This window comes from Cupriavidus sp. Met-2, from assembly GCF_049843575.1.
Lineage (GTDB): Bacteria > Pseudomonadota > Gammaproteobacteria > Burkholderiales > Burkholderiaceae > Cupriavidus > Cupriavidus metallidurans.
Map to the genome: position 1 here is coordinate 343,365 of NZ_JBBHZL010000004.1, position 57,671 is coordinate 401,035.

A 57,671-nucleotide genomic window follows, 5' to 3' on the forward strand; every position below is an offset into this window, starting at 1 on the left:
AAACGGTACTTGCGAATCCCCTACTCTCCTTGAGGATGCGCTGGGAAGCATTCCTATATTTTGTACGATCCCCCCAGTTGCCGCCAGCCTACGTGTGGCAGCCAGGAGTCATGGGGAATGACATGAACATTGTCCTGTTACGACCGGACAAGGCTCAGTTGCTTGAGAAGTATGTGGAGAAAAGTCAGAGCAGCGTCATTGGCGAACTGCTCAAGCCTTACACGTGGTTGGTGCTTTCCATCCTGATGCTGGCCGTAGCGGCCTGGATGCGCCCCTCGCCAGAGAGAATGCAGATCCTCGCACTGAACCTCTCGGCACTTGGATACTACGCCAGTCTTCTTGCCGCTGTCCCGTCAGTCGACTTTCGATATGCATACTGGTGCATCGTCGCGACGAGTCTCTCGATGGTAGTGTTCCTGACTGCAGCAAATCAGCACAGTGGGCACCGGACGCTCGGATAATCCTTCCATCTCTGCGTTTCCAAGCTGTCGCAATCACCTTTGGGGTGGTTTTCGACAGCTTGGAACACAGTGCAGCCACGGGACGGAAATTCGCTAGTCCCCGCTGCGCATCCGCTGAATTCGATGCTTTGTGTCAATGGCGATACCCACCAGCAAACCCAACAGGGCCCCAATCACCAGTCCGCCGGCACCAAACAGGGATTTGCGTGGATAAATATACTGCCTGCTGGTTTCAACCGGCCCGAGCAAATGTGTGTTATAGGTGCGCTCCTTGCTCAGCATTTCCTGTAGTGTATTTTTGCGAAGGCGTAGAGCCCGCAACGACTTTTCATTTTCATTCACCATTTCGCTGAGCAGAACGTTCTCAGAGAATTTCCCTGCGATGGCTAGCTGATCACGGCGCGTGACAAGATCGTTCAACATTTCCCGGCGTTTGTCTTCCCTGATCACTCCCTGAGAAACTTCCTCCATGTCGGCATTGAGCCTGTCCAGCGAGGGCCGCATGAGACCGGCGTGGATCCGTGCCAGTTCATTGCCAATTGCGTTTGCCGTACGCGTCGCGTCCTCGGGCGAATAGCCTCGCACAGTGAACTGTATGAGATCCGTGGCCGCGAGCAACGTCGACTTGAAAGAGCGCCGTGCCAAGGCGGCAGCGGCGTCCTCGTCGGGGCCCACGGCATGGCCAAGGATCTTTAGTACATCATCCGTGAACTGAGGAATTCTTAGACGCTCCAGTGCGCGTTGGGTTGGCTCTATCAGGGTCGGCGCTCCCGGCGCGCTTGCCGTTTCGCTGGCCACTTGACCAATCTGAAGGACGCCAGTTGATTCCCATTGTTTGGGAATCAGAAACGTCACACCAATACCGATAACCACGCCTGCAAGGCTCAGACCAATAAGCGTCGTACCTTGGCGCCGGATGAAATCCAGCACATCTGTAAACGTGACAACGGTACCTTCATCCTCGCGCTTCGATGTGGGGATAGATTTCATTTCCGTGACCTATCTCTTAATAATCATCCAACGTGGCGACTGGAATCGCACGACCCGCCAGTACAGCCACACATAAAGAACGATGAACAAGCCGATAAAGATCAGCAGGACGGTCCGGTTATTCCAGAACAATGTCGCAGGCAGGACTGCCATCAGACTTAGGAGCCAGAGATACGGGGAAGTCATCGAATTCCTGCGCAGCTTGCTCCGCTCATCCTTGCTCCCCACAGCCCATCGCATCAGGCGCTGATAAATCAACGTGTGCAGGTGAACACCATCTGGAGATCCTGCCGGCACGCCTTTCAGGACACGGCGACGATAGATCGAAAACAGGGTTTCAAAGATAGGATAGATCAACATCAGGACTGGGTACCATGCGGAAACTTGCGGATTGCGCATGACAAGAAGTATTCCGCACTCTGCCAGCACAAACCCGATGAGGTAGGCGCCGCCGTCTCCAAGGAAGATATGCCCTGCTGGAAAATTCCAGATGAAGAAACCGAGAATTGCTCCAATCATAGCGAAGGCCACGGTAATGATAAGTGGATCGCTTACCTGGAATGAAACATAGGCTAGTGAAACAAACATCAGCATCGCAACCATCGATGCTAGCCCATTGAACCCATCGATAATGTTGATGGCATTGGCGACCCCTGCAACTGCAAACACAGTAATAAGTCCGGAAAACAGGGGCATAGCCAGGGCCATGTCGATAAAATGTACGTCGATACGTACGATGCGCGCGTCCAAGAAGTATGCCGCGACAGCTGCCGAAATCATGGTGGCAATCAGTCTTTCGCGCGGGCTTACACGTTTTGTCAGATCTTCGATAAAGCCGGCAAGAAATGCCGGAGCAGCACTGCACAGAAGCAGGAGATAAGGAAAGCCGAGCGCTTTCGAGTCCCGTAAAAAGAACAGTGCGATACTCACGCCGCCAAGCGCAAGCGCAATACCAAGCCCACCAACCCTGGGCACCGGACGGGCATGGAATTTCTGAACCCCGCTCAGATCCCAGTCCGCCGTAATATGGGCATGGACACTGGAATAGCGAATCACCAACAGCGTAAAGAAAAACGAAAGTACAAAAGCAATCGAAAGTGTCAGCATATGGGAAAGCGTTATACTACCACCAGGGCTGTTTTGCGATTTTCCACAATCAAGCGATGACCACCTTCCCGGATCAATTCGCGGACCGTTTTCTTCCTCGCACAACAGATTGCGGCACGGCGCTATTCAAACAGTTCAGCCTCTGCAAGATTCTTGCCGGCAGCATCTTTCGCAGCGAGTATCGGGCCACCTTCGATTGGCCATTCAATGCCAACATCCGGGTCATTCCAGATCAGACTCCGCTCATGCTCCGGATACCAATAATCTGTCACCTTGTATAAAAATTCGGCCTCATCAGAAGTCACGGCAAAGCCATGAGCAAACCCTGGCGGAATCCAAAGTTGCCGCTTGTTTTCTGATGAGAGTTTAGTACCAAACCATTTTCCAAAATTTGGAGAGTTTCGGCGCATGTCCACTGCAACATCGAACACCTCTCCCGAAACAACACGAACAAGCTTTCCTTGAGGGTGCTGGATCTGATAATGCAACCCGCGCAACACATTGCGCGATGAACGCGAATGATTATCCTGAACGAAGCTGTGCTTTAGTCCAGTAGCCTGTTCGAATTCCTTCTGATTGAAAGATTCAAAAAAGAAGCCACGACTATCTCCAAATACCTTGGGCTCAAGGATGAGAACGTCCTGCAGACTCGTAGGAATGACGTTCAAACTCACTTAATAGCCTCCGAGACAATCTGTCGCAAGTATTTTCCATAACTGTTCTTGGACAAGCGTTTCGCCAGCGCTTCGACCTGTTCGGCGCCAATCCATTTGTTCCGGTACGCGATCTCCTCGGGACAGGCTACCATCAAACCCTGCCGGTTCTGAAGTGTGGCGATAAAGCTGGCTGCCTCGAGCAGTGAGTCATGCGTACCGGTATCCAGCCATGCGTACCCACGCCCCATAATCTCGACGTTGAGTTCGCCTTTAGCCAAATAGTGCCGGTTTACGTCCGTAATCTCCAACTCTCCTCGCTCCGAAGGCCTGATATCGGCAGCAATATCGCAAACCTGCTTGTCATAGAAATAGAGGCCGGTTACAGCATAGTTTGAACGCGGCAGCGCTGGCTTCTCTTCCAGCGACCGGGCGCGAAATTGTTCGTCAAACTCAATCACGCCATATCGCTCGGGATCATGTACGTGATACGCAAAAACCGTGGCACCATCATCCTTTTCCGATGCGCTATGCAGCTGGCGCACAAGGTCGTGTCCATGGAAGATATTATCGCCAAGGATCAAGGTCGATGGATTGTTGCCAATGAAGTCGCGGCCGATAATGAACGCCTGCGCGAGCCCGTCCGGACTCGGTTGCACTGCGTACTGCAGATTGATCCCCCAGTCGCTGCCATCACCAAGCATCGCCACGAAGCGCGGCGTGTCTTCAGGTGTGGAGATGATCAGAATATCCCTCATCCCCGCAAGCATAAGCGTGGACAGCGGATAATAGATCATCGGCTTGTCGTAGACCGGCAGAAGCTGCTTGGAAACTGACCGCGTGATCGGATACAACCGGGTGCCGGACCCCCCGGCGAGGATGATGCCCTTGCGCATAGTGTCGTGATTCAGGGAAGGATCTGATCAAGCAGGAAGTGAATACCCTGCTGCCAGTCCGGAAGGTGAATGCCAAAGGTGTCGCGCAACTTGCGGGTATCCAGTCGCGAGTTCAGTGGTCGCGGTGCCGGCAACGGATAGGCGGTGGCTGGGATCGCCTCGATGCTGTCCAGATCTACCTTGAAATCCACACCCTTGCGCGCCGCATAGGTAAGCACTTCGACCGCGTAGCCGTGCCACGTGGTCTCGCCAGCCGCGGCAAGGTGATAGATCCCGCCAGGAAAGGCACTGCGCTCGCCGAACAGCCAAAATCGCGCAACGATCTGCGCCGTTATATCTGCAATCAGGGATGCCGTGGTCGGTGCGCCAAATTGATCGGCGATAACGCGCAAGCTGTCGCGCTCGCGCCCGAGCTTCAACATGGTCTTGGCGAAATTGCCCCCATGCGCACCCGCGACCCAGCAAGTACGCAACACAAGCGCTGTCGCGCCCGAGGCTAAGACCGCCTGCTCGCCAGCCAGCTTGCTCCTGCCGTACACGGACTGAGGACCTACGGCATCGGATTCCACAAAGGGGGTATCGCCGCGTCCGGCGAAAACATAATCCGTCGAATAGTGCACCAGCAGGCTGCCAAGTGCCTTGGCTTCTTCGGCCAACACACCGGGGGCGTTACCGTTAATGGCGAAAGCCATCTCCGCATCGGCTTCCGCCTTGTCCACGGCGGTATAGGCTGCAGGATTGACGATTACGTCAGGCCTGAACGTGCGAGCGACCCGGCGGATTTCGTCCGGACGCGTCAGGTCACAACCCGTGCGATCGAGCGCAATCACACGCCCGAGAGGCGCCAAGGCACGCTGGAGTTCGAATCCAACTTGCCCGTTACATCCCGTCACAAGAACGGTAGGGATCTTGGCTGACTCAAGCTGCATATTGCTTGGCCACCCAGTTGCGATACTCACCGGAAATCACGTCCTGCACCCAGGCTTGATTGTCGAGGTACCACTGGACTGTCTTGCGCAGCCCGCTTTCAAAGGTTTCGGCCGGTTTCCAGCCCAGCTCTCGCTCCAGCTTGCGCGCATCGATTGCATAGCGTCGATCATGTCCGGGGCGATCCTTCACGAAGTTGATCAGTTCGCGATAGGAACCGTTCGCCTTTGGCTTGAGCTGATCGAGCAGATCGCAGATCGTGTGCACAACGTCCAGGTTTGTCATTTCGTTCCAGCCACCGACGTTGTAGGTCTCGCCCAGGCAACCGCGCGCTAACACCTCGCGAATCGCGCTGCAGTGATCCCCGACATACAGCCAGTCACGGACGTTCTGGCCATCTCCATACACCGGCAGCGGCTTGCCACTGAGTGCATTGGTGATCATCAGCGGGATCAACTTCTCGGGGAAGTGATACGGGCCATAATTGTTGGAGCAGTTGGTTGTCAGGACCGGCAGCCCATATGTGTGGTGATACGCACGGACCAAATGATCGGAAGCTGCCTTCGAGGCAGAATATGGACTGTTCGGCGCGTACGGGGTGGTTTCGGAGAATTGCGGATCGGCAGGACCAAGCGAACCGAACACCTCATCAGTGGAAACATGCAGAAAGCGGAACTCTGCCTTGGCCGGCCCTTCCAGCCTGCCCCAATAGGCGCGCACGGCCTCCAGCAGAGTGAAGGTGCCAACAATATTGGTCTGAATGAACTCGGCCGGGCCGTGGATGGAGCGATCTACATGGCTTTCGGCGGCGAAGTGTACAACCGCGCGCGGCTTGTATGCGGCAAGCAACCTGTCAAGGGCATCGCGGTCACCGATGTCCGTCTGCGAAAACACATGTCGAGTATCGCCATCCAGCGAAGACAACGTCTTGCGGTTGCCCGCATACGTCAGCTTGTCGACATTTACGACGCTCTCCGCTCCCGGCTGGGCCAGCCAGTTGAGCACGAAGTTGGCGCCGATGAACCCCGCTCCGCCTGTGACAAGAATGTGCGACAAACTCTTACTCCCTATCCCAATCTACGTACCCACGTTCCCGACAAAACTGCTGCACCGCTTGATCCTCAAGGATTGAGGGCAATTATCGTGTTCTTTATAGAAGTGGCGGTATTCTATCTGACCCTCAGGCAGCTCCCGAGGCCCTGACTCAACTTTTTGTAGCGCCGTGTAACCATTTTCACAAGTCATCGGGAAATCCATTACGAATGTCTGTAGAACCATGCAATCCCAGATAGCCGCCAATCACCACCCAGACTCCGCACCATTCGCCATTGGCGACCTTCAAGGCTGTGCACCGTCCTTTTCTGATTTGTTGGAGCTCCTGCCAAATGGTGCGCCGCTGCGTCTTGTGGGCGATCTGGTCAATCGTGGACCGGCCTCGCTGGAAACGTTGCGCACGATTGAAGCCATGGGCGACCGCGTGCGCACGGTCCTGGGCAATCACGACATCCATCTGCTCGCTGTCGCTGCAGGTGTTCGCAAGAAGGGCAAATCAGACACGTTCGACGACATACTGGAAGCACCGGATTGCGACGCCCTGATCACCTGGCTGCGCCATCAGCCAATGGCAATCCGTGAAGACGACTTCCTGATCGTGCATGCTGGCATCTTGCCCCAGTGGAGTGCTGATCAGGTCATCGCCCTTGCACAGGAAGTCGAAGCTGAACTGCAGGGCCCCGCTTGGAAGGCGTTTCTCGCAGGCGTGTTTGGCAACTCTGCCGATCGCTGGCGCAAGGATCTAATTGGCATTGAGCGGCACCGCGTCATCGTCAACGCCCTCACTCGTCTACGCTATTGCTCTGAGGAAGGCGTTATGGACCTGAAGACAAAAGAAGGTCCGGACAGCGCGCCTACTGGCGTCATGCCATGGTTTGATGCTCCCGCCCGGCGGACAGACAATGTAACAGTGGTATGCGGGCATTGGTCAACACTTGGGTTGGTGATGCGCCCAAACTTGATCTCGCTGGATACAGGCTGCGTGTGGGGAGGAAAGCTGACCGCGGTACAGTTGGCCGCCCGCCCCGAACAGCGCACGATCATTCAGGTCAACTGCCCTCAGTACCAGGATCCACTAGCCTGAGATTCTTACCCTCTGGGGAACCCGGGGGCAATGATATGGCAACGGCCTAGAGTTGCACTCCTGGCTCGGCAAGTCCGTTGACGGACCGCCCGCCCTTGTGTGTCCGCACCCAGCCCATCGCCGCAACGGCAGCACCGGCAAATAGCCCACCGAGTACCAGCGACAAGACCAGCAGGGACCCGATCCTAGGCCCTGCACGATGGTCAGGCGCAGATGGCCCCGAAACGAATCGCGTATTCACCAGGTGCTTAGTCTGCAGCGTCTCCGCTAGTAGGTCGATCTTGTTAACGACTTCACGGACGCGGTCGTCGTCAAGGCGCGTGTCCTTGAAGGTATTCGCCCGCAAAGTTTTGAAGTCCTCAAACAGTTCCCTTCCCGATTTCACGGACGGATTGAGCTTCTCGGCGTCCGCATAGAACTTGAGTCGCACATCATTCTGCGCGGCATCGCGCTCCAGGGACACCAGGTCATTTCGGATATCCGCAATATTCGACTCAACGCCCACAAGTTGCATCACAGGGGACAAGTACCGCGAGCCATCTGTGTCCGAGGACAGCAACTGGCGCGCTTCGTACTTCGATGCCTCAGGATACTTCGCCGCAATTTCCTTGAGCGCATTAAGCTTGCGGGTAGCTTCGTCAAGCTCTACTCGCTTGGCGATCAACTTGTTGTTAAGCTTCTGCTTCTCCGCCCTGGCATCCCCCGCACCCAGGTGAATGCTCTCAAGCAAATCCTGACGAAGCATCGTGTCCTTCAGGTAATCGCCCACAAGTTTCACACGCGCCGCCGCATCGTCCGGCGAAGCACCTGGGAAAGAAATGGTGAAGCCAAGGATGTTCGATTCCAGGGGGCTTTTCAGGTCGGCCAGAAGCTTGAGATCTTCTTTTGAATACGGCAGCACGACCTTGACCCGCTTCAACATCAGGTCCGGGCCAATGGCTTGAAGCACGTATGCGGCGTTGGGGGTGTCCGAAAGCTTGTTCGCCCGGAGATAGCGCAGGAAATTGTCCTTGTCCTCAATGGACGAGCGCTGGGCATTGAACTCCGTCAGGGGCCTGGTGGCTCGCAGAAAGCCTTCGCTCTGATAGTGGCGAAGGAAGTGGGTCATCAGCGCAAACAATGCCAACGACACCAGCGACATCGTCAACAGAAACGACTTCCTGTTTGCACCTAACCAACGGGCGACAGACTTCCCAACGGCTGCCCAATTTACTGGCTGAACAACTTCTTCCCTCTGAACCATTACAGAACCCTGTATCGCTTTCCGCCAGAACTCAAACTGCCAACAGTAGCCAAACAAGCGGCGGTTACGATAGCAGCGAACTCAAATTTCGGTAGTAAATAACCATAAATATTGCAGAGTGTAACAATACACGATGTGGGCTACTCTGGCCGCCATCTATCTACCCCTCGGCAGAAGGGTTGGCGAGATAAAGGTTTACCCGGAATCGGGTTTCAGTGGTCTGCGGCGGACACGGCATCCTTCAAGTGAATCGGCTTCGCTACAGTCGGGGAATGAAATGCGCCGGTAGTGCTCTGTGCCTCCTCATGCGCCCCATCCACAAGGTGCGTCACGACCTCTCGCGCCGACTCCGCCAGCTCCCTTCGTCCGCCAGAATCGGCATGCAACTGCGGCCCGATCACCAGCCTCGCCTTGATCGGCGGCGACTTGAGGATCGCGTTCAGGCACTGCACCAGCGAGATATCGTCGATGTAGGCCGGCGCCAGCGTCGGTTTGCCAGTCGCGGCGTCCAGGTAGGACAAGCCCACCGGTTGCACCGGCAGTCTTCCGGCCACTGGCGCCTGCATCAGGTTCGCGTGAAACGGCAGCACCTTGCTGCCGTCGGTAGTCGTGCCCTCGGGGAACACGCACACCAGGTCGCCTTGCTGCATCACCTCGGTGATGTGGTGCAGCACCCGATGCGCATCGCGTTTGCGCGCACGTTCGATAAAAATCGTTCCCGTCTTGTCGCACAGCCAGCCAACTATGGGCCAGCTCCGGATCTCCGACTTGGCGACGAAGCGCACGGGCTTCCAGCTATGGATGACATAGATGTCGAGCCACGAGATATGGTTCGACACCAGCATTGCGCCTTTGGGAGCTGCCTGCCCTGGCGCCAGGCCCAGGACTTCCACCTCGATGCCGCAGATAGCCAGGAGCTTGCGAGACCATGCGCGGATCAGACGTTCGCGCAGACTCGCGCTCGCCCACGGAAAGACACTGGCGCAGACCAGCATTCCACGCAGCAGGTGAAATGCCAGCCGCGCCTTGCGTAACCAGATCATCGTGAGGCCCCGGTTTTCCTGAAGGTCAGCTTGCCGGCGCTTGTCAGCGCTGTTCGTAAACGATCTGGCCGCACACCAGCGTCGCGCGCGCGCGGCCTTCCATCTCGTAACCCAGCCACGGCGAGTTCTTGCCCTGGCTCTTCAGCGCGCTGCGTTCCACCTTCCAGACCTGCTTCGGGTCGAAGACGCACACGTCCGCCATGCTGCCGGTGGTCAGCGACCCTGCATTCAAACCGATGACTCGCGCAGGTTCGCTGGTGATGCGTGCCAGCGCGCGTACCAGCGGCACCTTGTGCTCATTGGCCCAGCGCAGCGTCAGCGGCAGCAGCAGTTCCAGGCCCGTAGCACCCGGCGACGCTTCGGCGAAAGGCAGGAGCTTTTCGTCGTCGTCCACCGGGGTGTGATCCGAGCAGAGTGCGTCGATAGTGCCGTCGGCCAGCGCGGCAACGATTGCGTCGCGATCGCGAGCGCCGCGCAGCGGCGGCGTGAAGCGCATCTGGCTATTGAAGAAGCCGATGTCCATGTCGGTCAGCGACACGTGATGGATGTTCACGTCGCACGTGACCGGCAGGCCTTCCTTGCGTGCCTGACGCACCAGTTCCAGCCCGGCAGCGGACGACAAGCGGCACAGGTGCACGCGTGCGCCCGTGGCACGTATCAATTCGAAGATCGTGTGCAGACGCACGGTTTCGGCGATGACGGACACGCCCGACAGACCCAGGCGCGACGCCACGGCACCACTCGCGGCAACGCCTCCGCCGAGGAAAGGATCCTCGGGGCGCAGCCACAGCGTGAAGCCGAAAGTCTGCGCGTATTGCATCGCGCGTTGCAGCACCTTGGTGTCATGGATGGGTGCCTCGGCCTGGCTGAAGCCGACACAGCCTGCCTCCGTCAACTGGCCCATCTCGGTCAGCGCGTCGCCCTTCAGGCCGACGGTCAGGGCACCCAGCGGGTACACATGCGTCTGGTTGAGCTTGTGAGCGCGGAACTTGAGCATCTCCACCAGCCCCGGCTCATCGAGTACCGGGTCGGTGTCAGGCGGGCAGACCAGGCTGGTCACGCCACCGGCAGTGGCGGCGGCCAGTTCGGATTCCAGCGTCGCCTTGTATTCGTAGCCCGGCTCGCGCAGGCGGGCGGACAGGTCGACCAGCCCCGGGCACACGATCATGCCGCGGGCGTCGATGGTCTTGTTGGCATGGAAGTCAGCGGGCGCGCGGCCCACGCCGACAATCTTGCCGGCGGCGATGTACAGGTCCTGTTCGGCGTCGACGTTCGCGGCCGGGTCGATCAGGCGGCCACCCTGGATATGGATCTTCATGTTCTGTCGGTGTGTGCTGTTCGTTGTATCCGGGGTCCGGCTCAATCGTTATTACCCGCCACGATGCCCATCACGGCCATGCGTACGGCGATGCCGAACGTCACCTGGTTCAGGATCACCGATTGCGGACCGTCTGCCACGGCGGAGTCGATCTCCACGCCGCGGTTCATCGGGCCCGGATGCATCACAATGGCATCAGGCTTGGCCAACGCCAGGCGCTCCGGGGTCAGACCGTAGGCCTTGAAGTACTCCTGCGCCGACGGCAGCAACGCGCCGGTCATCCGCTCGTTCTGCAGGCGCAGCATGATCACGACGTCCACGCCCTTCAGGCCCTCTTCCATGTTGTGGAAGACCCGCACGCCCATCTGCTCCAGGCCGGACGGCAGCAGCGTGCGCGGCCCAATCGCGCGCACTTCCGGCACGCCCAGCGTGGTCAGCGCGTGGATGTCTGAGCGCGCCACGCGCGAGTGCAGGATGTCGCCGACGATCGCCACCGTCAGGTTCGTGAAGTCCTTCTTGAAATGCCGGATCGTGTACATGTCCAGCAGGCCCTGCGTCGGGTGCGCGTGGCGGCCATCGCCGGCGTTGATCACGTGCACGTGCGGGGCCACGTGTTCGGCGATCAGGTAGGGCGCGCCCGAGCTGGCGTGGCGCACCACGAACATGTCGGCCGACATCGCCGACAGGTTGTTGATCGTATCGAGCAGCGATTCGCCCTTGCTCGTGGACGACGCGTTGATGTTCAGGTTCAGCACGTCCGCCGACAGCCGCTTGGCCGCGATCTCGAACGTCGTGCGAGTCCGGGTGGAGTTCTCGAAGAACAGATTGAACACGCTCTTGCCGCGCAGCAGTGGCACCTTCTTGACCTCGCGGTCGGAGTCGGAGAGCGATACGAACTGGCTGGCGGTATCGAGGATGTGCGTGATCATGTCACGCGACAGCCCCTCGATCGACAGCAGGTGCTTCAGTTCGCCGTTCTTGGTGAGCTGCGGGTTGCGAAACGTCTTGGTCATGGCAGGTCGGGCGCGGGTTCTATCTGTGTGGTACTTGCGTGCTTGCGGGTTCAGCTACGGACTTCAGTGGCAAAGGCAAAGCGGGTGTCCGCACCCTCGCCCTGGCGCGACAGCACCAGGGTTTTGTCCTGGGGCAGCGCGACGGTAACAGCGGCAAATTCGGCGGCGATCGGCAACTCCCGGCCACCGCGATCGGCCAGCACGGCCAGCGCTACGCGGGCCGGACGGCCGTAGTCGAACAGTTCGTTGACGGCGGCGCGAATCGTGCGCCCCGTGGCCAGCACGTCGTCAATCAGCAGAATATTGCGGTCTTCCACCTCAAACGGGAGCGTGGTCGACTGCGCTTGGCTGTGCAGGCCCTTCTTGGCATAGTCGTCGCGGTGAAAGGCCACGTTGATCACGCCGTGCCCGCCCAGTTGCAGGTCGGACGCCAGCCGCTCGGCGATCCAGGCGCCTCCGGAGTAGATCCCCGCGACGGACCAGCGCGCACGCTCGCTGGAGGGCATCAGGGCCTGGGCCTGGTCGCGCAGCGCGTGATACAGCGCCTCGGCGTCGGGTGTAGAGGTCTGGGTCATAGCGGGAGTTCGTCGAAATACTGTTGCAGGATGATCCGGGCTGCCTCGGCGTCGAGCGCGCCTCGCTTGGCGCCCGCCATGGCTGCGGCGCGCGAGGAGTAGCGTTCGTCCACCCATTCCACGGGCAGATTGAAGCGTCCGTTCAACTGGTTTCCAAAGCGGCGCGCAAGCCGCATCGAGGGCTGTTCCTCGTCGTCGGGGCCGGCTTCCGGATTGACAGGCATCCCGACAACGAGTCGCACCGGCGTCCACTGGCGAATCAGTTCGCCAACGGCGTCGAAGCGGGCCTCGACCGTCACATTCGGAAGGATCGTAAGTGCGCTGGCTTGCCGGGTGATGAAATTACCGAGCGCCACGCCGATTTTTTTCTCGCCATAGTCGAAGGCGAGCACCGTGCCGTCGCGGGGCGTCTCGCGCCCCAGCTGGTCAGGCATGTCCCGCGTCACCCGAAAGCATCGAGATGTCGATGCCGAGCAGGCGAATGGCCGCTGCAAAACGTTCCTCGGGGGGCACGCTGAAAATGATCTCGGGATCGGCCTGAACGGTCAGCCAGCCATTGCGGCTCAGTTCGTCCTCGAGCTGGCCGGCGCCCCATCCCGCGTAACCGAGCGTGAGCAGGAACCGGTGCGGGCCGCTGCCGTTGGCCACGGCCTCGAGCACGTCCTTGGAGGTGGTCATTTCCAGCCCGCCGGGCACCGCCAGCGACGACACATAGATGCCGACCGGGTCATGCAGCACGAAGCCGCGTTCGGTCTGCACCGGGCCGCCGAAGTAGACCGGCTGATGGGCAACTGGCTGGATTTCGAGCTTGAGATCGATCTTGTCGAAGAGCGTGGCCATGTCGATGTCGATCGGCCGGTTGATCACCAGGCCGAGCGCGCCGCGCTCGTTGTGCTCGCAAAGATAGACGACGGAACCTGAAAACGTCGGATCGGCCATGCCGGGCATGGCAATCAGGAACTGATTGGTGAGATTGATTGGAGCTTCGGACGTCGCCATGGCTTGCATTCTACCAAATCACCGCAGCGACTTCCCGTAAAACTTCGGTGTCCGGCGACATGCCGCAGCGCAACATTTGTTGCTGCCTCAACGCCCTCACCCGCGCAGCGCGGCCAGGTCTTCGGGCGTGAGCCAGCGCCATTCTCCGGGGCCCAGCGCGGGGTCGAGCACCAGTCCGCCGATCGCGCTGCGATGCAACGCGGTCACGTGGTTGCCCACCGCGGCGACCATCCGCTTGACCTGATGGTACTTGCCCTGCAGCAGCGTCAGACGCAGGCTGCGCTCGCCGGTCGCTTCGCACGCATCGGCGGCGATCGGCGCCGGTTCGTCGTCGAGCTTCACGCCAGTGCGCAACGCTTCCACCTGTTCCGGCGTAACCGGATCGAAGGTCGTCACTTCGTAGATCTTCGGCACCTGCTTCTTCGGCGAGGTCTGGGCGTGGATGAACTGGCCGTCGTCGGTCAGCAGCAGCAACCCAGTGGTGTCGTGATCGAGCCGCCCCACAGCCTGGACCTCCCGCTGGCGCAGCGGCACCGGCAGCAGGTTGTACACACTTGGATGATGGCGCGGACGCTGGGAGCATTCGTAGCCTGTCGGCTTGTTCAGCATCACGTAGGCCTTGGTGCACGCCAGCCACTCCTCGCCGTCGACCATCAGGCGCAGCCCGTCCACCTCGAAACGCGCACCCGGGTCCTCGCAGAGTTCACCGTTGACCTCGACCAGCCCGGCTGCCACCAGATCGCCGCAATAGCGGCGGGTGCCGAAGCCTTGGGATTGCAGGATGCGGTCGAGTGTCGTGGCCATGGGAATATCTTTCTGCTGCTTGGATGGGACTGCTGGAGTCCCGGTTGCTATGTTAGGTTACGGCGATGTCTGGATCGCCCTCCCCCGAAGCTGAAGCCGACGCCGCGCGCCTGCCCTACCGGATCGACCGGAATTTTACCCGCGGCCTGGTCTGGCTCCGGCGCGACTTGCGCACCGATGACAACGCGGCGCTGCATTATGCCCTCAAGCACTGCCGGCAGGTATGGTGCGTGTTCGTGTTCGACCGGGAAATCCTGGCGCCGCTGCTGGCGCGGGGGCTGCACGCCGATCGCCGCGTCGAGTTTATCCTGCGTTCGCTGGAGCCATTGCGCCGGGCGCTGGAAGATTCGGGCGGCGGCCTGATCGTGCTCGACGGCACCGCGCGGCAGGCAATTCCGAGGCTGGCCGCAGAGCTTGAAGTGGAGGCCGTCTTCGCCAACCATGATTACGAGCCGGCCGCCAACGATCGCGACGAAGCCGTGCGCCGGACACTAGCCGCCGACAGCCGGGTGCTGCTCACGTTCAAGGATCAGGTCATCTTCGAACGCGACGAGATCCTGACTGGCCAGGGCCGCCCCTTCAGCGTGTTCACACCCTACAAGAACGCTTGGCTGCGCACGGTGCGGCCGTTCGACCTGCGGCCATATCCGATCGGGAAACACCTGGAAGCGCTTGCACCTGTTCCACAACGGTACCGGGGGCAATTGCCGACGCTGGCCGACCTCGGTTTCACTGCCACCAACCTGGCTGGGATCGCCATGCCCACGGGCAGCGACGGCGCTCACGCGCTGTTCGACGAATTCCTGTCCCGCATTGGCGACTACGGCCGTCGGCGCGATTTTCCGGCCGTGCGGGGGCCAAGCTATCTCTCGGTTCACCTGCGCTTCGGCACGATCTCGATCCGCACGCTCGCCCGCGCCGCGCATGACGCCATGCTGCGCGGCGGTGCTGCGAGCGAAGGCGCAGGCGTCTGGCTCTCGGAACTGATCTGGCGCGACTTCTATTTCATGATCCTGCATCACCATCCGCGCGTGGCGGAAGGTAAGTCGTTTCACGCCGAATACGATGCGCTGCGGTGGATCGCGCCGGCCACGGGCGACCGGTACTTCGCAGCCTGGTGCGACGCGCAGACCGGCTATCCGCTGATCGATGCAGCGATGCTCCAGATCCGCCAGAGCGGCTACATGCACAACCGCCTGCGCATGGTGACCGCCAGCTTCCTCGTTAAGGACCTGGGCGTGGATTGGCGTCGTGGCGAACAGTACTTCGCCGACCAGCTCAACGATTTCGACCTTGCGGCCAACAACGGCGGCTGGCAGTGGGCGGCCTCGACCGGCTGCGACGCCCAGCCGTACTTCCGTATCTTCAATCCGGTCACGCAGTCGGAGAATTTCGATCCGCAGGGGCAGTTCATCCGGAAGTACCTGCCGATGCTGGCCGCGCTGCCCGACAGGTACATCCATGCGCCGTGGACGGCACCGGACGAGGTACTACGGGCAGCGGGCGTGACACTTGGAAAAGACTATCCACGCCCGATCGTTCAGCACGATGTGGCGCGGAAGGAAACGCTGGAGAGGTATGGCGTGGTGAAGGAGAAAACCCTCCGCAACCGGGACGTCTGAGATGCCTTGGGCACCCGAGGCACCTCAAGCCGCCAGCATCGCACCTTCACGATAGTGCCGCTGCGCATCCTCGGCGCGGTCGGTTTCCTCGAACAGCCGCGCCAGCGCCAGATGCGCGCGAATGCAGATGCGGCGTTGCGCGTCGCGATCCGCATACTTCAGGGTGCGTTCGAAGTTCGATTGCGCCTTGCCCCAGAGCTGTTCGCCCAGGCACAGCACGCCAAGCGTGTAGTACAGGTCGGCATCGGTCGGGTGATCAACCAGCCATTTCTCGGCCTGCTGGATCTGCGGCAGCGCCTTGCCCGGCTCCGCGCAGTCGGCGTAGCGCTGCACCAGCCGGCTGTCCCAGTTGACCTTGAGTGCTTCCTCGACGATGCGGCGTGCCTCGTTCTGCTTGCCGAGCGACGAGAAGTAGCGCGCCCCCAGTTCGGCGATGCGCACCGCGTGGCGTTCATCAGCCGTCAGCGAGCGCCAGAAATGAAACAGCGCCTCGGCGTCGTGGCGGCGCTCCTCGAGCATCGCTTCCACGGCCATCTGCTTCAGGCGCAACGCCAGCACCGGGTGCAGCGCGTTGCGCTTCTCCAGCGAGCGCGCCAGTCGCAGGACCTCGCTCCAGTTCTTCAGATGCTGATGCGCGCGCAGTGCGATACGCTGCACGTGGATCTGGCGGCCACCCTTTTCCTGCAACTGGGCGATCGTCGCCAAGGCACCTTCGGCGTCGCGCGCGTCGACCAGCAGTTCGGCCATCGAGACCAGTCGCGCCTGTTCGCGCTCGGGGTCGGTGACCTGCGCCATCCAGGCGTCGCGGCGTTCCGACTCCTGCATCCGGTGCGCGGCACGGGCGCCCACCAGCGCGGCGGTTTGCGCCTGCTCTGGCCACGCCTGGGCCTCGTGGGCAGCGCGTTCGGCACGGGCAAAACGTCCCGCGAACAGATTTTCGATCGACTCGCGCATGGCCGCCTGCGCCTTGCTCATGCGGCTGCGCTCGCGATAGGCGGCGGCACGCTTCGGCATCTCCGACAAGTGCCGGAAGGTCGAAAGCACCGTCCAGACGATGAAGAAGGCCAGTAGCAGCAACGCCAGCGTCAGGTTCAGCGACATTTCCACCCGGTACGGCGGATAGAACAGCACCACATTGCTCTGGTTGAACTGTGTAAACAGTGCCAGGCCGACGGCGCCGCCGAATAAAACAGCTACCCAGAAAAGGAGTCGCATGACGGCTACTCCTTCTTCAAGGCATGCAGCGCGCCGAGGCTCTCCGCCATCGTCGGCAGGGACACCGTCACCGCGCTCGCCTGGGCCTGCTTGAGCATCGTCAGCACGCCCTGCACGCGGCGCGAACGGGTATCGCAATAGCGCGCGATCATGCCCTGCGCGGCGGCGAGGTCGTTCCCGAAGACAGGTTCGTTACGCGACAGTAGCGCCAGCCGCGCATTGAGCAGGCGCAGCTTGATGTTCTCGCGCAGGAACCAGCCCTGGTCACCCGAGAGCAGCAGCGCGTTGGTGTCATCGACCTTGCGCACGCGGATCACCTGACCAAGCTCGTCAAGCACGTACGTCCACAGTCGCGACACCATATTGCCACCCGCCGCGCTGGCAGCCGCGGGCGTCGAGGCGCCCTTCGGCGCGACCGGTGCCGGCTTGTTGCCCTCGCCAGGCGTGCGGTCGAGCATCCGCTCGCCCGACAGCAGCGGCAATGAATCGATCTGGTTGATCGCCTCGTCAAGCTTGATCGCCGCCCCGGTCAGGTCGGTATCCGGCACGGCCTTCATCCGGCCGATATCGCGCGCAATGGCGCGGCGAAGCTGGTTGTATTGCGGCTTGTCCGAGCGCGCCAGGCGCGCGTCGGCGCTTTGGAGCGCGGCCAGCGCCACCTGCACGTTGCCGGTGAGCTGAAGCTGCTGGCCGGCGTTGGTCAGCAACTGCTGGATTTCGGCGATTTCCCAGTCGTCGCGGTTGCGCATCAAGTCCTGATAGACCTGTTCCAGCGCGGCCTGCTTGTCGCGCGTCTCCGTGATTTGGCCGTCGAGCGCGCCCACCTTGCCCTGCAACGCCTTGACCGTCTCCTGCGCATCGCGCGACAGCACCCGCGTTTCCTGCACCAGCGTGTCCGCGCTCTGCTGCCGGCGCGCCAGTTCCTGGGTCAGATGCTCGACCCGCATCTGCAACCACCAGAAGCCCCCGGCAATGGCGACCACCAGCACGGCGACAAGCAGCCACCATGGACTCATTCGGCGCGCGGGTGCCACAAATGCGCCGGACATGCCGGAACTACCGGGGTTACCGCCCGGATTCGGCGAGGGGGACGTGGTGTCTGTCGTCACGCGTTCGACTTTGGTTGACGTGGGTTCCTTGGGTGCCATTGGCGCCGGTGCCGGCTCCGGTTCCGCCTGCACGACCACCGGAGCGGGTGCAGGCGATACGGGGGCGGGCGCTGGCGTGGCCGGCCCAGCATAGGCTTCGCCCCATTGCGTGCATGCGGCCAGCAGCCCGGCATCTCCGGGCGCGGCGGGCAGCACGTGGGCAAATCCCAGCGACTGAGCCTGCGCGGCAATTCTCGCATGTGGTGCGATGCACTGCATCTGCTTCAGACGTTCGTGTTCCTGAGGCGACAGATGCAAACGCGCCAGCCCGTCCAGGTTGCGAACGGCTTCCGAACTGGTCAGCAGCCACGCGTAAGGCGGCGCATCGGGCTTGAGGCTGTCGCGCACGGCCTGCCATTGCATGCCGCTCGGCTCGGGCAGCGTGCGACTGTAGGCTTCCACGGCTTCGACGGTCGCGCCGGCGTCGCGCAAACGATCGGCCAGCCATTCGCGCCCGCCGCTGCCCCGGACGATCAGGACCTTGCGGTCGGCAAACGCGCCCGGCGAGGTGTCGAGTTCGGACCAGAGCGCCTCTGAATCGAAGCGCGCTGCATCGCCCGCCGTGTCATTACCCTGGGCGCCAGCAGGCGCGATCACGCGATACGCGGGCGGGGCGATACCCCGTTCTGCCAGCGCGACCACGCTCGATGGCCCCACCACGGCCACCGGCACGCTTTCCGGCCACCGGGCTCCGCCCGGGGCGTTCTGGACCTGGGCAAGGGTATCCAGTCCGTAGGACACCGCGTTCGGGCTCACGAACACCACCAGCGCGTAGTCCTGGATCCGGCCAAGCGCGGCGCGCAGCGGCACGTCATCGGCCGCGGGCCCGATCGCCAGCAGCGGGAAACTGAGCACGTCGAGACCCGCGGCCTGTAACGCTTCGGTCAGTTGCCGGGACTGCCCGGCGGGTCGTGTTACTACGACGGTCGGGCGAGGCATTGCGGGTTCCTCAAGCAGGTCCGGCGGCGGAGTCCGTGGAAAGCGCGGCCAGCACGCCGTCCGCGCCCTGGGCCAGCAGATCGCCGGCGACGGCGGTTCCGATCGCTTCGGCGTCGGCTACCGTGGCGACGGGTCCCGTGGCATGGGCGCGCACCTGACGCGAACCGTCGGGCAGCGCCACGAAGGCGTCGAGTTGAAGACTGGCGTCACGCCAGCGCGCGTGCGCGGCAAGCGGCACCTGGCACGAGCCGCCCAGGCGGCGCGAGACGGCCCGTTCGGCCGATACGGCGAGCAGCGTGGGCAGATGGTTCAGCGGCGCCAGCCATTCGGCCAGTTCGGGACGATCCGCACGGATCTCGATGCCCAAGGCGCCCTGTCCGGCCGCCGGCAGCGAGCTTTCCGGCGCGATCAGCGCACGGATGCGATCGCCCAGGCCCAGTCGCTTGAGCCCGGCCGCAGCCAGGATGATGGCGCCGTACTCGCCACGGTCCAGTTTGCCCAGGCGGGTGTCCAGATTTCCCCGGAGTGGCTTGATCACCAGATGCGGAAAGCGACTGCGCAGCGCGGCTTCGCGGCGCAGGCTCGAAGTGCCCACCACGGTTCCGGCCGGCATCTCTTCGAGCGAGGCGAATTGCGCCGAAACCAGCGCATCGCGCGGGTCCTCGCGCTCCATCACCGCCGTCAGCGTGAAGCCTTCGGGCAGCTCCATCGGCACATCCTTGAGCGAGTGAACGGCCAGGTCGGCGCGTCCCTCGGACATGGCGACCTCCAGCTCCTTCACGAACAGGCCCTTGCCGCCTACCTTGGACAAGGTCCTATCGAGAATTTGATCACCCCTTGTCGTCATGCCGAGAATGGACACATCGCAGGAGGGATAGTATTGTTGCAACGCAGCACGAACATGTTCAGCCTGCCACATCGCCAGCCGGCTTTCGCGCGAGGCGATGACCAGCTTGTGCGGCATGCTGCTTGACACTGCAGCGGACGAAGAAGACGGATTGGCGGGTGCTTGCATCCGCGCATGTTAGCACGCAGGCTGGTAGCCTCAGGCCCCTGATAAGCCGTAAAAGTACGATCCGGCAAGGCTTTGCGGCCGGTCAATATAGAAAAGCTACGAAGCGATAAAGAGGAGATTGTTGATGACGCAGCCTGCTGCGCGCCCCACCGGCCGTTCACGCTCTACCGGCCGCAAGTCTGTTACGCCAGCCTCAGGCCAGCTTGACCCCGAAGGCGCATCCCCCAAGACCCCGAAAGCCACGAAGGCAGCCAGGCCAAAGCTCGCTGTCGTGACGGCGGAGGGCGCCGCCACCACTACCCCCGCCCGCCGCACCGCCGACAAGGACCTGCCGCTGCGCGAGGACATCCGCTTCCTCGGCCGCCTGCTGGGCGACTGCGTGCGCGAGCAGGAAGGCGATGCCGCCTTCGACCTGGTCGAGACGATTCGCCAGACCGCCGTGCGCTTCCGGCGCGAGAACGACCGCGCCGCAGGCACCGAACTCGACCGCCTGCTGAAGCGCCTGTCGCGCGACCAGACCAATTCGGTGGTTCGCGCCTTCAGCTACTTCTCGCATCTGGCCAATATCGCCGAAGACCAGCACCACAACCGCCGCCGCCGGGTGCACGCACTGGCCGGATCTCCGCCGCAGCCGGGCAGCCTGGCGCGTGCGCTGCAAGCTATTGACGCCGCTGGCGTGACTGGTAAGCAACTTCGCGAATTCCTCGACGACGCGCTGATCGTGCCGGTGCTGACCGCGCACCCGACCGAAGTCCAGCGCAAGAGCATCCTGGACGCGGAGCGCGAGATCGCCCGCCTGCTGGCCGAGCGCGACCTGCCGATGACCACCCGCGAGCGCGACCACAACACGGCCCAGCTCCGCGCACGCGTGACCACGCTGTGGCAGACCCGCATGTTGCGAAACACGCGCTTGATGGTGGTCGATGAAATCGAGAACGCGCTCTCGTACTACCGCACCACGTTCCTCCAGGGAATTCCGCGCCTGATGGCCGAGCTGGAAGAAGACATCGCCGACGTCTTCCCGCGCCGTTCCAAGACCGGCGCCACGCCCGCGCCGCTGGCGCCGTTCCTGCAGATGGGCTCGTGGATCGGCGGCGACCGCGACGGCAACCCCAACGTCACGGCCGAAACCCTCGAGCACGCGGCGCGCCAGCAAGCCACCCTGCTGTTCGACTGGTACCTCGATGAACTGCACGCGCTGGGCGCCGAGCTGCCGCTGTCGTCGCTGATGGTCGATGCCAGCCCCGAACTGCTGGCGCTGGCCGAAGCCTCACCGGACCACTCCGAACACCGTGCGGACGAACCCTACCGCCGCGCGCTGATCGGTATGTACGCGCGGCTGGCCGCCACCTCGCAGTTGCTGACTGGCCATGTCGCGCAACGCCATCCGGTGGCCGACGTCGCTCCCTACGAGAACGCCGAAGCATTCGCAGCCGACGTGCAGATCGTGGTCGATTCGCTACGCACCCATCATGGCGAGGCGTTGGCGCGCGGCCGCGTCGACGCACTGGTGCGCGCGATCGCGGTCTTCGGCTTCCACCTGGCCTCGATCGACATGCGTCAGGTATCTGACGTGCACGAGGCCGTGATCGCCGAACTGTTCGCGACGGCCGGCATCGAGTCCGACTACGCTGCGCTGCCGGAAGCGCGCAAGCTGGAACTGCTGCTGGCCGAACTGCGCCAGCCGCGCCTGCTGACGCTGCCGTGGCACGACTACTCGGAACAGACACGCAGCGAACTGGCGATCTTCGCGATGGCCCGCGACCTGCGCGCCCGCTATGGCGCCCGCATCGCGCGCAACTACATCATCTCGCACACTGAGACGCTGTCCGACCTTATCGAGGTGATGCTGCTGCAGAAGGAAGCCGGCATGTTGCGCGGCACGCTGGGCAGCAAGACCGATCCGGCGCGCATGGAGCTGATGGTCATCCCGCTGTTCGAAACCATCGAGGATTTGCGCAATGCGGCCGGCATCATGGAGTCGCTGCTGGATCTGCCGGGCTTCGATTCGGTGATCGCCCACCATGGCGTCGAGCAGGAAGTGATGCTCGGCTATTCGGATTCGAACAAGGATGGCGGTTTCCTGACATCGAACTGGGAGCTCTACAAGGCCGAACTGGCGCTGGTGAAGCTGTTCGAGGAACGCCGCGTGAAGCTGCGCCTGTTCCATGGCCGGGGCGGCACGGTGGGTCGCGGCGGTGGCCCGACCTATCAGGCCATCCTGTCGCAGCCACCCGGCACCGTGAACGGCCAGATCCGCCTGACGGAACAGGGCGAAATCATCAACAGCAAGTTCGCGAATGCCGAGATCGGCCGGCGCAACCTGGAAACGGTGATCGCTGCCACGCTGGAAGCATCGCTGCTGCCCACCCAGAACGCGCCGAAGGACTTGGCGACGTTCGAAGGCGTCATGCAGCAGCTGTCCGACCATGCGTTCTCCGCGTACCGTGATCTGGTCTACGAGACCCCGGGCTTCAAGGACTACTTCTTCGCCACGACCCCGATCACCGAGATCGCGGACCTGAACCTAGGATCGCGGCCGGCATCGCGCAAGCTGATGGACAAGAAGCACCGCCGCATCGAAGACCTGCGGGCGATTCCATGGGGCTTCTCGTGGGGCCAGTGCCGTCTGCTGCTGCCGGGCTGGTTCGGCTTCGGCAGTGCCGTGCAGGCCCTGCTGGACGCCGCGCCGGACGAGAAGTCGCGCAAGGCCACGGTGGCCACGCTGAAGCGGATGGTGAAGTCGTGGCCGTTCTTCAGCACGCTGCTATCGAACATGGATATGGTGCTGGCCAAGACCGACCTGGCCGTGGCGTCGCGCTACGCGGGGCTGTGCGAGGACACCGCGCTGCGCAAGGCCGTGTTCTCACGCATCAGCGCCGAATGGCACCTGACCAGTGACATGCTCGGGCTGATCACCGGCCGGCAGGAACGACTGGCTGACAACCCGCTGCTGGCGCGCTCGATCAAGAACCGCTTTGCCTACCTGGATCCGCTGAACCACCTGCAGGTGGAACTGCTCAAGCGGTACCGGGCCGGCAAGGATGGCGACGACGTGCGCGTGCGACGCGGGATCCACCTGACGATCAACGGGGTGGCGGCCGGGTTGCGTAATAGCGGTTGATCCGTCGCCGACATGTGCGGTATCCGCCTGTTTTCTCCCTTCTCTCGCAGGCGGGAGAAGGGGCGGGGGAGAGGGTGCGGCGGCCCTGAATGCGGCTAACGTGCCTTGCACGGCCTGCCCTCTCCCCTGACTCCTCTCCCACGTGCGGGAGAGGGGAACCGGTCCGCAGCAGTTCTGCCCGCCTCTGGCGATATAATCGCCGTTTCCGATTTTCCGCCCTGCCCCGCCATGACCTCCCAACTAGCCAAGAAAGGCGAAGCCTGGTCCGCCCGCTTCTCCGAACCGATGTCCGATCTGGTGAAGCGTTACACCGCGTCGGTCTTCTTCGACAAGCGCCTGGCGCTGTTCGATATCCAGGGCTCGCTGGCCCATGCGGCCATGCTGGCAAAGCAGGGCATCATCGCCGAAGCCGACCGCGCCGAGATCGAGCGCGGCATGACGCAGATCGGCGGTGAGATCGAGTCCGGCGCGTTCGAGTGGAAGCTGGACCTCGAAGACGTGCACCTGAACATCGAAGCGCGCCTGACCGCCCTGGTGGGCGACGCCGGCAAGCGCCTGCACACGGGCCGTTCGCGTAACGACCAGGTGGCCACCGACATCCGCCTGTGGCTGCGCAGCGAGATCGACAGCATCGTCGGCCTGCTGGGCGACCTGCGCGGCGCGCTGCTCGACCTGGCCGAGAAGAACGCAGACACGATCCTGCCCGGCTTCACCCACCTGCAGGTGGCCCAGCCGGTCACGTTCGGCCATCACCTCATGGCCTATGTGGAAATGTTTACGCGCGATGCCGAGCGCATGGCCGATTGCCGCCGCCGCGTGAATCGCCTGCCGCTGGGTGCCGCCGCGCTGGCCGGCACTAGCTATCCGATCGACCGCGAGTTCGTGGCCGCGCAACTGGGCTTTGAGGGCGTGTGCCGCAACTCGCTCGACGCCGTGTCCGACCGCGACTTCGCAATCGAATTCCTGGCCGCCGCGTCGCTGATCATGACGCACGTCTCGCGCTTCTCTGAAGAACTGGTGATCTGGATGAGCCCGCGCGTCGGCTTCATCGACATCGCCGACCGCTTCTGCACCGGCAGCTCGATCATGCCGCAGAAGAAGAACCCGGACGTGCCCGAACTGGCCCGCGGCAAGACTGGCCGCGTGTACGGCCACCTGACCGGTCTGCTGACGCTGATGAAGGGCCAGCCGCTGGCGTACAACAAGGACAACCAGGAAGACAAGGAGCCGCTGTTCGATACGGTCGATACCGTGGTCGACACGCTGCGCATCTTCGCCGACATGGTGCCCGGCATCAGCGTCAAGCCGGACAACATGCGCGCCGCCGCGCTGCAGGGCTACGCCACCGCCACCGACCTGGCCGATTACCTGGTCAAGCGCGGCCTGCCGTTCCGCGACGCGCACGAGGCCGTGGCCCACGCCGTGCGCGCCTGCGACGACCGCCACTGCGACCTGGCCGACCTGACCGTCGAGCAACTGCGCGAAGTCTCGGGTCTGGGCGACAAGGCCTCGCTGATCGGCGACGACGTACACAGCGTGCTGACGCTCGAAGGCTCGGTGGCATCGCGCAACCATATCGGCGGCACCGCGCCGGATCAGGTACGCGCCGCCATCGCCGCCGCACGCAAGGCGCTGTAAGTTTCGCGTAAGTCTTTGTCGTAAAAAAGCCGCTGTGCCGTCAGGCCAGCGGCTTTTTTGTTTCCGGTTTTCTCCGGCCGTCCAAGTGTGGGAAAGGGCGGGAAAGAGAAGAAAACCCACGCCATGTCCACCTGTTAGGACAATCCCCTAGCGCCCTTACAAATTGTGACAGATACACTATTTGGCGCAAAAACCGGGGAGACAACCCATGAATTACTTGCTTGGTCTGTCACGACAGATCGACAGGTTGAATCAGCATACGGGCAGGCTTGCAAACATCATGATCCTGCTGTCGTGTCTGATCAGCGCAGGTAACGCCCTGCTCCGCTACGGCTTCAACCTCAGCGACAACTGGCCACTGGAGTTGCAGTGGTACATGTTTGCCATTGCCGTGATGTTCGGCGCGTCGTACACGTTCCAGCGCAATGAGCACGTGCGTGTGGATCTGATCTACGGCAGCGTGTCCGAGCGCGCGCAGCACTGGATCGACATCTTCGGCATCGTCGTTTTCCTGCTGCCTTCCACGATCCTGTTTACGTGGCTGTCGTGGGAATCGCTGTTCCTGCCTTCGTGGCGCATCCTCGAGCAATCGGGCAATTCGGGCGGTCTGCCCCGTTATCCGATCAAGCTCGTCGTGCCCATCGGCTTTGCCCTGCTCACGCTGCAGGGGATTTCCGAACTGATCAAGCGCTTCGCCGCCCTGCAGGGCCTGCTGCGCATCGAATCGAAATACGAAAGGCCGGTGCAATAATGATTCCATTGGAATATATGCCGCCGCTCATGTTCGGCGGCCTGGTGGTATTTATGCTGATCGGGTTCCCGGTCGCATTCTCGCTGTCGGCCGTGGGTCTGGCCTTCGGCTTTCTGGCCATCGAATGGGGCTACTTCCCCGTGCAGTTCCTGCAGGCCGTGCCAAGCCGCGTGTTCGGCAGCGTGCTGTCCAACGAACTGCTGCTGGCGATTCCGTTCTTCACCTTCATGGGCGCGATCCTGGAGAAATGCGGACTCGCGGAGGACATGCTCGACTCGATGGGCCAGTTGTTCGGCCCGGTTCGTGGCGGCCTGGGCTACTCGGTCATCATCGTCGGCTTCATCCTGGGCGCGATCACCGGCACGGTGGCGGCGCAGGTGATCGCCATGGCCATGATCTCGCTGCCCGTGATGATGCGCTACCGCTACAACATGAAGTACGCCACGGGCGTGCTGGCCGCATCGGGCACGATCACCCAGCTGGTGCCGCCGTCGCTGGTGCTGGTGGTGCTGGCCGACCAGTTGAAGACCCCGGCCGGTAGCGCCGACGTCGGCAGCATGTACCTGGGCGCGTGGGGCCCGTCGGTGATCCAGATCGCGCTGTTCGCGCTCTACACCTTCGTGCTGACCCGCATCAAACCAGACTGGCTGCCGCCGGTGCCGGAAGAAGCGCGCACGCTGCGCGGCTGGGCGCTGTGGCGTACCTGCCTGCGCGGCATCATCCCCTGCGCCGTGCTGATCTTCCTGGTGCTCGGCACGATCATGCTCGGCATCGCCACGCCGACCGAGTCCGGAGCGATGGGCGCGGTTGGCGCGCTGGTGCTGGCCGTGATCCGCGACAAGGGCTTCAACAAGATCGACCGCAACATCTATCGGCTGGGCCTGTTGGCAACGCTGGTGGCCGCCGCGGTGGGCGTCTTCGCATTCGGCTCGCATGCGTTCCGCATCCCGCTGGCGATTGCCTACCTTGTGGTGTTGTGGCTCCTGATCCGCGCCGGCCAGCTTACCGACCTGCGGCTGCTGATCGTGGATGCCTACCAATCCACCGCGCGCATCACCGCCATGGTCGTGTTCATCCTGATTGGATCCACCTGCTTCTCGGTGGTGTTCCAGGGCGTGGACGGCGGCGCATGGGTGGAACACCTGTTCACCTCGCTACCGGGCGGCTGGATCGGCTTCCTGATCGTGGTGAACCTGTTCATCTTCTTCCTGGCGTTCTTCCTCGACTTCTTCGAGATCGCGTTCATCGTCGTGCCGATGCTGGCGCCGGTTGCGGTCAAGGTGCTGGCCCCGGTGGTAGCCGATTCGATGGGCGGCAACCCCGAAGCCGCCGCCACGGCCGCGCTGGTCTGGTTCGGCGTGATGCTGTGCGTGAACATGCAGACGTCGTTCATGCACCCGCCGTTCGGCTTTGCGCTGTTCTACCTGCGCGGCATCGCCCCGAAGGAAGTCAAGAGCTCGGACATCTACTGGGGTGCCCTGCCGTGGGTGGGCCTGCAGCTCGTCATGGTGCTGCTGGTGATGTTCTGGCCGGGCATGGTGACTGGCCTGCTCGACAAGGGATCGCTCAAACACAGTAATTCCGCCGAGGTCAGTATCCCGCTTGGCGGACAGGACGATGGCAAGCCCGGGGGGGCGTCCTCGCCCGGCACGCTGGAGTTGCCGAGCGGCGGCGACTCGAGTGAACCGGTGGCGCCTTCGTTCCAGTTCGAGAAAAGCAAGTAGCTGGATTGAAGTGGGGTTGGAGGGTGATGCGCTGACCCTCTCCCTCTCCCCACAGATCACGCAAGACACAAAAAACCCCCGGCCTCACGGCACGGGGGTTTTTGTTTGGATCGAATGAAGCCTTGCTGTGAAGCCTTACTGCTTCACGCAATCCACGAAGTACGCCTTCTGGCCATCGACCTCGTCCTCGACCAGGCCGTGGATGTCGGTCTCGAAGCCCGGGAAGAGCTTGTTGAACTCGCGCGCGAACTTCAGGTACTTCACGATCGTGCGGTTGAAGCGCTCGCCCGGGATCAGCAGCGGAATGCCCGGCGGGTACGGCGTCAGCAGGATCGCGGTCACGCGGCCTTCCAGTTCGTCGACGGGCACGCGCTCGATTTCGCGATGCGCCATCATCGCCCAGGCATCCGACGGCTTCATCGCCGGCTCCATGTCCGACAGGTACATCTCGGTGGTCACGCGCGCCACATCGTTGGCCTTGTAGACGCTGTGGATCGCGTCGCACAGATCACGCAGGCCCAGCCGCTCGTACTGCGGGTGCTTGCCCACGAACTCGGGCAGCACGCGCCACAGCGGCTGGTTCTGGTCGTAGTCGTCCTTGAACTGCTGCAGCTCGGTCACCAGCGAGTTCCAGCGGCCCTTGGTGATGCCGATCGTGAACATGATGAAGAACGAGTACAGACCCGTCTTCTCGATGATGATGCCGTGCTCGGCCAGGTACTTCGTGACGATTGCCGCCGGGATGCCGCGCTCGCTGAACTCGCCGTCCACGTCGAGGCCCGGGGTGATGATCGTGGCCTTGATCGGATCCAGCAGGTTGAAACCATCGGCCAGATCGCCGAAGCCATGCCAGCGCTCGTTGGCCTTGAGCATCCACTCTTCGCGGTCAGGAATGCCGTCTTCGGCCAGCGCGTCCGGGCCCCACACCTTGAACCACCAGTCGCCATTGTTGGCGACGTCGTAGTCGGCTTCCACCTTGCGCACGGCACGGCGGAAGTCCAGCGCTTCCTGGATGCTTTCCTCGACCAGCGCGGTGCCGCCCGGCGCTTCCATCATCGCCGCGGCCACGTCGCACGAGGCAATGATCGAGTACTGCGGGCTCGTCGAGGTGTGCATCAGATACGCCTCGTTGAAGCGGTAGCGATCCAGCTTGCGCGTTTCCGAATCCTGCACGAGGATCTGCGAGGCCTGCGACAGGCCGGCCAGCAGCTTGTGCGTGGACTGCGTGGCGAACACCAGCGCGTCCTTGCTGCGCGGACGGTCACGGCCGATCGCGTGCATGTCGCGATAGAAATCGTGGAACGCCGCGTGCGGCAGCCATGCCTCGTCGAAATGCAGCGTGTCGATTTCCGACGTCAGCATTTCCTTGATCTGCTCGGCGTTGTACAGCACGCCGTCGTACGTACCCTGCGTGATCGTCAGGATGCGCGGCTTCTGGTTCTTCGCCTTGCTCGCGAACGGATGGTTCTCGATCTTCCTGCGGATCGTCTCCGGGTCGAACTCGCTCTTCGGAATCGGGCCGATGATGCCGTAGTGGTTGCGCGTCGGCATCAGGAACACCGGAATTGCGCCCGTCATCATGATCGCGTGCAGGATCGACTTGTGGCAGTTACGGTCCACCACCACGATGTCGCCCGGCGCCACGTTGGCGTGCCAGACCATCTTGTTCGACGTCGACGTGCCGTTGGTCACGAAGAACATGTGGTCGGAATTGAAGATGCGCGCGGCGTTGCGCTCCGACGCCGCCACCGGGCCGGTGTGGTCCAGCAGCTGGCCAAGTTCCTCGACCGCGTTGCAGACGTCGGCGCGCAGCATGTTCTCGCCGAAGAACTGGTGGAACACCTGGCCCACCGGGCTCTTCAGGAACGCCACGCCGCCCGAGTGCCCCGGGCAGTGCCACGAGTACGAGCTGTCCTGCGCGTAGTCGATCAGCGCCTTGAAGAACGGCGGGGCCAGCGAATCCAGGTAGACCTTGGCTTCGCGGATGATGTGGCGCGCCACGAATTCGGGGGTGTCCTCGAACATGTGGATGAAGCCGTGCAGCTCGCGCAGGATGTCGTTCGGAATATGGCGCGACGTGCGCGTCTCGCCATACAGGAAGATCGGCAGATCCGTGTTGCGGCGACGCACTTCGGTCACGAACGCGCGCAGCTTCTCGATGGCGGCCGCTTCGGGCTGATCGTCGGCGCGCACGAACTCGTCGTCGTCGATCGACACGATGAACGTGGATGCCCGGCTGGACTGCTGGGCGAACGACGTCAAGTCGCCATAGCTGGTCAGACCCATCACTTCCATGCCTTCATTCTCGATGGCCTGGGCCAACGCGCGAATGCCCGAGCCGGAGATGTTCTCGGAGCGGAAGTCTTCATCGATGATGATGACGGGGAAGCGGAATTTCATCGGGCATCCTTGATGAGCGTGCTTGGAAAGAACTTGAGCCACATGGCCGGCGGGGAGTTCCCCGCAAACGGCGGCATGTGGCTCTTTCGTCAGGTCTGACGCCTGACCGGTTCATGGCCGGCGGCGCCCCCGGCGACGGACGCCGGCATTGTAATGCGATCAGGTCTTCGGCAGTGTGACACCCTGCTGGCCCTGGTACTTGCCGCCACGGTCGGCATACGAGGTCTCGCAGATCTCGTCGCTCTCGAAGAACAGCACCTGCGCGCAGCCTTCGCCGGCATAGATCTTGGCGGGCAGCGGCGTGGTGTTGGAGAACTCAAGCGTCACATAGCCTTCCCACTCGGGTTCGAACGGCGTCACGTTGACGATGATGCCGCAGCGGGCATAGGTGCTCTTGCCCAGGCAGATCGTCAGCACGCTGCGCGGAATCCGGAAGTATTCCATCGTGCGGGCCAGCGCGAACGAGTTCGGCGGGATGATGCAGACATCGCCCTTGAAGTCCACGAACGACTTCTCGTCGAAGTTCTTCGGATCGACGATCGTGCTGTTGATGTTCGTGAAGATCTTGAATTCGTCGGCGCAGCGGATGTCGTAGCCGTAGCTCGACGTGCCATAGGACACGATCTTGCGGCCGTCCGACTCCCGTACCTGGCCGGGCTCGAACGGTTCGATCATGCCGTGCTGCTCCGCCATGCGGCGGATCCACTTGTCGGATTTGATGCTCATAAAGGCGTGGGCGGAAAAGTCGGGCGGCGGGCTGCCGCTAGATTGGGGCGCATTGTACAACCAATCGCTTCTGGCGCTCTTGTTCCGGCTTCTGTTGCGATCTGGTGCCGCGCAGCGGAATTCCTAGACCGCCGGTACCAGCGCTTCGGTCGGTGTGTGGCGGAACCGCTCCCGCCCTGTGTAGAGCAGGAAATGCTTGCCGGTGCAGCGCGCGAATAGTGTCATTCCGACACGCTTGGCCATCTGGTAACCCATTTGCGTCACACCCGAACGCGATAACAGGAAAGGGATGCCCATCTGGGCGCCCTTGATGACCATTTCCGACGTCAGTCGGCCCGTGGTGTAGAAAATCTTGTCGGCGCCGCTCATGTCCTCGAGCCACATCCACCCGGCGATGGCATCCACGGCGTTGTGGCGGCCTACGTCCTCGACGAAGGTCAGCAACTCGCTACCCCGGAACAAGGCGCAGCCGTGTACCGAGCCGGCCTGCTTGTAGACCGATTGCTGAAGCCGGATGGTATCGACGATCGCGTACAGCGTTTCCTGGTCGAGTCGGGCGTCCGGGGGCAGCGCGATGGTGTCGACCTCATCCATCAGCGAACCAAACACCGTGCCCTGCCCGCAGCCCGTGGTCACCACGCGGCGCGCGGTGCGCTCCTCGATGCGATCGACCCCCGAACGGGTGGTCACGGCCACCGACTCGGTTTCCCAGTCCACCTGGACCGAAGCAATCTGCTCGATCGACTCCACCAGTCGCTGATTACGCAGATAACCCAGGACGAGATGCTCTGGCGCGCCGCCCAGCGTCATCAGCGTGACCAGCTCGCGTTTATCCAGATAGACCGTCAGCGGGCGCTCGCCTGGCAGCCAGGCCGGACGCTCCCTGCCTTGCTCGTCGAGGACAGCCACCTCTTCGATCAGGGGTACGCTGGCATGTGTCAGTTCGGGGCGCAGGGACATGTGGGAGGCGGGCTGGCCCTTCCAAAGGTCGGGCCAGCTACAGCGGAAGCTATCTGGAGGGATCAGGAGGCGGCGATCACACCGCAGGCGATGCGGCCGCCCGAGTTGCCGGTGGGCTGGGTGCGATAGTCGTCGGCATCCTTGTGGACAACGACGGCGCGGCCAACCACGCTGTTCGGGCCGGGTGCCACGGTCACGTCCGGCATGATGAACTGGACGCGCGCGTTGCCGCTGGAGTCCGCCACGAGGTTGTTCATGTCGCCGGCATGATGATCGGGCATCGTCATCTGGCCGTGCGGCTTGCCTGCCGGGTTGAAGTGCCCACCCGCGCTCATCGCGTCGGGCGCGGAGCAGTCACCCTTCTCGTGGACATGGAAGCCATGTGTCGTGCCTGGCGGCAGGCCGGTCACCGATACCACCACCATCACGCCACCGCCCGCCTGCTGGTCGAACGTGACGCGTCCCGCGGTATTCGTGCCGCTCTTGGGGCTCAGCGCTGCGGCGGCCTTCGTGGACGCGCTGGTTGCCGCCGTGCCACTGCTGCTACTGCTGCTGGACGAACCCCAGCCCCAGCTCGAGCAACCCGCCACAGCCAGTGCGGCAGCGCCCATCGTCAAACCGAAAAGTACACGTTTCATGCCGAGCCCTCCTCTTGCGGTTAAAAGCCCGGGCGATTGTACGCCTGACCTGCACATACGACTGCCGCAAACTGCAACGCCGTGCCAATGCGCATGATCAAGCCTGCCCCGGACGCTGGCGGCTACGGCCCGCGTCCTCCGGCGGTGTGGAGCGCTGCGCGGGGATCTTGCCGGCCTTGATATCGTCGTACCAGTGCTCGTGGTGCTCCTGGGCCCAGGCCTCGTCCACGTAGCCATCGCGCATGGCGCGGTAGGCGCCTTCCATGCCGATCGTGCCCATGTAGATATGGCCGCAGGCCAGCGCAATCATCAGCACCGCGGCGATCGCGTGGATGACGTTGGCGATCTGCATCGTGGCGCGGTAGTACTCCAGGCCCGGCACGATCATGTCGAGCACCCACCCCGACGCAGACAGGATCAGCCCAAAAAAGACCAGTCCGATCCAGAACCAAAGCTTTTCGCCGGCGTTGAAACGGTGACTCGGCACGTGGCTGCCCGTGAGGAGCCCCCCTGCCCGCGCGATCCACGTCAGGTCGTCGCGGCTGGGCAGGTTGTCGCGCACGAAGAGCACGAAGGCGACGACGATCGCAACCGTGAACACCGGCCCGCTCAGGTTATGCAGGTTCTTGAGGATGTACGTGAGCCATCCGAACAGCGTATGGCCGAAGATCGGCAGCAGGACGTGCTTGCCAAACAGGATCACGAGGCCCGAGATCGCCAGGATCGAGAACGAGATCGCCATGGTCCAGTGCACGATGCGTTCCAGCGGCGTGAAGCGTTCGATCATGCGGCCCGTGCGCGGTGTCTTGAGCGGAATCGTGCCCCGCCAGGCGAAGAACGCCAGGATCGCCAGCGGCACGATCAACACCAGCCAGCCACCCCACACCGTGATCACGCCATTGCGGAACAGACGCCACTTCTGACCCGTGCGCTGGATCAGCACACCAGCTTCCTTGGCCGGCAGGCTGCTGTAGTTCGGCTGGTCGGAGTTCGCCTCGCGCCAGACCGGCGCATTGTTGCCCGGCTGCGTCTGCGAACGCTCCTGCTGCGCACGCGCCTCGGCGGCCATGTCGCGGCGCGGCACATTGAAGATGTTCTCGCTCGCAATGCCCGCGAACGGCTGCGCGGGGTGCGTGGCCGGGTTGTTTGCGTTATCGGACTGTGTGGCGGACTGCGTGGCGGACTGTTGCGCCTGCGGTGCCGAAGCTGGCGCCTGCGCGAACGCGCCGGCCATCGCCAGCGTCATCAGCGCGCCGGCTAGCCACCGTCCTGTACGTGAAAGCCGCGTCATAAGCCCTCCTTGCCGGCGCTCACGGCGTCTTGTTGTACTCGTTCTGGTACTGGTTGCGCTCATGGATCTGGCGCACCCAGCTATCCCTGTCACCCGGCGTCCATCCCTTGGCGACGAACGGATCGCCGGGGGCGCCCTGCCAGGCCGGCGTATCCGATTTCTTGAACGAAGCGGTCGATGTCTGCGCCTTCTCGCCGCAGCCGGCGATCAGCAGGCCCGAAAGGCTCAGGGCAATCAGTAGCGCGCGGTTCATGATGCGCTCCCCTCGCTGGCTGGCGCGGCAGGCGCCGTGGGTGCGGCACCCGGCGCCGCGGGCGGCGTGCCCGCTGCCGGCTGCGCCTTGACGCCGCCATAGGCGGTGCCCCAGCCGAAGACGTCGCCGCCCTTGCCGCGCTTGATCACGCGATTGCGCAGGATGTCGGCAATCACGTCGCCATCGCCGCCGAGCAGCGCCTTGGTCGAACACATTTCCGCGCACAGCGGCAGCTTGCCTTCGGCCAGGCGGTTGCGACCGTACTTCTCGAACTCTGCCTCGCTGCCGTTGGCTTCCGGGCCGCCGTTGCAGAACGTGCACTTGTCCATCTTGCCGCGCACGCCGAAGGTACCTTCGCTAGGGAACTGCGGCGCGCCGAATGGGCAGGCGTACGAGCAGTAGCCGCAGCCGATGCAAACATCCTTGTCGTGCAGCACCACGCCGTCCTCGGTGCGATAGAAGCAATCGACCGGACAGACCGCCATGCACGGCGCATCGGAGCAATGCATGCACGCCACCGAGATCGACTTTTCCGCGCCGACCACGCCGTCGTTGACCGTCACCACGCGGCGCCGGTTCACACCCCAGGGCACCTCGTGCTCGTTCTTGCAGGCGGTGACGCAGCTATTGCACTCGATGCAACGCTCGGCATCACAGATGAATTTCATGCGGGCCATTTGCGTCTCCGTCCTTATGCGAACCGCTCGATCTGGCAAACGGTGGTCTTGGTTTCCTGCATCATCGTCACCGAGTCATAGCCGTAGGTGGTGGCGGTGTTCACCGCCTCCCCGCGCACGATCGGCATGGCGCCCTCCGGGTAGTAGGGCTTGAGATCCTTGCCCTGCCACCAGCCAGAGAAATGGAACGGGATGAACGCCGTATCCACGCCCACGCGCTCGGTCACCAGCGCGCGCACCTTGATCCTGGCGCCGGTCGGCGTCTTGACCCAGCAGTAGTCACCGTTGCGGATGCCGCGTTCGGATGCCGCCTTCGGGTTGATCTCGACGAAGTTCTCCTGCTGCAATTCGGCCAGCCACGGGTTCGAGCGCGTTTCCTCGCCACCGCCCTCGTACTCGACCAGACGGCCGGAGGTCAGGATGATCGGGAATTTCTCGTAGACCTTGTTCTCGATGTTGCGCTGCTGCACGGTCTTGTAGAGCGTGGGCAGGCGCCAGAAGGCCATCTTGTCGTCGTGGGTCGGGTACTTGGCGACCATGTCCGGGCGCGTCGAGTACAGCGGCTCGCGGTGTTGCGGGATCGGGTCCGGGAAGTTCCAGACCACGGCCCGCGCGCGGGCGTTGCCGAACGGGTGGCAGCCGTGGTTCTTCATCACCACGCGCTGGATGCCGCCCGACAGGTCGGTCTTCCAGTTCTTGCCATCGGCCGCCTTCTTTTCGGCGTCGGTCAGTTCGTCCCACCACCCGAGCTTCTTGAGCAGCACCGCGTCGAATTCCGGATACCCGGTAGTGATGTCCGCGCCCAGCGAGTGCGATCCGTCGGCCGCCAGCAGGCTCACGCCATCACGCTCCACACCGAAGTTGGCGCGGAAATTGCCGCCGCCGTCCATCACGTTCCTGCTGGTGTCGTAGAGGTTGGGCGAGCCCGGGTGCTTCAGCTCCGGCGTGCCGTAGCACGGCCATGGCAGGCCGAAGTAATCACCGGTGATGTCATAGCCGGTGACCGGGTCCTTGCCACCCTTGCAGCGCAACGAGCGCACATCGAACATGTGCATGTTGCGCATGTGGGCCTTCAGCCGCTCGGGTGACTGGCCCGTGTAGCCGATGGTCCAGTTGCCGGCGTTGATCTCGCGCAGGATCGATTCGGTCTCGGGCTCCCGCCACGTGCGCCCGGCGCGCTTGACCTCGACCAGCTTGTAGTTCTTCGACAGTTCGTTGGCAAAGCCCAGCTTCTCTGCGAACGCCTGCATGATCGCGTGGTCGGGCATCGACTCGAACAGCGGCTCGATCACCTTCTCACGCCATTGCAGCGAACGGTTCGACGCCGTGCACGAACCCGAGGTCTCGAACTGGGTGCAGGCCGGCAGCAGGTACACCGCACGGTTCGGGTTGGGGGTATCGCCTTCGGTCGCCGGCATGTTGGCCATGGCGGCCGTGGCCGACGGATACGGGTCGATCACGACCAGCAGGTCGAGCTTGTCGAGCGCGCGCTTCATCTCCAGGCCGCGCGTCTGCGAGTTCGGCGCATGGCCCCAGAAGAACACGCCACGTACGTTGTGGTCCTGGTCGATCAGTTCCGGCTTCTCGGTGACGATGTCGATCCAGCGCGACACCGTGGTGCCGGACTTCTCCATCATCGCCTGCGAGGCGAACTGTTTCTTGATCCATTCGTAGTCCACGCCCCAGACCGTCGCGAAGTGCTTCCACGCGCCGGCAGCCAGGCCGTAGTAGCCCGGCAGCGAATCCGGGTTCGGCCCCACGTCGGTGGCGCCCTGCACGTTGTCGTGGCCACGGAAGATGTTGGCGCCGCCGCCCGACACACCGATGTTGCCGAGCGCCAGTTGCACGATACACGACGCACGCACGATGGCGTTGCCGATCGTGTGCTGCGTCTGGCCCATGCACCAGACCAGCGTGGACGGACGGTTCTTCGCCATCGTCTCGGCCACGTACCGGACTTCGGCCTCGGGCACGCCGCAGACTTCCTCGACCTTGTCCGGCGTCCACTTGGCCAGCACTTCCTCCTTGACCTTGTCCATGCCGTAGACGCGGTCGGCCAGGTACTTCTTGTCTTCCCAGCCGTTCTGGAAGATGTGGTACAGCACGCCGAACAGGAACGCGATATCGGTGCCCGAGCGGATGCGAACGTAGTGATCGGACTTGGCCGCCGTGCGCGTGTAGCGCGGGTCGACCACGATCACCTTGCAGCCGCTCTCCTTGGCGTGGAGCAGGTGGAGCATCGACACCGGATGCGCCTCGGCCGCATTCGAACCGATATACAGCGCCGCCTTGGCGTTCTGCATGTCGTTGTACGAATTGGTCATCGCACCGTAGCCCCAGGTGTTCGCCACGCCGGCCACGGTGGTCGAGTGGCAGATGCGCGCCTGGTGGTCGGTATTGTTGGTGCCGAAGAACGAGACCCACTTGCGCAGCAGGTAGGACTGCTCGTTGCTGTGCTTGGACGAGCCGATGAAGAACAACGAATCCGGTCCGGTTTCCTGGCGGATCTGCTTGAGCTTCGCGCTGATCTCGTCGAGCGCCTGATCCCAGGAGATGCGCTGGTACTTGCCGTTGACCAGCTTCATCGGGTACTTCAGCCGGTATTCGCCGTGACCATGCTCGCGCAGCGCGGCGCCCTTGGCGCAATGCGCGCCCAGGTTGATCGGCGAATCGAACACAGGCTCCTGCCGCACCCACACGCCGTTCTGCACCACCGCGTCGACCGCGCAACCCACCGAGCAATGGCCGCAGACAGTGCGGCGCACGACAATATCGCCCTTGCCGCCTGCGCCGCCCTTGCCGTCGTCGGCATCGGCGCGACGCATCATCGTCAGTTGCGTGGCGGCCAGCCCCGCGCCCACGCCGATGCCCGAACGCTTGAGGAAGCTGCGACGGTCCATGGTCGGCATGGCGCCGGCCAGGCCTGCGGCAAGGCGCGCGGACAGGCGTCCGGATGACTGGGACTGGGACTGAGACTGGGATTGCGAACTGGAATCAGCGAGCCGGCTGGTGAGCCGGCCGGTCTGGCCGTGGTCCGCGCGATGGTTGGCGCCGTCGTTCGCGCCGTTGTTCGCACGTTTGCGGGTCAGGGGGGTCATGGCTTGCCTCGATCAGAGCGGTTGGCGTGTGCGACAACTCGGGCGCGCGCCAGCACGCCCGGGGCAACATGCCTAAACCAGCGTGGTCCGGTAGTACTTGCGGATATGGGCGGAGACCCGGTAGCCATCACTGCCCGGCGCGGGATCGGCGGGCTCGGCCTTAGCGGCGACGGCCTCGGCAAGCGCGGGCTGTCCGCGCGTGGCCACAACGGCGGCGCCGGCTGCGGCAACCACGCCGGCACCCGCCAGAAAGGTGCGACGTGCGACCCGGGGTTGTTTATCTTCCATGAGGACTCCTCGGCTATGCCGTACCGATGGATGATTTATTTATGACGTGTTTTGCATATTCTAGTTGCAACACCACCGAATGACCACGCGCGCGGCCGCAAAATCGGTAAATATCGGACAAACCCCGACCGCGCCCCCGCTCAGTGCATCTCGAGCGCGACAGCCTCGACGCTGCAAAACGCGCGTAACAGTCCTGCGGCACTGCGGTAGAAGCGGGCCTGCGGATGGTTCTCGAGGGCGTCACACAACCGGTCCACCCAAGGCTGCAGATGCCGGGCGAAGAAGCGTTGCTGCTCGCCGAGATTCGACACCGCGAGATCATCGCCGGCCACGAGATAGCGCATCACCTCGCACAGCGCGGCCACGTGATCCTCGGTTTCGCTGACGTTATCGTGCCGCGTGAGCCCGTAGCGGGCCAGATCGTCACGCAATGCCACCAATGGCCGCTCGTTGAGAAAGCCGGCCTGATAGAACGAGCCGTAGAGAAAGATCTCCTGCTTGCCGACGCCGACGAACAACTGCGCGTACTCGTCCGCGGCTTCCACGGCGATCGTGATCGATGCTGCGTCGCACAACGTATTCCACGCGCGACCGAGCACGGTATCGGCATCTGCACCTGACGCGCGATTGGCCGCGATATGGTGCAACAGCGTCGCATCGGGCGCCTGATAGAACAGCGTGGCCAGCAGACCATAAAGATCGGCGCGCGCGGTGTCCTCGGGATCGGGCTCGCCGTGCGCCGGTGTCTGGGCGGTAAGCTGAATCGGCTGGAAATCGCTCATATCGTGATGCATCCCTTCCGTTTATCCCTTCTGTAGCGCGCTATCCCGTGCGCTGCCTTATTGCAGCGTCGCGCCCGTGGCGGCGCCGCTATCCTTTTCCACCATGTCGATGACCCGGCAGTCGCTGCACATCTTCAGCCGCTCAGCCGCCGCGCCGGCAAACGCCGGGTGGCCAGCCAGTCGGACCAGCATGGATTCCACCATCTGCGCCGTGCCAAATGGCTTGCCGCAACGGACGCAATGGAACGGCTGGGTCTCGTTGAGCGTGACGGGCCGGCGCGCGGCATCGCCCGCCAGCAAACGTGGCACCAGTGTGATTGCGTCCTCGGGGCAGGTCTTCTCGCACAGCCCGCACTGCACGCAGTTGCGCTCGACAAAGGCCAGCACGGGCCGCTCGGCGTTGTCGCGCAGTGCCTGCGTCGGACACGCGCCCACGCAGGCCATGCACAGGGTGCAGCGGGCGGTGTCGACCTGCACGGCCCCAAGCGGCGCGCCCGCAGGCAGCGCCATCGTTTCGGCGGGCACCGGAGCATTGCGCGCCAGGTGATCCACAACGAAATCCAGGGTCTCGCGCTTGGCCAGCGCGGCGCGGAATCCCGCGACGGGCAGCGGGCTCAGCGGTTCGGCCGGCGTGGAAATCGCGCCCAGCCCCACATCGAGCCCGGCAACGTCGCTCGCCTCGACCAGCGCCAGCCGCTGGCCACGATAGCCGAAGCCTTCCAGGATCGTCCGGGCCACGGCCATCTGCCCGAGCAGCGCCGCACGGTATTGCGGCGCTTCGTCGCCAGTCAGCAGCACGGCCACGCCGCCCGCACCCCAGCACAGGGCAGCCAGCCACAACTCGATGCCCGTCGAGGCCGGATGGAATGCCGAAACCGGAATTACGTTCGGCGGCACGCCCCGTGCCTGGCCGGCCCGCGCGGCGCGACCCAGCGCGAGGATGGCTGACGTACCGTGCTCCGCGCCGTGGATCAGCAATACGGCATCACGGCCGCCGGCACGGCTGTAAGTGGTCACCAGCGTGCGCAGGCGTTCGCCAAACGTCTCCGGGCCAGGGTAGCCATAGCTGATGGCACCGCTCGGGCAAACCGTCGTGCACGCGCCGCAGCCCATGCACAGGTTCGGCGTGACCTCGATACGGCCCTTGCCGTCGCGCCAGTGCGAACTGATCGCCTGCGTCGAACAGATGTCGATGCAAGCCGTGCAGCCCGTGGTCTGGTTGCGGCCGTGGGCGCAGAGGCTTTCCTTGTAGCGGAAGAACTTCGGCTTCTCGAATTCGCCGACCAACTGCTGCGCGGTTAGTGCCAGCGCGTACTGGCGCGCCACGTCACCCCCCGCATGCAGATAGCCTTGCGGCGGCTGATGCATCGTGAAAGCCGGTGAATCGTTGAGATCGAAAACGATGTCGAACCGGCCCGATTCGGTCGCAGCCGGGCGATCGAAATCGATAGCCGCCGCCGCGCCGCACGCTTTCACGCATTCGCGATGATCTCGGCAACGGTCGAGGTCGATCTGGTAGCTGAAGTCGATCGCCTGCTCGGGGCACGCCGCAATGCAGGCGTTGCAGCGCGTGCAGAGATCCAGGTCGATCGGATTGCTCTTGCCGGCACCGGTCTCCCAGGTGGCAGTGAACGTGCCCAGCCAGCCGGTCAGCGACGCGAGCCTGCCACTGTGAACCGGCCACGCGCGATCCGCCGGGTTCGCGCCGCTACCCACCACGCCGTCGGCCTGGCCCAGCAGCACGGTCACATCGAGCCCCGCCTCACTGAGGCGACCCGCCCACGGCAGTGCGCGAGCGGCAGGTCCCATGATCAGTACCGTGCCTTCGGAGCGGTAATCGACCGTGGCCACCGGATCGGGATCGGGCAACGCCGCCACCGCAAGCAGCGCGGCGATCTTGGCGTTGGCCGTGGCCGGATCGCGCCGCGCCCCGGCCGACCATCCACCAGTCTCGCGAATGTTGACGAAGCGGACCGGCGCGGTCATCACACCTTGCTCACTGGCCGTTTGCGCGGCCACTTCGGTGAACAGCGGGCTTTCCTGCGTGCACGCGACGATCACGTCGTCCGTGCCATCGAGCGCCTTCCGGAAATCGCCAATCTCGCGGCGGCACAGCAGGCGATGCACCTTCAGCGGCGCGGTGCCCTGCGTCGCATCCTGGTTACCGCCACTGGCTTTGGCCAGCGCCGCGCCGTCGAGCGGCATGGTGTCATTGCAATTGCAGATCAGCGTCGGCATTTGGACTTGCGCAGCGGCCGATGCGCGCCTTCTCGTCGCGGAAGGATCATGCGTCGGCGGATTTGTGGGAGTGGCCTATTCTAGGCCCGTGCCGGGTCAGCGGCTACGCGTGTTTGTCCGCAGCGGGATCTTCGTCCGGCTCGGACGAGGCCGTGGGCTCCTCGACCATTGCTGCCTGCAGACCCTGCCCGGGTTGAGGTGCCTGCGAAGCCGCCGCGTCATCCACGGCCTTTCCTGCCTTGCCCGCCTCTTCGACTTCCGCGACGTCTTCGGCCTCCTCGACCGGATCGAAAAGCCCCAGCGTCTCCGACTGCCGCAGCCTGCGCAGGATCTCGGGCGGGATCGGGTCGGGCTTGCTGTAGTCGTCGATGTAAGTGTCCAGCCCGTCCATCACGTTGAAGTGCGGATCGGCGAACAAGGTCTTCAATGCCGCACGTTTGACGGACTCGTCGACCCCCTGTGCCACGAAGCGGGCGATGTTATCGCCCGGGCGTAGCACGGCCACGTCCGCAAGCGTCGGCATGGGTACAGCGGATGCGGCGGGCGTTGGAACAGCCGCTGTCACATCCGGCGATGTCGCGGTGGAAGACGGCAACACAGCCGGCGGCTGTACCTGTTCCTGTACCTGTTCCTCCGGCACGGGCTTGCCCTCGCGGACCGCCGCCTTGCGGCGCGACCAGCGGGACAGGAAGGAGCTATCGCCGTCGCTCATCGCAATCCCTCAATAGCGCGCACGTTCTTCGGGCGCCTTGAAAGATTCCGGCCGGCGCCGCTTCTTGGGTTCGGGCCGATAGTGCTGGTCCGTGAACGCCTGGAGCCACGCGCGTTGCTCCGGCTCCAGCGGCACGTTCTCGACGTTCTCGCCTGCGTCGAGCCAGCGCCCCGCCTCGTTATACGACAGGCTCACCGTAACCGGCACCGGGCGCGTCTCGCCATCCTCGTCGGGCTCCTCGGCCATGCGCCAGAGCACGAACCAGCATGGCGCGGTGGAGGTCAGGTTCAGGTAGTAGCCCTCGCCCTCGTCGCGGTACAGCGTGACCGCATAGCCGGGATGCGCCCAGTGCTCACCGTGCTCGTCCGCGTCGAGCCGCTTCGGCGCCATGCCGAACTCGCCGAGATCCGGCAGCACGGCATCGAGCTCCCACTTCCAGGGTTGCCAGCGGTTGGTCAGCGCAACGCGGCGCATGACCACCGCCATCGTCACCGACGGCCTGCCAGCGGGCAAGGCTTCCGGCTCGGGAACAGCGGGTTGGTCCACGGCGGACTCCGGTGAAGGTCAGGTGTTCTGAACGACGATGCTCGGGAACTTGTTGCTCATGTCGCGCGTCTTGTCGGCAACCTTGATCGCCACCTTGCGCGCCACTTCGCGGTAGATCGTCGAGATCGGGCTGTCCGGTTCGGCCACGACGGTCGGGCGTCCGGAGTCGGCCTGCTCGCGGATCGACAGGTTCAGCGGCAGGCTGCCCAGGAGGTCCACGCCATACTCGGTGCTCATCCGCTCCGCGCCGCCTTCGCCGAAGATGTGTTCGACATGGCCACAGTTCGGGCAGCAGTAGACCGCCATGTTCTCGACGATGCCGAGAATCGGAATGCCGACCTTCTCGAACATCTTCAGGCCCTTGCGGGCATCGAGCAGGGCGATGTCCTGCGGGGTCGTCACGATCACGGCGCCCGTGACGGGCACCTTCTGCGACAACGTGAGCTGGATGTCGCCGGTGCCCGGGGGCATGTCGACGATCAGGTAGTCCAGGTCGTGCCAGTTGGTCTGGCGCAGCAGTTGTTCCAGGGCCGACGTGACCATCGGGCCGCGCCATACCATCGGATTGTCCTGTTCGATCAGGAAACCGATCGAGTTGGCCTGCAGGCCATGACCCTCCATTGGCTCCATGGTCTGGCCATCGGTCGACTCGGGTCGGCCGTCGATACCCAGCATCATCGGCAGGCTCGGGCCGTAGATATCGGCGTCCAGCATGCCGACGCGCGCGCCTTCGGCGGCCAGCGCCAGCGCCAAGTTCACGGCGGTGGTGGACTTGCCCACCCCGCCCTTGCCAGAGGCCACGGCGATCACATTGCGCACGCCCGGCAGCAGCTTGACGCCGCGCTGCACCGCGTGGGCGACGATCTTCATCGACATCGCCACGCTGACGTTGGTTACGCCCGGCAGATTGCGCAGGGCGCCGATCACGAGCTTGCGGATGGGCTCGAACTGGCTCTTGCCGGGGTATCCGAGCTCCACTTCCACGGAAACGTCACCGCCATCGACCCGCACGTTACGCGCCGAGCGCGTGGACACGAGGTCCTTGCCCGTGTTGGGGTCGATCACGGTCCGCAGGACTTCGGTTACCTGTTCAATGGTGAGACTCAAGACAGACTCCGCTTCTAATATGGATATGTGGGGTTGAGGCACGCAATGCTAACAAAGTCGCCCACACGATATGGTCTTGTGGCCCGCGCCGCCGGGAAACCCCTTTGCCGAGTGCGGAATTACAGACAATTACATCTCTCACAGTCTCGGGCTTGTGCACGCGCCGCCATATGCCTATTGTAGTGCGCCAATCTTGGGATCCCGCGTGCCGACAGGCGGTATGCGGGATCGTCCTGAGTGTTTTTGATTGCATCATGAAAGTTGTACTGCCAGTGGGCGGCATTACGCGCCAGGCGTTAACATGCAGGATGGCTTTGGCAAAACATTTACGGGAATCACCAGAAGGAGAAAGCATGAATTTCAAGCTCGTCACCGTCTCGCTCGTCGCGGCTGCGGCCCTGGCGGGTTGCGCCACCGAACAACAGACCAATACGGCGGTCGGCACCGGAGTCGGTGCGGCGGTAGGCGCGGGGATCGGTAACCTGATCGGCGGCAACACCACTGGCACGCTGGTCGGCGCGGCAGTGGGCGGCGCGCTCGGCGGCGCCACCGGTTACAACTGGAATGCCATCCGCGGCAAGCTGAACAAGGACACCGCGGGCACCGGCACCCAGATCACCGAGCAGCCGGACGGCTCCCTGAAGGTCAACATCCCGAGCCAGGTCACGTTCGACACGGACAGCTCGACGATCAAGCCGTCGTTCCGCAACGTGCTCGACCAGGTGGCCCAGACGCTAGCGCAGCATCAGGACGTGTCGGCCAACGTCGTTGGCCATACGGACAGCACCGGCAACCCGCAATACAACATGCAGCTCTCGCAACGCCGCGCCCAGAGCGTGGCCGGCTACCTGGGTGACCGTGGCGTCGCCCGGACCCGCCTGAGCGCCGAAGGCCGGGGCCAAACCCAGCCCGTCGCGGACAATTCGACCGAGGCTGGCCGTGCCCAAAATCGTCGCGTCGAAATTTTCTTGAAACCAATTTCTGGGTGACCAGTCATAGAGTTCAGGTACCGCTTGCCACCGTTGCTGGCTCGCGATGGGTGGCTGACCTCCCGGGCGGTACCTGATTTCTCCTCCTTTTCCGTTGTGGAAAGCTGCGCCGGTGACTAACCGGCGCTTTTTTTTGCCCATTTGCCTCGTGAATTAACGGTTTCCGGGCTGTTTTCGGCGATATTCGCCCCAATTCGGCCCAAGTTCGCCCCCCGTTCGCGCCCAATCCACACGCAAACCGCGCACCGACGCGGGGCAATTGCTAAAATAGCGCCTTTACCCCCGTGCCTCCTGCCGGTCACCGCCGGCGCTCCTGGCGCAAAACCCCTCTGAACGGCTCTTTTCATGACAGCACGCCGCATCCTCGTCACTTCCGCCCTGCCATATGCCAACGGCCAGATCCATATCGGCCACCTGGTGGAGTACATCCAGACCGACATCTGGGTGCGCTTCCAGCGCATGATGGGCAACGAGGTCTATTACGTGGGCGCCGATGACACCCACGGCACCCCGGTCATGCTGCGCGCCGAAAAGGAAGGCATCACCCCGAAGCAGCTGATCGACCGCGTCTGGACCGAACACAAGCGCGACTTCGACAACTTCCTGGTGTCGTTCGACAACTACTACAGCACCGACGCCGAAGAAAACCGCCAGCTTTGCGAGAAGATCTACCTGGCCCTGAAGGCCGAGGATCTGATTACCGAGCGCGACGTCGAGCAGTTCTACGACCCGGTCAAGAACATGTTCCTGCCGGATCGCTTCATCAAGGGCGAGTGCCCGAAGTGCGGCGCCAAGGACCAGTACGGCGATTCGTGTGAAGTTTGCGGCACAACCTATGTCCCGACGGATCTGAAGAATCCGTACTCGGTGGTTTCCGGGGCAACGCCGGTGCGCAAGTCGTCGACGCACTTCTTCTTCAAGCTTTCCGACCCGCGCTGCGAAACGTTCCTGCGCGAGTGGGTGGCCGATCTGGCCCAGCCTGAAGCCAGCAACAAGATGCAGGAATGGCTGGGTGCCGAAGGCGAAGCCTCGACGCTGTCCGATTGGGACATCTCGCGCGACGCCCCGTACTTCGGCTTCGAGATCCCCGGCGCGCCGGGCAAGTATTTCTACGTGTGGCTCGATGCCCCGATCGGCTACTACGCGAGCTTCAAGAACCTCGCCGAGAAGCGCGGCATCGATTTCGACGCCTGGGTCGGCCCGCACTCGACGGCCGAGCAGTACCACTTCATCGGCAAGGACATCCTGTACTTCCACACGCTGTTCTGGCCGGCGATGCTCCGCTTCTCGGGCTATCGCACCCCGACCAACGTGTTCGCGCACGGCTTCCTGACCGTCGACGGTGCCAAGATGAGCAAGTCGCGTGGCACGTTCATCACCGCGCAGAGCTATACGGATACCGGCATGAACCCGGAATGGCTGCGCTACTACTTCGCCGCCAAGCTCAATGCGAGCATGGAAGATCTGGACCTGAACCTGGACGACTTCGTCGCCCGCGTGAACAGCGACCTGATCGGCAAGTACGTGAACATCGCCAGCCGCGCCGCCGGCTTCCTGGTCAAGCGCTTCGACGGCAAGGTCAACGAGGCTGCGCTGGCCAACCCGCTGCTGGAGCAACTGCGCCAGGCCGCACCGCAACTGGCCCAGAACTATGAAGGCCGCGAGTACAGCAAGGCACTGCGTCTGGTGATGGAACTGACCGACGCGGTCAACGCGTTCGTCGACGCCAACAAGCCGTGGGAACTGGCCAAGGACGAAAGCAAGCGCGATGCGCTGCACGCCGCCTGCTCGGTGTCGCTGGAAGCCTTCCGCCTGCTGACGATCTATCTGAAGCCGGTGGTGCCGAACATGGCCGCTGGCGTCGAGCGTTTCCTGAACGTCGATCCGCTCGACTGGCGCGCCATCGACAAGCAGCTTTCGGCCGACCGCCCGGTGCAGCCGTACCAGCACCTGATGACGCGTGTGGATGTCAAACAGATCGATGCGCTGCTGGCTGCGAACCGGGACTCGCTGCAGGCTACAGCGCCGGCCGCCGAAGCTGGCGCAGCAGGCGCTTCGGCCATCGAGCCAGTTGCCGACACGATCACGATCGACGACTTCGCGAAGATCGACCTGCGCGTGGCGAAGATCGTGGCGTGCGACAAGGTCGAAGGTTCGAACAAGCTGCTGCAGTTGACGCTAGACCTGGGCGAAGGCAAGACGCGCAACGTGTTCTCGGGCATCCAGTCGGCCTACACGCCCGAGCAACTCGTGGGCAAGCTGACCGTGGTGGTGGCCAACCTGGCACCGCGCAAGATGAAGTTCGGCATGTCCGAAGGCATGGTCCTGGCTGCATCGGCCGCGGATGAAAAGGCCAACCCGGGTCTGTACATCCTCGAACCGCACAGCGGCGCCGTGCCCGGCATGCGTATCCGCTAACCGGTAGCAGCCTCCCGGCCCGCGTGCCGGCGGTCTCCCCGATCGCCGGCACCACCTCCCCCCTCAGACCTGGTTAGCCGCCACCCATCTTCGAAGGATCGTCACTCCGCGACGTCGTGGTAACGATACCGTCGTTGTTGAAGTGGACGTTGAAGAACGCGCGTTCGGTCGGGTTCTCATACCAGCGGTATCCCCACACCTCTTCCTGCTTCAGCGCGAACGCCTCGACCTTGGTCGGCTTGCCGAGCATCCGCCGGATCTGGTCCTTGTTCATGCCGGGCCGCACCTGCGAGAACGACTCGGCGGACAGCACCTGTTCGATCTTGCGCACGGTACCGTCCGGGCCCGTCGTCACCATCCAGGTGGTGGTGCCTTCCGGGCCACGCGGGTACTCCAGCCGGCGTCCGCCGTCTGCCTCTTCCCACACGATCTCGGGCTTGCCGGCCTGACGGCGCACATCTTCCTCGGTGGACTTGCCGATCTCGATGCCCTTGAACAGCAGGCTGTCGGGTTTCACGCTATTCCACGTGCCGCGCGCGGCGTCGCCGGCCTTCTTCATGGCTTCGTCGACCTTCTGCTGGTCGCAACCAAACAGGGCAAGCAGGCTGGCTATCAGTCCCATGGCGGCAAGGCGTCGGCGTGACGCGTCAGTGAGTCGGAGTTTCATGGATGTCATTGCTGGGTAGCGTCGTCCTGGGCTTCGGCGGGCTTGCCCGTATCGGGAGCTGAGGCTGCGGCAGCCGCCGCGGCCGATGCGGCTGCCGCGGATGCTGCCTCGGCGGCGCGCCTGCCGGATCCGCCTCCGCCGGAGAACAGGTTACCCCAGTTGTTGAAGCGCCGGTTGAACAGCACCGAGAGCCCGTTGATCGAACCGCCCTTGGCAAGCAACGACCATCGTTGCGAGAAGGCCCAGGTCAGTTTGACCACGTTGGATGCCGATGTCAGGCTCTGTTCGTAGCCCACCGATATCTTGTCGGTCACGGCCTTGCCGACGCTCACCACCTGCGTGTCGCTCAGACCAGCCGTGCTCGGTCCGATCGAGAATTCATCGATGCCGAAGTGCGACACCACGTTTTTGCCGGCCTTGCCGCCAATCATGCCGAGCGCCGCACCGCCGAGCGCCCCGCCGCTCAGTTGCTTCTGCTGGCTCGCCCCGGCGCCCTCGGCGCCGTAGCCGAACATCAGCCATGACAACTTGTCCTCGTCAGGCACGTTCGGCTCCGATACCAGCCGCACGCGCGGCAACCGCACCGTTCCCGTCACCTCGACACCGGCCTCCACCTCCTGGTTGCGGCGCATCGCGCGGATATTCATGCCCGGGTTGTCTACCGCGCCGTTGAAGTTGATATAGCCGTACTCGATTTCCAGCTTGCGGCCGAAGGCCTCGTACGTGCCGGTTACCACTCGAACCGTTCCGGTGGCGCGCATTGGCGTCAGCGGTTCGCTGCGCACGCCAAGCTGGCCGGCCAGCAAAAGGTCGGCGCCGGCGCCACGGAAGCGGAAGTTGTCACCCAGATCCACGGCAAGATCGATCAACGGGCTGAAACGACTGGCTGGCTTGGTCTCGGGTGCCTGCGTGGCGGCCGTCTTCACTTCGCGCTGGTCGCGCCTGCGCACCACCACGACATCGTCGCCAAGCACCGGTGCGCCGGCCTTGGGCAGGTCGAACAGGCCTCGGTCGACGCGGAACTTGCCGCGAATCGCGATCTTCCGATTCTCGTTGGCAATGCCGGCTTCGCCGGACACGATCAGCGTGCGCTCGGGGCTGGCGAACAACTGCAGCTTGTCGGCCACGATCTTGGCCGTCAGGTTCGGATCAGCCTCGCCGAGCTTGACCGCGCCTGTCGCCGTCACCGTGCCATCGCCACCACGGAAGCGCACCTGCTTGAGTTCCACCGTGTTCTGGTCCAGCGCGATCTGCACCACGCCATCCGTCAGGCGGATGCCCAGGTCGTATAGCGTGACGGCGATGTCGCTGCCATCGACCGTCCCGGTCAGCAACGGACTGCCGACCGAGCCGCCCAGGCGCACCGCGGCAGCAATCTTGCCGTCGTACGCGAACTGCGGCCCGCTCAGGGCCTCCAGCGATTTCAGGCGTGGAATGTCGGCGGTCACCGTGCCAGCCAGCGTGGACGCCGACCCAATCGTCAGCAGACCCTGCTCGCTGATCAGCCCCGCCGACGCATCGACGTCGAGCTTGCCGATCCGCTGCGAGGTGGTGCCGCCACGCAGCGTCATGCGATTGCCGACGAACTCCGCCCGCAGCGCGGTTTCGCCCAGGCCGAGCGTGGCCCAGCCGCGACCCGCATTGACCGAAACGTCGCCGCTGCGGCGGCGGATTTCGGCAAACCCGGTCGCGGTCTCGGCGAGGTTCAGGTTCCACTTGCCGTCGAGCACGAGATCCGACCGGATCGGTGGCGGCTCGCCCGTCAGCGCCTGCAACACCTCCAGCACATGGGCCACCTGCACGCCGTCAAGGTTGCCCTGCGTGTGGATGCGCCCGTGATCAAACTCGAATCCGTCGATACTCAGCGTCGAGCGGTCCAGCACCAGCCGGGTCTGGCCGAGCCGGATGTGCTGGTCCGCCACCAGCAACTGCGTCGGCGCGGCCAGTCTGAGATTGACGGTGCCGCGTTCCTCCAAGGTGTGAATCGTGCCGTTCCAGCCCTGATCGCCCCGCCATGCGCCCTGCCCGGCCAGTGTCAGTTGCATGGGGTGCCCATGCAGCGAGCCGGCGGCCTTCACGTCGAAGGTGTGATTGACTTGCGTGCCGGAAAGGTTGGCGTCGAGCGTGCGGAGGCTGGCCTGCGGGCCACTGTAGTCACGCGCGCTAAGCTGCGCCGACAGCGTGCCATCGAGCCCACCACGCAGTTCCGCATGGCCGCTGGCGCTCGCCACCTTGTGCGGGCCGATGACCAGCGACTGGGCGCTGTAGTCGCCAACGATCTCGGGGCGCTTGAGCTTGCCCGTGATCTCGGCATCCAGCTTCGCTCGGCCCGCCACACCGAGCTTGAGCCGATCGAGTTGCGGCGCGTCGACGTTGACCTTGAGCCGGTCTCCACGCGCGCCAAAGCTGCCACTCAGGTTGACCTGGTTACCGGCCATCAGCAGCGACGCCTCGCTGGGCAACAGGCGTTCGCCTTCGAGCCGCACCTTGCCGGTGCCGGTCATCGGCAGTCCTGCGTACTCGCTCTCCTTGAGCCCGAAATCGACCGCCACGCGCAGCACCTTCGCCAGCGATCCGGTCGTCGAGAAATCCGCATTGATGCGCCCGGGCGCCACCTTGGCCAGCCGCGCGGGGTCGAAGTCGGCCAGCTTGCCCTTGAAGCTGAACGCCTGCTCGTCCTTGAGGCCGAGCTTGCCGTCGGCGGTCAGCGTTCCGCTGCCGAGCCCGGCTCGCAGTGTGGATAGCGTCACCGCATCCTTGTCGACGCTCGCGTTGGCAAAGAGCTTGATGTCGCCGCCCGACACATCCAGGGCCACACTCTGGCGTCCTGGCTCGAGGCGCAGGCTCACGGGGCCGGACAAACTCGTCGGCATCAGGCTCGTGTAGAGCGCGGCCACGTCAAGCCGGCGCACATCGAGGTCGAAGCCGCCGCGCCCATCATGCAACGATCCCTTGCCGACGATCTCGGCCTTGCCCAGCAGCGCGATGCGAAGGTCGCTCAGAATCTGCGTCGCCTCGCTGAGTTCGACGCGGGCCTGCACGCTCTGGACAGGCAGGCGTTCCTTGTCTAGCGGCCCTGGTTCGAGGTTGTTCACGGTCACTTCGCCCGCCACGGTCAGCGGCGCGGTCGCGCTTGACGCGGGCTTCGCGGACGCGCCGCTGGCTGGTGGCGGTGAAGCAGATGCAGATGCAGGGGCAGGGGCAGAAGCTGAAGCACGGGCAGAAGCAGGGGCGGCTGGCGCTGACACGGAAGCAGCCGGGGCCACCGGACGCAGGTCCGCATGGACACTCAGATTCGCCTGCGGCGCGGTCGCACTGAACAGTCGTGGATTGATGCGCTCGCCGTCCACCATCAGATGCGTGAATGGCACCTCGCCAAACGGCGTCACATCGGCACTGGCACGGGCACGTATCCGGTCGCCGTTAGCTTCGACCTGCGCGTGCAGCGTCTCCAGCGAGCCATCGACACGCGCGGTCATCTCATACGACTCATCCTGCCAGCGGCCCTCCGCCAACGCCTCGACGGTCAGCGCGAACGGCTTGCGGCCGGCGATCTGACCGTTCGCCTGCAACTTGCCGTACGGTGTGACCAGTCGATCGATCACGATGCGGTGACGCTGCCCGTCCGAATGCACCGCGCCCGACAAGCCCGACAGCACCAGCGGACTCGACGTAGCGGGCGGGCCCTGCAGCAGCGACAGTTCGCCCAGCGTGAGGGTGTCGATATCGATCGCGAGCGGCAACTCGAGCGTCGCCGGCATTTGCGCGGGCGGCGTGTTGGGTTCGGAAGCCGGCAGTCGGGCGTCGATCTTGCCCACGCGCAGCCATTCCACATGCAGCCGCATCGGCGACCATGTCATCTTCCATCTGCTGTCGATACGGTCAATCGCGACGCGCGTGTCGCCGCTGGCGTACACCACGTCATGCAGACGCAGCCCGCTCGCCACGGTGCCACCATCGAACTGCCCGGCCAGCATTCCAGCCGACAGCCGCGTGGCCAGCCCCCAGAGGTGGCGCGTACCGGTTTCGTTATGCAGCGCGAACGCGGCCGCGCCGATAACCGCGATCGCCAGGAACACCAGCAGGCCGACGATCCATGCCAGCACACGCCACACGCGGCGGCGAGGACGTAGTGGTCGCGGCGCATTCGGCGTCTCGCGCGGGACAGGGGGCATGTCCGGGATACTCATCAGAACGCCACTCCCAATGAGATATGCGGACGGAACTGCTTCTGCTGGATGCCGTAACCGACATCGAGCTGCACCGGGCCCACCGGGCTGCGCCAGCGCGCGCCCACGCCGACGCCGTTATAGATCGTGACACCCTTGATGCTGTTCGACGCTGTACCCGCGTCCCAGAACACGGCGAAACCCCAGTCCGGCTTGAACCAGTGCTGGTATTCGAGGCTGCCGGTGCCCAGGTAGCGCGCCGGCACCACGGCGGCGCCCTCGGGCGTGCCGATCGACTGGAAGCTGTAGCCGCGGATCGAGTCGGTACCACCGGCCCGGAACCGCAGCGACGCCGGCACCTGCGCCGGATCGGCCTTGGTCAGATCCGCGCCGAGTTCCAGGCGGGCCACGAACAGGTCGCGGTTGCCCACGGGCATGTACTGCCGGATACGGCCATAGAGACGCAGGAACGTGGCATCGCTCAGGAAGCCCTTGCCCGCCACGCCGATCTGCGTGCTGATCACGTTGCCCCGGCGCGGAAACACGGGGTTGTCCACATCGCGGCGCGTCCAGGCGAACGCCGGCACCAGTGCCTTGGAGATCTGGGCCGGTTCTCCGAACGGCAACAGGTTGTCGTAGTAGAAATCCAGCGAGAACGTGGTGTCGTACTTGTCGCGCGAGCGCGAGCGCTTCAGACCCGCGCGCCAGCTCGTCAGATCGGTGCTTTCGACGTCGATCGTGCGTTCGTAGCTGCCGTAGATACTGTTGCGGAAGGTACGCGTGTCGGGCGGCATCGCCGTTTCCAGATAGGCGTACTGGCGCTTCTGTTCGATGCTGAGTTGGGAGTCAAATACCCACGCGCGATTGAACAGGTTGTAATAGGAATACCGCCCGCTCACCTGCGCGCCAGTGTCAGTCGTGTAACCGACGCCGGTATTGAGGCGATGCAGCGGTTGCTCGCGCACCCGCACGCGCACCGGGGTCGTGATGGTATCGGGCTGCGTGGCCTTGGTGGTCTTGGTGGTCGTCGTCGCGCCTTCGGCATCGGTCGCGGCATCGGAGGCTGTCCCTGCTTCGCCCTTGGCATCGGCATCGGCAGCACCGGCCGGCTCCAGCAGGTCGACCTGCACGTTCGAGAAATAGGGCTGGTTCTGGACCGCGCGCTGCAGTTCGAGCAGCCGCTCCACGCGATATGGCTCGCCAACGTTCAGCGGGTTCACGTTGCGGACGATCTGCTCCGGATAGCGGCGTGTGCCCTCGATCACCAGCGGCCCGAGCATATAGGCCGGCCCGCTCTCATACCGGGCGGACAGATCGGCGGCCTGTTCGTCGGGTTCGACCCGCGCGCGCGACGCGGCCAGCTTCGCACCATAGTAGCTGCGGCTCTGCAGCGTCACGAGCGCGTCTTCCTTGGCCTTGTCCCAGGTGGACTGCCGGAACGGTTCGCCAACGGGCAATCCCCACTTGGCGCGCATCTGCTCCACCTGCTCAGGCGACTGCGTAGCGGCCGGGCCGGTCACCTGCACATCCACGGCGCGGATCAGCGTGCGCGCGCCGGGATCGACCGAAATGTGGACCACCCGTTTGTCGCCCTCACCTTCCACGGTGGCCTTGGTCACCGGATCGAACCAGCCCTCGGTGGACGCAAACTGGCGCACCTGGTCCTCCACGGTCTCCACCATGTACTGGAACTGGTCGTCGGAAATGTCGGTGCGATCGGTGTAGCGGGCCAGATCGAGGTGTTCCTGCAGGATGCCCTTGAGCGCATCCGGCGCGTCGATCTCCACCTTGTAGGCCGCCTTGGCGGCATGGCCGAGGGGCGCGTGCAGGGCCAGCAGGAACGTCAGGACGAGCCCGGCCAGACGCGCAACCCGCCCGGCACTCCGGTGGCTAGTCGGCGTCCTGCCAGCAGCGACCATTCCGGCCAGGTGGCCCAAGTCAATCCTCATCCTGTCGGTGTCTACCCGCAAAGTCGCTATTTGACCACACCGCCGCAAGGGCCACGTCAGTCCGACACCAAATTTCAAAATTCTTTTAGCGGCCTCCAATACGGTAAAATCCAGCCCCAACATCCCTAACGCCGCCCAAAGGGCACAAGGTTTCACCATGGCCATGTACGAATCGGATATCACCCAGTTCCTGAAGACGCTCAAGCAGGAGCGCCCGTCCCTGGACGCTGAACAGCGCGAAGGCCGTGCCCTGCTGTGGGACAAGGCCCCGATCGACCTGGAGGAGCGCGCTCGCGCCGACGCGTCGCGCGTGGCCCAGAAGCCGTACGTGTACGCCTCCGAGAACTGATCTCCCCGCCGGGACGCCCCCGATGCACCCAAGCGATCCGCAGGAACAGGCCGCGCAGGAAAAGCTGAGCCTGCCGGTCGAACTGCCCAGCGTAGCTGGTGCCGGTTCCGCCACCAGCGCCGCCGACATGGTCGACGGCCTGGCGTTCGCGCGCCTGTATGGCGAGCCGCTGTTCAAGCTGCCGCAGGACCTGTACATCCCGCCAGACGCGCTCGAGGTGTTCCTGGAGGCCTTCGAAGGCCCACTGGACCTGCTGCTGTACCTGATCCGCAAGCAGAACTTCAACGTGCTGGACATCCCGATGGCCCAGGTGACGCGTCAGTATCTCTCGTACATCGAGCAGATCCGCAAGCGCAACCTGGAACTGGCCGCCGAGTACCTGCTGATGGCGGCGATGCTCATCGAGATCAAGTCCCGCATGCTGCTGCCGGTGAAGAAGGCCGACAGCGACGAGGAAGCCGAGGATCCGCGTGCGGAACTGGTGCGGCGTCTGCTGGAATACGAGCAGATGAAGCTGGCCGCCCAGCGCCTGGACACGGTGCCGCAGCTCGGCCGCGACTTCCTGCGCTCGCAGGTATTCATCGAGCAAAGCCTGGCGCCCCGCTTCCCCGACGTGGAAACGCTGGACCTGCAGTCCGCCTGGGCCGACGTGCTCAGACGCGCCAAGCTGAACCAGCACCACAAGATCTCGCGCGAGGAACTGTCCGTGCGCGAGCACATGAGCCAGATCCTGCGCCGGCTGCAGCACGCGCGCTTCATGGAATTCAGCGAACTGTTCGAAGATGCGATCCGGTCCGGCAAGGGGGTGCCCGTGGTGGTGGTGAACTTCATCGCCATGCTCGAGCTCTCGCGCGAATCGCTGGTCGAGATCACGCAGGCCGAGCCGTTCGCGCCAATCTATGTGCGATTGGCGTACACGCCCGCGTAGACTTACCCGGATATCGGACAATACGAAGGGCGTCGCGCGGCCTGAAGCCGCGATGATGCTCTACAATCCGCCGACAGCCCGGCCGACGTCTGCCATGAGAGCCAGGCACGGGTGAAGTCCGACTTCGGGACGCTCCCCTACCACGACCGCACACGACATTCATGAAAGTCATCTCCTCCATCCAGGCGCTGCGGGACCAGTTGCGCGGACAGAACCGCGTCGCTTTCGTCCCGACCATGGGTAACCTGCACGAAGGCCACCTGTCGCTGATGCGGCTGGCCCGCCAGCATGGAGACCCCGTGGTGGCGTCGATCTTCGTCAACCGCCTGCAGTTCGGCCCGAACGAGGACTTCGACAAATACCCGCGCACGCTGCAGGACGACATCGAGAAGCTGCAGAGCGAAGGCGTCTACGTACTGTTCGCGCCGACCGAGTCGGACATGTATCCGGTGCCGCAGGAGTACCGCGTGGACCCGCCGCATGACCTGGGTGACATCCTCGAAGGTGAATTCCGCCCGGGCTTCTTCAAAGGCGTCTGCACGGTGGTGATGAAGCTGTTCTGCTGCGTGCAGCCGCGCGTGGCGGTGTTCGGCAAGAAGGACTACCAGCAGTTGATGATCGTGCGCCGCATGGCCAAGCAGTTCGCGCTGCCGGTGGACATCATTCCGGCCGAAACCATCCGGGCCGAGGATGGGCTGGCCCTCTCGTCGCGCAACCGCTACCTCGGCGAGGCCGAGCGCGCCGAGGCGCCGGTGCTCTACAAGACGCTGCACGAAGTGCGTGACACCGTGCTGGGCGGCGATGGCGTGGACCTGCTGGCCGTCGAGGCCGACGCGCTGGCCCGCCTGCAGGCCCGTGGCTGGAAGCCCGACTATGTGTCGATTCGCAAACAGGACAACCTGCAGCCCCCGACCCGCGAGGAATTCGCGGCCGGCGCCCCGCTGGTGGTGCTGACGGCGGCCAAGCTCGGCGCTACCCGGTTGATCGACAACCTGGAGATCTGAGCGCGAATCTGAACGCAAGAGCGATCCGACCCCGCAACAAAAAGCCTGCGCACTTGCCGCAGGCTTTTTGCTTCTTGAACTGCTTCTTGAACGGCTGAACCCTCAGGCCCGCCGCAGCCGTTCGCGCTCCAGATGCCGGCGATGGCCGCTGCGGCGCTTCCACCAGATCAGCACGCCGGTCACCGCGAATGCCAGCGGCACCAGACCGAACACGGTGATGAACGCGCGCCCCCAAGAGCCAAACGCCTCGCCCGTGTGCAGCGGGAACAGCCAGTTGATGATGGTATCGCCAGACGCCGCGTTGCGTGGATCGCGCACGGCCAGCGGGCGGCCGGTGTAGGCGTCGAGCCAGAGCCGCGTGGCCCCGGTATCGGCACGTACCTCGCCTTCCTGGCGCAGGCGTACCTCATAGGCGTCGCCGGGCTTGCGCGGCAAGCTGATGCGCGTCACTGCCGCATCCGGGAACTGCTTCTGCGCCGCTGTCATCGCCTGAGCCGGCGTGATGGCATGCGTGCCCTCCGGGGCCGGATCCGAAACCGGCTTGATCTGCGGGCTCAGCGTCGCAACGCTGGCGATGATCGGCGTGACCCACTTCGGCAGGTTCAGGTACCAGCCGGAAAACGCAATGGTCGCCAGGACCGGCGCCACGAAGATCCCGCCCGCACGATGGCTCGTGTAGATGAACCGCGACCACGAGCCGCCATGCGTGATGCGCACCGACTGCTTCAGCGAGCGCCACTTGAACTTGGGCCACCACAGCACCACGCCCAGCAGCACGCTGATGAACAGCATCATGCCGGTCACGCCGGTGATCGTCTTGCCCGTATCGCCGGACAGCAGGTAGCGGTGGAGATGGAAGACCGTAGGCATCAGTGCCTGCCGCGACAGCCCCGGCACGCCCCACAGTCGCTCGCCCTTTACGGCCAGCGTGATCGGGTCGATCATCACCTGGCGGAAGCGTCCGGGGCCGGCCTCGGGCCCCTTTATCGGGTAGTACGCTACGAACACGTCGTGCTCGTCGGTGGGCAACATCAGCAGGTTCGGCTTGCCGAAGTGAGGATCGGCCATCAGCTTCGCGGTCACGGACTCCACCGTGGCGGCCCCCACCGGGATGCGTGTGGCGGATACGGCCTGCAGCAGGTCCGGATTCAGCCACTTGTCGATCTCGTCACGCCATGAGATGGCGGTGCCGGTCAGGCCCATCAGGATGAAGAGCACGCCAAAGACCAGGCCAATATATAGGTGCAGTTTTACGAAAAACGTGCGCAAACGACCGGAGAGCATTGTAGGATTTGTAGATGCTTGTACGAGGCGCGCAAGGCACTTCAGAAAACAATCCGAATGCCGCCTGGCGCAAGCCTTCGCAAATGCAAATGCGAAAGATTCGCGATTCTAGCAGCGCAAACCCGTCACCGCCCCATGACGCCCAGTTCCATGCCCCATCAGATCGAACTTGTTCAGGCGACGCCAGCCGACGTAGCGCTGATTGCCACCATGCACGCCGAGAGTTGGCGCGACACCTATGCCGGCCTGATACCCACCGAGTATCTCGAACAGCACACGCCGGCGGAGCGCCTCGCCACTTGGCGCGCGCGGCTGGTGGACGGCGCGGAGGCACCGCTGGAAGTCAATATCCTGCTTGTGGATGGTCAGGCCGCCGGTTTCGCATGTCTGATGCCGCTGGCGGAGCCGGGCTACGGCATTTATCTGGATAACCTGCATGTGCGCAAAATGTATCACGGACACGGCTACGGCAAGCTGCTGCTCGCGCATTGGGCCGACTACACGGCGCGCCGGTGGCCCGGCAAGCCGCTGTTCCTGTACGTGCTGGACGGCAACACATCGGCGCGGGAGTTCTACCGGCGCCTGGGGGGGGTGGAGTCGGACAGTTTCGACGACCCGTTTCCGGGGACCGACATCATGGTAACGATCCGCCGCGTGACCTGGAACGAGGTGCCAGTACTGGTCAGCCGGTTGCGGTCGTCCCCTCGGTAACGACGTCGCCCTTGCCGTCGAGCCAGCGCAGGATCGGCTGCCATTGTTCCCAGTCGCGCGCCACGCGCGACGGCGCCACGTCCCACAGCGTCAGGCCGTGCGCGGCAAGCTGGACGTAGTTCTGTGTATCGCGCAGGTAGCCAAG

Annotated in this window: 49 protein-coding genes (2 of these 49 cut by a window edge); 13 read left to right on the forward strand and 36 right to left on the reverse strand. The window is 63.8% G+C overall.

The window, feature by feature from the left end:
• Positions 1-461, forward strand: partial view of a hypothetical protein gene (locus tag WD006_RS12110; protein WP_029307257.1) — the end only. Its footprint begins 874 nt before the window's first position; the window shows 461 of its 1,335 coding nt (coding positions 875-1,335); its start codon lies beyond the left edge, outside the window; the stop codon is at positions 459-461.
• Between the two features lie 93 nt (positions 462-554).
• Here the strand turns inward: WD006_RS12110 and WD006_RS12115 are convergent, their stop codons facing one another.
• The 6 genes from WD006_RS12115 to rfbB form a co-directional block, all read right to left on the reverse strand.
• Complete coding sequence (locus WD006_RS12115) at positions 555-1,451, reverse strand: hypothetical protein (protein WP_029307256.1); 897 nt, start codon at positions 1,449-1,451, stop codon at positions 555-557.
• A 9-nt stretch (positions 1,452-1,460) separates the two neighbouring features.
• Positions 1,461-2,558: a glycosyltransferase gene (locus WD006_RS12120; protein WP_375198944.1), complete on the reverse strand. Its 1,098-nt coding sequence runs from the start codon at positions 2,556-2,558 to the stop codon at positions 1,461-1,463.
• A 122-nt stretch (positions 2,559-2,680) separates the two neighbouring features.
• A complete protein-coding gene (gene rfbC / locus WD006_RS12125; protein ID WP_080711377.1) occupies positions 2,681-3,232 on the reverse strand; it encodes a dTDP-4-dehydrorhamnose 3,5-epimerase in 552 nt (183 codons plus the stop codon).
• On the reverse strand, positions 3,229-4,107 hold the full coding sequence (gene rfbA / locus WD006_RS12130; RefSeq protein WP_029307253.1) for a glucose-1-phosphate thymidylyltransferase RfbA: 879 nt from the start codon (positions 4,105-4,107) through the stop codon (positions 3,229-3,231). The genes rfbC and rfbA overlap by 4 nt, the downstream gene beginning before the upstream one ends.
• 11 nt (positions 4,108-4,118) lie before the next feature.
• On the reverse strand, positions 4,119-5,036 hold the full coding sequence (gene rfbD, locus WD006_RS12135) for a dTDP-4-dehydrorhamnose reductase (RefSeq protein WP_029307252.1): 918 nt from the start codon (positions 5,034-5,036) through the stop codon (positions 4,119-4,121).
• On the reverse strand, positions 5,026-6,090 hold the full coding sequence (rfbB, locus tag WD006_RS12140; RefSeq protein WP_029307251.1) for a dTDP-glucose 4,6-dehydratase: 1,065 nt from the start codon (positions 6,088-6,090) through the stop codon (positions 5,026-5,028). Before rfbB ends, rfbD begins: the two co-directional genes overlap by 11 nt.
• Positions 6,091-6,310: 220 nt before the next feature.
• Here rfbB and WD006_RS12145 point away from each other — a divergent pair, with 220 nt between their 5' ends.
• Positions 6,311-7,171: a symmetrical bis(5'-nucleosyl)-tetraphosphatase gene (locus WD006_RS12145; protein WP_029307250.1), complete on the forward strand. Its 861-nt coding sequence runs from the start codon at positions 6,311-6,313 to the stop codon at positions 7,169-7,171.
• Positions 7,172-7,217: 46 nt separating this feature from the next.
• Here the strand turns inward: WD006_RS12145 and WD006_RS12150 are convergent, their stop codons facing one another.
• From WD006_RS12150 to WD006_RS12185, 8 genes are all read right to left on the reverse strand, one after another.
• Entirely contained in the window at positions 7,218-8,312 is a 1,095-nt protein-coding gene (locus WD006_RS12150; RefSeq protein ID WP_231108877.1) for a hypothetical protein, read from the reverse strand.
• 314 nt (positions 8,313-8,626) lie between these two features.
• Positions 8,627-9,457 carry a lysophospholipid acyltransferase family protein gene (locus tag WD006_RS12155; protein ID WP_029307248.1) on the reverse strand — a complete coding sequence of 277 codons (831 nt, stop codon included), beginning with the start codon at positions 9,455-9,457 and terminating at the stop codon, positions 8,627-8,629.
• A gap of 43 nt (positions 9,458-9,500) precedes the next feature.
• Positions 9,501-10,775 carry a dihydroorotase gene (locus WD006_RS12160; protein WP_035832491.1) on the reverse strand — a complete coding sequence of 425 codons (1,275 nt, stop codon included), beginning with the start codon at positions 10,773-10,775 and terminating at the stop codon, positions 9,501-9,503.
• A gap of 41 nt (positions 10,776-10,816) precedes the next feature.
• Positions 10,817-11,788 carry an aspartate carbamoyltransferase catalytic subunit gene (locus tag WD006_RS12165; RefSeq protein ID WP_008646281.1) on the reverse strand — a complete coding sequence of 324 codons (972 nt, stop codon included), beginning with the start codon at positions 11,786-11,788 and terminating at the stop codon, positions 10,817-10,819.
• Positions 11,789-11,838: 50 nt separating this feature from the next.
• The gene (pyrR, locus tag WD006_RS12170; RefSeq protein WP_011517314.1) at positions 11,839-12,363 is read right to left on the reverse strand and encodes a bifunctional pyr operon transcriptional regulator/uracil phosphoribosyltransferase PyrR; all 525 of its coding nucleotides are present in this window, start codon (positions 12,361-12,363) and stop codon (positions 11,839-11,841) included.
• On the reverse strand, positions 12,360-12,797 hold the full coding sequence (ruvX, locus tag WD006_RS12175; RefSeq protein ID WP_029307246.1) for a Holliday junction resolvase RuvX: 438 nt from the start codon (positions 12,795-12,797) through the stop codon (positions 12,360-12,362). Before ruvX ends, pyrR begins: the two co-directional genes overlap by 4 nt.
• Complete coding sequence (locus tag WD006_RS12180) at positions 12,790-13,362, reverse strand: YqgE/AlgH family protein (RefSeq protein WP_008646285.1); 573 nt, start codon at positions 13,360-13,362, stop codon at positions 12,790-12,792. The genes ruvX and WD006_RS12180 overlap by 8 nt, the downstream gene beginning before the upstream one ends.
• A gap of 96 nt (positions 13,363-13,458) precedes the next feature.
• Positions 13,459-14,166 (reverse strand): pseudouridine synthase, encoded by a 708-nt coding sequence (locus WD006_RS12185; RefSeq protein WP_029307245.1) that lies wholly within the window; start codon positions 14,164-14,166, stop codon positions 13,459-13,461.
• 65 nt (positions 14,167-14,231) lie between these two features.
• Between WD006_RS12185 and WD006_RS12190 the strand changes: the two genes are divergently transcribed.
• Positions 14,232-15,788, forward strand: coding sequence for a cryptochrome/photolyase family protein (locus tag WD006_RS12190; RefSeq protein WP_029307244.1), 1,557 nt, complete (start codon positions 14,232-14,234; stop codon positions 15,786-15,788).
• Positions 15,789-15,812: 24 nt separating this feature from the next.
• On the opposite strand, the gene WD006_RS12195 is transcribed toward WD006_RS12190, so the two are convergent.
• Genes WD006_RS12195 through hemC form a run of 3 tightly spaced genes read right to left on the reverse strand, consistent with a single transcriptional unit; the run spans position 15,813 to position 20,105 of the window.
• Positions 15,813-17,003: a heme biosynthesis protein HemY gene (locus WD006_RS12195; protein ID WP_024569046.1), complete on the reverse strand. Its 1,191-nt coding sequence runs from the start codon at positions 17,001-17,003 to the stop codon at positions 15,813-15,815.
• A gap of 5 nt (positions 17,004-17,008) precedes the next feature.
• Positions 17,009-19,090 (reverse strand): fused uroporphyrinogen-III synthase HemD/membrane protein HemX, encoded by a 2,082-nt coding sequence (gene hemDX / locus WD006_RS12200; RefSeq protein WP_029307243.1) that lies wholly within the window; start codon positions 19,088-19,090, stop codon positions 17,009-17,011.
• Between the two features lie 10 nt (positions 19,091-19,100).
• Positions 19,101-20,105, reverse strand: coding sequence for a hydroxymethylbilane synthase (hemC, locus tag WD006_RS12205; RefSeq protein WP_024569048.1), 1,005 nt, complete (start codon positions 20,103-20,105; stop codon positions 19,101-19,103).
• A gap of 124 nt (positions 20,106-20,229) precedes the next feature.
• Here hemC and ppc point away from each other — a divergent pair, with 124 nt between their 5' ends.
• The 4 genes from ppc to WD006_RS12225 all read left to right on the forward strand — a co-directional run bounded on the left by ppc (position 20,230) and on the right by WD006_RS12225 (position 27,342).
• Complete coding sequence (gene ppc, locus WD006_RS12210) at positions 20,230-23,229, forward strand: phosphoenolpyruvate carboxylase (RefSeq protein WP_029307242.1); 3,000 nt, start codon at positions 20,230-20,232, stop codon at positions 23,227-23,229.
• A gap of 228 nt (positions 23,230-23,457) precedes the next feature.
• Positions 23,458-24,867, forward strand: coding sequence for an argininosuccinate lyase (gene argH, locus WD006_RS12215; protein WP_029307241.1), 1,410 nt, complete (start codon positions 23,458-23,460; stop codon positions 24,865-24,867).
• Between the two features lie 208 nt (positions 24,868-25,075).
• Positions 25,076-25,618 carry a TRAP transporter small permease subunit gene (locus WD006_RS12220; protein ID WP_008646293.1) on the forward strand — a complete coding sequence of 181 codons (543 nt, stop codon included), beginning with the start codon at positions 25,076-25,078 and terminating at the stop codon, positions 25,616-25,618.
• A complete protein-coding gene (locus WD006_RS12225) occupies positions 25,618-27,342 on the forward strand; it encodes a TRAP transporter large permease (protein ID WP_008646294.1) in 1,725 nt (574 codons plus the stop codon). Before WD006_RS12220 ends, WD006_RS12225 begins: the two co-directional genes overlap by 1 nt.
• 135 nt (positions 27,343-27,477) lie before the next feature.
• Here WD006_RS12225 and WD006_RS12230 read toward each other — a convergent pair whose 3' ends face one another.
• From WD006_RS12230 to apbC, 14 genes are all read right to left on the reverse strand, one after another.
• On the reverse strand, positions 27,478-29,742 hold the full coding sequence (locus tag WD006_RS12230) for an arginine/lysine/ornithine decarboxylase (RefSeq protein ID WP_029307240.1): 2,265 nt from the start codon (positions 29,740-29,742) through the stop codon (positions 27,478-27,480).
• 159 nt (positions 29,743-29,901) lie between these two features.
• Positions 29,902-30,468 (reverse strand): dCTP deaminase, encoded by a 567-nt coding sequence (dcd, locus tag WD006_RS12235; RefSeq protein ID WP_008646296.1) that lies wholly within the window; start codon positions 30,466-30,468, stop codon positions 29,902-29,904.
• Positions 30,469-30,591: 123 nt separating this feature from the next.
• Complete coding sequence (locus WD006_RS12240; RefSeq protein WP_011517327.1) at positions 30,592-31,428, reverse strand: formate dehydrogenase accessory sulfurtransferase FdhD; 837 nt, start codon at positions 31,426-31,428, stop codon at positions 30,592-30,594.
• Positions 31,429-31,490: 62 nt separating this feature from the next.
• The gene (locus tag WD006_RS12245) at positions 31,491-32,066 is read right to left on the reverse strand and encodes a superoxide dismutase family protein (RefSeq protein WP_029307239.1); all 576 of its coding nucleotides are present in this window, start codon (positions 32,064-32,066) and stop codon (positions 31,491-31,493) included.
• 97 nt (positions 32,067-32,163) lie between these two features.
• Positions 32,164-33,357 carry a formate dehydrogenase subunit gamma gene (locus WD006_RS12250; protein WP_029307238.1) on the reverse strand — a complete coding sequence of 398 codons (1,194 nt, stop codon included), beginning with the start codon at positions 33,355-33,357 and terminating at the stop codon, positions 32,164-32,166.
• A gap of 19 nt (positions 33,358-33,376) precedes the next feature.
• Positions 33,377-33,610: a hypothetical protein gene (locus WD006_RS12255; RefSeq protein WP_029307237.1), complete on the reverse strand. Its 234-nt coding sequence runs from the start codon at positions 33,608-33,610 to the stop codon at positions 33,377-33,379.
• Positions 33,607-34,287, reverse strand: a complete 681-nt coding sequence (gene fdh3B / locus WD006_RS12260; protein WP_011517332.1) for a formate dehydrogenase FDH3 subunit beta — start codon at positions 34,285-34,287, stop codon at positions 33,607-33,609. The genes WD006_RS12255 and fdh3B overlap by 4 nt, the downstream gene beginning before the upstream one ends.
• A gap of 14 nt (positions 34,288-34,301) precedes the next feature.
• A complete protein-coding gene (locus WD006_RS12265; protein WP_029307235.1) occupies positions 34,302-37,385 on the reverse strand; it encodes a molybdopterin-dependent oxidoreductase in 3,084 nt (1,027 codons plus the stop codon).
• Positions 37,386-37,457: 72 nt separating this feature from the next.
• Positions 37,458-37,673: a hypothetical protein gene (locus WD006_RS12270; RefSeq protein WP_008651781.1), complete on the reverse strand. Its 216-nt coding sequence runs from the start codon at positions 37,671-37,673 to the stop codon at positions 37,458-37,460.
• A gap of 140 nt (positions 37,674-37,813) precedes the next feature.
• Positions 37,814-38,455, reverse strand: a complete 642-nt coding sequence (locus WD006_RS12275; RefSeq protein ID WP_029307234.1) for a TorD/DmsD family molecular chaperone — start codon at positions 38,453-38,455, stop codon at positions 37,814-37,816.
• Between the two features lie 57 nt (positions 38,456-38,512).
• On the reverse strand, positions 38,513-40,693 hold the full coding sequence (locus tag WD006_RS12280) for a 4Fe-4S dicluster domain-containing protein (RefSeq protein WP_029307233.1): 2,181 nt from the start codon (positions 40,691-40,693) through the stop codon (positions 38,513-38,515).
• A gap of 103 nt (positions 40,694-40,796) precedes the next feature.
• The gene (locus tag WD006_RS12285; RefSeq protein ID WP_011517336.1) at positions 40,797-41,405 is read right to left on the reverse strand and encodes a DUF3306 domain-containing protein; all 609 of its coding nucleotides are present in this window, start codon (positions 41,403-41,405) and stop codon (positions 40,797-40,799) included.
• 9 nt (positions 41,406-41,414) lie between these two features.
• Positions 41,415-41,951 carry a DUF3305 domain-containing protein gene (locus tag WD006_RS12290; protein WP_029307232.1) on the reverse strand — a complete coding sequence of 179 codons (537 nt, stop codon included), beginning with the start codon at positions 41,949-41,951 and terminating at the stop codon, positions 41,415-41,417.
• A gap of 18 nt (positions 41,952-41,969) precedes the next feature.
• Positions 41,970-43,058 (reverse strand): iron-sulfur cluster carrier protein ApbC, encoded by a 1,089-nt coding sequence (apbC, locus tag WD006_RS12295; RefSeq protein WP_008651774.1) that lies wholly within the window; start codon positions 43,056-43,058, stop codon positions 41,970-41,972.
• Between the two features lie 353 nt (positions 43,059-43,411).
• Here apbC and WD006_RS12300 point away from each other — a divergent pair, with 353 nt between their 5' ends.
• Both WD006_RS12300 and metG read left to right on the forward strand, forming a co-directional pair.
• Complete coding sequence (locus WD006_RS12300) at positions 43,412-44,047, forward strand: OmpA family protein (protein WP_008651772.1); 636 nt, start codon at positions 43,412-43,414, stop codon at positions 44,045-44,047.
• 345 nt (positions 44,048-44,392) lie between these two features.
• On the forward strand, positions 44,393-46,465 hold the full coding sequence (gene metG, locus WD006_RS12305; protein ID WP_029307231.1) for a methionine--tRNA ligase: 2,073 nt from the start codon (positions 44,393-44,395) through the stop codon (positions 46,463-46,465).
• 73 nt (positions 46,466-46,538) lie between these two features.
• Here the strand turns inward: metG and bamE are convergent, their stop codons facing one another.
• Genes bamE through WD006_RS12320 form a run of 3 tightly spaced genes read right to left on the reverse strand, consistent with a single transcriptional unit; the run spans position 46,539 to position 53,250 of the window.
• Complete coding sequence (bamE, locus tag WD006_RS12310; protein ID WP_008651770.1) at positions 46,539-47,087, reverse strand: outer membrane protein assembly factor BamE domain-containing protein; 549 nt, start codon at positions 47,085-47,087, stop codon at positions 46,539-46,541.
• Positions 47,088-47,137: 50 nt separating this feature from the next.
• Positions 47,138-51,322, reverse strand: coding sequence for a translocation/assembly module TamB domain-containing protein (locus WD006_RS12315; RefSeq protein ID WP_060784870.1), 4,185 nt, complete (start codon positions 51,320-51,322; stop codon positions 47,138-47,140).
• Positions 51,322-53,250 carry an autotransporter assembly complex protein TamA gene (locus WD006_RS12320; RefSeq protein ID WP_060784869.1) on the reverse strand — a complete coding sequence of 643 codons (1,929 nt, stop codon included), beginning with the start codon at positions 53,248-53,250 and terminating at the stop codon, positions 51,322-51,324. The genes WD006_RS12315 and WD006_RS12320 overlap by 1 nt, the downstream gene beginning before the upstream one ends.
• A 157-nt stretch (positions 53,251-53,407) precedes the next feature.
• Between WD006_RS12320 and WD006_RS12325 the strand changes: the two genes are divergently transcribed.
• The 3 genes from WD006_RS12325 to panC all read left to right on the forward strand — a co-directional run bounded on the left by WD006_RS12325 (position 53,408) and on the right by panC (position 55,531).
• Positions 53,408-53,599, forward strand: coding sequence for a DUF3460 family protein (locus WD006_RS12325; protein ID WP_011517343.1), 192 nt, complete (start codon positions 53,408-53,410; stop codon positions 53,597-53,599).
• A 22-nt stretch (positions 53,600-53,621) separates the two neighbouring features.
• Positions 53,622-54,527 carry a segregation and condensation protein A gene (locus tag WD006_RS12330; RefSeq protein WP_011517344.1) on the forward strand — a complete coding sequence of 302 codons (906 nt, stop codon included), beginning with the start codon at positions 53,622-53,624 and terminating at the stop codon, positions 54,525-54,527.
• A gap of 161 nt (positions 54,528-54,688) precedes the next feature.
• Positions 54,689-55,531: a pantoate--beta-alanine ligase gene (gene panC / locus WD006_RS12335; protein WP_035884724.1), complete on the forward strand. Its 843-nt coding sequence runs from the start codon at positions 54,689-54,691 to the stop codon at positions 55,529-55,531.
• Between the two features lie 102 nt (positions 55,532-55,633).
• Here the strand turns inward: panC and WD006_RS12340 are convergent, their stop codons facing one another.
• Positions 55,634-56,815 carry a PepSY-associated TM helix domain-containing protein gene (locus WD006_RS12340; protein ID WP_060784868.1) on the reverse strand — a complete coding sequence of 394 codons (1,182 nt, stop codon included), beginning with the start codon at positions 56,813-56,815 and terminating at the stop codon, positions 55,634-55,636.
• Between the two features lie 135 nt (positions 56,816-56,950).
• On the opposite strand from WD006_RS12340, the gene WD006_RS12345 reads away from it, so the two are divergent.
• On the forward strand, positions 56,951-57,526 hold the full coding sequence (locus WD006_RS12345; protein ID WP_060784867.1) for a GNAT family N-acetyltransferase: 576 nt from the start codon (positions 56,951-56,953) through the stop codon (positions 57,524-57,526).
• Here WD006_RS12345 and WD006_RS12350 read toward each other — a convergent pair.
• A protein-coding gene (locus WD006_RS12350) for a ParA family protein (RefSeq protein ID WP_029307228.1) crosses the window boundary here: on the reverse strand, positions 57,498-57,671 show its 3' portion. 489 nt of this gene lie beyond the right edge of the window; the window shows 174 of its 663 coding nt (coding positions 490-663); its start codon lies beyond the right edge, outside the window — the gene reads right to left on this strand; its stop codon occupies positions 57,498-57,500. The genes WD006_RS12345 and WD006_RS12350 overlap by 29 nt on opposite strands.

Bases quoted from the DNA above. Each gene is read 5' to 3' on its own strand.
- WD006_RS12225 (WP_008646294.1), top strand. From the start codon at position 25,618: ATGATTCCATTGGAATATATGCCGCCGCTCATGTTCGGCGGCCTGGTG.
- ruvX (WP_029307246.1), bottom strand. From the start codon at position 12,797: ATGCCTGACCAGCTGGGGCGCGAGACGCCCCGCGACGGCACGGTGCTC.
- bamE (WP_008651770.1), bottom strand. From the start codon at position 47,087: ATGGGACTGATAGCCAGCCTGCTTGCCCTGTTTGGTTGCGACCAGCAG.
- WD006_RS12330 (WP_011517344.1), top strand. From the start codon at position 53,622: ATGCACCCAAGCGATCCGCAGGAACAGGCCGCGCAGGAAAAGCTGAGC.
- WD006_RS12190 (WP_029307244.1), top strand. From the start codon at position 14,232: ATGTCTGGATCGCCCTCCCCCGAAGCTGAAGCCGACGCCGCGCGCCTG.
- WD006_RS12145 (WP_029307250.1), top strand. From the start codon at position 6,311: ATGCAATCCCAGATAGCCGCCAATCACCACCCAGACTCCGCACCATTC.
- dcd (WP_008646296.1), bottom strand. From the start codon at position 30,468: ATGAGCATCAAATCCGACAAGTGGATCCGCCGCATGGCGGAGCAGCAC.
- fdh3B (WP_011517332.1), bottom strand. From the start codon at position 34,287: ATGGCCCGCATGAAATTCATCTGTGATGCCGAGCGTTGCATCGAGTGC.
- WD006_RS12160 (WP_035832491.1), bottom strand. From the start codon at position 10,775: ATGAAGATCCATATCCAGGGTGGCCGCCTGATCGACCCGGCCGCGAAC.
- WD006_RS12340 (WP_060784868.1), bottom strand. From the start codon at position 56,815: ATGCTCTCCGGTCGTTTGCGCACGTTTTTCGTAAAACTGCACCTATAT.
- WD006_RS12185 (WP_029307245.1), bottom strand. From the start codon at position 14,166: ATGGCCACGACACTCGACCGCATCCTGCAATCCCAAGGCTTCGGCACC.
- WD006_RS12280 (WP_029307233.1), bottom strand. From the start codon at position 40,693: ATGCCGACGCTGATCTGCAATTGCAATGACACCATGCCGCTCGACGGC.
- WD006_RS12270 (WP_008651781.1), bottom strand. From the start codon at position 37,673: ATGGAAGATAAACAACCCCGGGTCGCACGTCGCACCTTTCTGGCGGGT.
- hemC (WP_024569048.1), bottom strand. From the start codon at position 20,105: ATGCAAGCACCCGCCAATCCGTCTTCTTCGTCCGCTGCAGTGTCAAGC.
- WD006_RS12285 (WP_011517336.1), bottom strand. From the start codon at position 41,405: ATGAGCGACGGCGATAGCTCCTTCCTGTCCCGCTGGTCGCGCCGCAAG.
- WD006_RS12255 (WP_029307237.1), bottom strand. From the start codon at position 33,610: ATGAACCGCGCGCTACTGATTGCCCTGAGCCTTTCGGGCCTGCTGATC.
- WD006_RS12230 (WP_029307240.1), bottom strand. From the start codon at position 29,742: ATGAAATTCCGCTTCCCCGTCATCATCATCGATGAAGACTTCCGCTCC.
- WD006_RS12195 (WP_024569046.1), bottom strand. From the start codon at position 17,003: ATGCGACTCCTTTTCTGGGTAGCTGTTTTATTCGGCGGCGCCGTCGGC.
- WD006_RS12220 (WP_008646293.1), top strand. From the start codon at position 25,076: ATGAATTACTTGCTTGGTCTGTCACGACAGATCGACAGGTTGAATCAG.
- WD006_RS12320 (WP_060784869.1), bottom strand. From the start codon at position 53,250: ATGAGGATTGACTTGGGCCACCTGGCCGGAATGGTCGCTGCTGGCAGG.
- WD006_RS12120 (WP_375198944.1), bottom strand. From the start codon at position 2,558: ATGCTGACACTTTCGATTGCTTTTGTACTTTCGTTTTTCTTTACGCTG.
- WD006_RS12150 (WP_231108877.1), bottom strand. From the start codon at position 8,312: ATGTCGCTGGTGTCGTTGGCATTGTTTGCGCTGATGACCCACTTCCTT.
- WD006_RS12250 (WP_029307238.1), bottom strand. From the start codon at position 33,357: ATGACGCGGCTTTCACGTACAGGACGGTGGCTAGCCGGCGCGCTGATG.
- WD006_RS12345 (WP_060784867.1), top strand. From the start codon at position 56,951: ATGACGCCCAGTTCCATGCCCCATCAGATCGAACTTGTTCAGGCGACG.
- panC (WP_035884724.1), top strand. From the start codon at position 54,689: ATGAAAGTCATCTCCTCCATCCAGGCGCTGCGGGACCAGTTGCGCGGA.
- rfbA (WP_029307253.1), bottom strand. From the start codon at position 4,107: ATGCGCAAGGGCATCATCCTCGCCGGGGGGTCCGGCACCCGGTTGTAT.
- pyrR (WP_011517314.1), bottom strand. From the start codon at position 12,363: ATGACCCAGACCTCTACACCCGACGCCGAGGCGCTGTATCACGCGCTG.
- hemDX (WP_029307243.1), bottom strand. From the start codon at position 19,090: ATGCCTCGCCCGACCGTCGTAGTAACACGACCCGCCGGGCAGTCCCGG.
- WD006_RS12245 (WP_029307239.1), bottom strand. From the start codon at position 32,066: ATGAAACGTGTACTTTTCGGTTTGACGATGGGCGCTGCCGCACTGGCT.
- WD006_RS12180 (WP_008646285.1), bottom strand. From the start codon at position 13,362: ATGGCGACGTCCGAAGCTCCAATCAATCTCACCAATCAGTTCCTGATT.
- ppc (WP_029307242.1), top strand. From the start codon at position 20,230: ATGACGCAGCCTGCTGCGCGCCCCACCGGCCGTTCACGCTCTACCGGC.
- WD006_RS12275 (WP_029307234.1), bottom strand. From the start codon at position 38,455: ATGAGCGATTTCCAGCCGATTCAGCTTACCGCCCAGACACCGGCGCAC.
- WD006_RS12165 (WP_008646281.1), bottom strand. From the start codon at position 11,788: ATGACCAAGACGTTTCGCAACCCGCAGCTCACCAAGAACGGCGAACTG.
- argH (WP_029307241.1), top strand. From the start codon at position 23,458: ATGACCTCCCAACTAGCCAAGAAAGGCGAAGCCTGGTCCGCCCGCTTC.
- WD006_RS12315 (WP_060784870.1), bottom strand. From the start codon at position 51,322: ATGAGTATCCCGGACATGCCCCCTGTCCCGCGCGAGACGCCGAATGCG.
- WD006_RS12115 (WP_029307256.1), bottom strand. From the start codon at position 1,451: ATGAAATCTATCCCCACATCGAAGCGCGAGGATGAAGGTACCGTTGTC.
- WD006_RS12325 (WP_011517343.1), top strand. From the start codon at position 53,408: ATGGCCATGTACGAATCGGATATCACCCAGTTCCTGAAGACGCTCAAG.
- WD006_RS12155 (WP_029307248.1), bottom strand. From the start codon at position 9,457: ATGATCTGGTTACGCAAGGCGCGGCTGGCATTTCACCTGCTGCGTGGA.
- WD006_RS12300 (WP_008651772.1), top strand. From the start codon at position 43,412: ATGAATTTCAAGCTCGTCACCGTCTCGCTCGTCGCGGCTGCGGCCCTG.
- WD006_RS12265 (WP_029307235.1), bottom strand. From the start codon at position 37,385: ATGACCCCCCTGACCCGCAAACGTGCGAACAACGGCGCGAACGACGGC.
- WD006_RS12240 (WP_011517327.1), bottom strand. From the start codon at position 31,428: ATGTCCCTGCGCCCCGAACTGACACATGCCAGCGTACCCCTGATCGAA.
- rfbD (WP_029307252.1), bottom strand. From the start codon at position 5,036: ATGCAGCTTGAGTCAGCCAAGATCCCTACCGTTCTTGTGACGGGATGT.
- metG (WP_029307231.1), top strand. From the start codon at position 44,393: ATGACAGCACGCCGCATCCTCGTCACTTCCGCCCTGCCATATGCCAAC.